At 69.5% G+C, this 54,268-nt stretch carries 50 protein-coding genes (1 of these 50 only partly in view); 20 read left to right on the top strand and 30 right to left on the bottom strand.

Features of this window, described 5'->3' with window-relative positions; all coding sequences use genetic code 11:
• On the bottom strand, positions 1-2,297 hold the 5' portion of the coding sequence (locus CKCBHOJB_RS13895; RefSeq protein ID WP_281049253.1) for an adenosylcobalamin-dependent ribonucleoside-diphosphate reductase. The gene continues 577 nt to the left of window position 1, outside the view; 2,297 of the gene's 2,874 nt are visible here — the first part of the coding sequence; it begins with the start codon at positions 2,295-2,297; its stop codon lies off the left edge, out of view.
• 164 nt (positions 2,298-2,461) lie between these two features.
• Positions 2,462-3,481 carry a cation diffusion facilitator family transporter gene (locus tag CKCBHOJB_RS13890; RefSeq protein ID WP_281049252.1) on the bottom strand — a complete coding sequence of 340 codons (1,020 nt, stop codon included), beginning with the start codon at positions 3,479-3,481 and terminating at the stop codon, positions 2,462-2,464.
• A gap of 196 nt (positions 3,482-3,677) precedes the next feature.
• Between CKCBHOJB_RS13890 and dsrO the strand changes: the two genes are divergently transcribed.
• The 3 genes from dsrO to CKCBHOJB_RS13875 are packed head-to-tail and all read left to right on the top strand — an operon-like array spanning position 3,678 to position 8,692.
• The gene (gene dsrO, locus CKCBHOJB_RS13885; RefSeq protein WP_281049251.1) at positions 3,678-4,451 is read left to right on the top strand and encodes a sulfate reduction electron transfer complex DsrMKJOP subunit DsrO; all 774 of its coding nucleotides are present in this window, start codon (positions 3,678-3,680) and stop codon (positions 4,449-4,451) included.
• A 22-nt stretch (positions 4,452-4,473) separates the two neighbouring features.
• On the top strand, positions 4,474-5,571 hold the full coding sequence (gene nrfD, locus CKCBHOJB_RS13880) for an NrfD/PsrC family molybdoenzyme membrane anchor subunit (protein ID WP_281049250.1): 1,098 nt from the start codon (positions 4,474-4,476) through the stop codon (positions 5,569-5,571).
• A 25-nt stretch (positions 5,572-5,596) separates the two neighbouring features.
• Entirely contained in the window at positions 5,597-8,692 is a 3,096-nt protein-coding gene (locus CKCBHOJB_RS13875) for a molybdopterin dinucleotide binding domain-containing protein (RefSeq protein WP_281049249.1), read from the top strand.
• A gap of 163 nt (positions 8,693-8,855) precedes the next feature.
• On the opposite strand, the gene CKCBHOJB_RS13870 is transcribed toward CKCBHOJB_RS13875, so the two are convergent.
• Complete coding sequence (locus CKCBHOJB_RS13870; RefSeq protein WP_281049248.1) at positions 8,856-9,485, bottom strand: response regulator; 630 nt, start codon at positions 9,483-9,485, stop codon at positions 8,856-8,858.
• Positions 9,486-9,494: 9 nt separating this feature from the next.
• Entirely contained in the window at positions 9,495-11,342 is a 1,848-nt protein-coding gene (locus CKCBHOJB_RS13865; protein WP_281049247.1) for a PhnD/SsuA/transferrin family substrate-binding protein, read from the bottom strand.
• A gap of 223 nt (positions 11,343-11,565) precedes the next feature.
• On the opposite strand from CKCBHOJB_RS13865, the gene CKCBHOJB_RS13860 reads away from it, so the two are divergent.
• Entirely contained in the window at positions 11,566-12,417 is an 852-nt protein-coding gene (locus CKCBHOJB_RS13860) for an endonuclease/exonuclease/phosphatase family protein (RefSeq protein WP_281049246.1), read from the top strand.
• Between the two features lie 27 nt (positions 12,418-12,444).
• Here the strand turns inward: CKCBHOJB_RS13860 and CKCBHOJB_RS13855 are convergent, their stop codons facing one another.
• Genes CKCBHOJB_RS13855 through CKCBHOJB_RS13845 form a run of 3 tightly spaced genes read right to left on the bottom strand, consistent with a single transcriptional unit; the run spans position 12,445 to position 14,314 of the window.
• Entirely contained in the window at positions 12,445-13,251 is an 807-nt protein-coding gene (locus CKCBHOJB_RS13855) for a DUF2189 domain-containing protein (RefSeq protein ID WP_281049245.1), read from the bottom strand.
• 47 nt (positions 13,252-13,298) lie between these two features.
• The gene (locus tag CKCBHOJB_RS13850) at positions 13,299-14,081 is read right to left on the bottom strand and encodes an alpha/beta hydrolase (RefSeq protein WP_281049244.1); all 783 of its coding nucleotides are present in this window, start codon (positions 14,079-14,081) and stop codon (positions 13,299-13,301) included.
• A 17-nt stretch (positions 14,082-14,098) separates the two neighbouring features.
• On the bottom strand, positions 14,099-14,314 hold the full coding sequence (locus tag CKCBHOJB_RS13845; RefSeq protein ID WP_281049243.1) for a YdcH family protein: 216 nt from the start codon (positions 14,312-14,314) through the stop codon (positions 14,099-14,101).
• A gap of 234 nt (positions 14,315-14,548) precedes the next feature.
• On the opposite strand from CKCBHOJB_RS13845, the gene greB reads away from it, so the two are divergent.
• On the top strand, positions 14,549-15,106 hold the full coding sequence (gene greB, locus CKCBHOJB_RS13840) for a transcription elongation factor GreB (RefSeq protein WP_281049242.1): 558 nt from the start codon (positions 14,549-14,551) through the stop codon (positions 15,104-15,106).
• A 103-nt stretch (positions 15,107-15,209) separates the two neighbouring features.
• The gene (gene htpG / locus CKCBHOJB_RS13835) at positions 15,210-17,138 is read left to right on the top strand and encodes a molecular chaperone HtpG (RefSeq protein ID WP_281049241.1); all 1,929 of its coding nucleotides are present in this window, start codon (positions 15,210-15,212) and stop codon (positions 17,136-17,138) included.
• A 97-nt stretch (positions 17,139-17,235) separates the two neighbouring features.
• Here the strand turns inward: htpG and CKCBHOJB_RS13830 are convergent, their stop codons facing one another.
• The 6 genes from CKCBHOJB_RS13830 to CKCBHOJB_RS13805 form a co-directional block, all read right to left on the bottom strand.
• Positions 17,236-17,982, bottom strand: coding sequence for a phosphatase PAP2 family protein (locus CKCBHOJB_RS13830; protein ID WP_281049240.1), 747 nt, complete (start codon positions 17,980-17,982; stop codon positions 17,236-17,238).
• A 4-nt stretch (positions 17,983-17,986) separates the two neighbouring features.
• Positions 17,987-19,720 (bottom strand): phosphoethanolamine--lipid A transferase, encoded by a 1,734-nt coding sequence (locus CKCBHOJB_RS13825; protein ID WP_281049239.1) that lies wholly within the window; start codon positions 19,718-19,720, stop codon positions 17,987-17,989.
• 96 nt (positions 19,721-19,816) lie between these two features.
• Entirely contained in the window at positions 19,817-21,136 is a 1,320-nt protein-coding gene (locus CKCBHOJB_RS13820) for a HAMP domain-containing sensor histidine kinase (protein WP_281049238.1), read from the bottom strand.
• A complete protein-coding gene (locus CKCBHOJB_RS13815) occupies positions 21,105-21,776 on the bottom strand; it encodes a response regulator transcription factor (RefSeq protein WP_281049237.1) in 672 nt (223 codons plus the stop codon). Before CKCBHOJB_RS13815 ends, CKCBHOJB_RS13820 begins: the two co-directional genes overlap by 32 nt.
• Positions 21,777-21,815: 39 nt before the next feature.
• Entirely contained in the window at positions 21,816-22,709 is an 894-nt protein-coding gene (locus CKCBHOJB_RS13810) for a cation diffusion facilitator family transporter (protein WP_281049236.1), read from the bottom strand.
• 4 nt (positions 22,710-22,713) lie between these two features.
• Positions 22,714-23,166, bottom strand: coding sequence for a hypothetical protein (locus CKCBHOJB_RS13805; protein WP_281049235.1), 453 nt, complete (start codon positions 23,164-23,166; stop codon positions 22,714-22,716).
• A 224-nt stretch (positions 23,167-23,390) separates the two neighbouring features.
• On the opposite strand from CKCBHOJB_RS13805, the gene CKCBHOJB_RS13800 reads away from it, so the two are divergent.
• From CKCBHOJB_RS13800 to CKCBHOJB_RS13760, 9 genes are all read left to right on the top strand, one after another.
• Entirely contained in the window at positions 23,391-24,731 is a 1,341-nt protein-coding gene (locus CKCBHOJB_RS13800) for a ferric reductase-like transmembrane domain-containing protein (protein WP_281051698.1), read from the top strand.
• Positions 24,732-24,906: 175 nt separating this feature from the next.
• Positions 24,907-25,323 carry a DUF1924 domain-containing protein gene (locus CKCBHOJB_RS13795; RefSeq protein WP_281049234.1) on the top strand — a complete coding sequence of 139 codons (417 nt, stop codon included), beginning with the start codon at positions 24,907-24,909 and terminating at the stop codon, positions 25,321-25,323.
• A 22-nt stretch (positions 25,324-25,345) separates the two neighbouring features.
• The gene (locus CKCBHOJB_RS13790) at positions 25,346-25,837 is read left to right on the top strand and encodes a diheme cytochrome c (protein ID WP_281049233.1); all 492 of its coding nucleotides are present in this window, start codon (positions 25,346-25,348) and stop codon (positions 25,835-25,837) included.
• 10 nt (positions 25,838-25,847) lie between these two features.
• Entirely contained in the window at positions 25,848-27,176 is a 1,329-nt protein-coding gene (locus tag CKCBHOJB_RS13785; RefSeq protein WP_281049231.1) for a ferric reductase-like transmembrane domain-containing protein, read from the top strand.
• Positions 27,177-27,270: 94 nt separating this feature from the next.
• A complete protein-coding gene (locus CKCBHOJB_RS13780) occupies positions 27,271-28,038 on the top strand; it encodes an ABC transporter ATP-binding protein (RefSeq protein ID WP_281049230.1) in 768 nt (255 codons plus the stop codon).
• Between the two features lie 18 nt (positions 28,039-28,056).
• Complete coding sequence (locus CKCBHOJB_RS13775) at positions 28,057-28,779, top strand: ABC transporter ATP-binding protein (RefSeq protein ID WP_281049229.1); 723 nt, start codon at positions 28,057-28,059, stop codon at positions 28,777-28,779.
• 53 nt (positions 28,780-28,832) lie between these two features.
• Positions 28,833-30,047 (top strand): ABC transporter substrate-binding protein, encoded by a 1,215-nt coding sequence (locus tag CKCBHOJB_RS13770; RefSeq protein ID WP_281049228.1) that lies wholly within the window; start codon positions 28,833-28,835, stop codon positions 30,045-30,047.
• A 71-nt stretch (positions 30,048-30,118) separates the two neighbouring features.
• Positions 30,119-31,000, top strand: coding sequence for a branched-chain amino acid ABC transporter permease (locus CKCBHOJB_RS13765; protein WP_281049227.1), 882 nt, complete (start codon positions 30,119-30,121; stop codon positions 30,998-31,000).
• A 23-nt stretch (positions 31,001-31,023) separates the two neighbouring features.
• Entirely contained in the window at positions 31,024-31,977 is a 954-nt protein-coding gene (locus tag CKCBHOJB_RS13760; RefSeq protein WP_281049226.1) for a branched-chain amino acid ABC transporter permease, read from the top strand.
• Here CKCBHOJB_RS13760 and CKCBHOJB_RS13755 read toward each other — a convergent pair.
• Positions 31,942-33,426 (bottom strand): chloride channel protein, encoded by a 1,485-nt coding sequence (locus CKCBHOJB_RS13755; protein WP_281049225.1) that lies wholly within the window; start codon positions 33,424-33,426, stop codon positions 31,942-31,944. The two genes, CKCBHOJB_RS13760 and CKCBHOJB_RS13755, sit on opposite strands and share 36 nt — an antisense overlap.
• Before the next feature lie 185 nt (positions 33,427-33,611).
• Between CKCBHOJB_RS13755 and CKCBHOJB_RS13750 the strand changes: the two genes are divergently transcribed.
• Positions 33,612-34,115, top strand: coding sequence for a MarR family transcriptional regulator (locus CKCBHOJB_RS13750; RefSeq protein WP_281049224.1), 504 nt, complete (start codon positions 33,612-33,614; stop codon positions 34,113-34,115).
• A 150-nt stretch (positions 34,116-34,265) separates the two neighbouring features.
• Here the strand turns inward: CKCBHOJB_RS13750 and CKCBHOJB_RS13745 are convergent, their stop codons facing one another.
• Complete coding sequence (locus CKCBHOJB_RS13745; protein ID WP_281049223.1) at positions 34,266-35,444, bottom strand: VWA domain-containing protein; 1,179 nt, start codon at positions 35,442-35,444, stop codon at positions 34,266-34,268.
• Positions 35,445-35,502: 58 nt separating this feature from the next.
• Positions 35,503-36,354: a MoxR family ATPase gene (locus CKCBHOJB_RS13740; protein WP_281049222.1), complete on the bottom strand. Its 852-nt coding sequence runs from the start codon at positions 36,352-36,354 to the stop codon at positions 35,503-35,505.
• A gap of 162 nt (positions 36,355-36,516) precedes the next feature.
• Here CKCBHOJB_RS13740 and CKCBHOJB_RS13735 point away from each other — a divergent pair, with 162 nt between their 5' ends.
• Complete coding sequence (locus tag CKCBHOJB_RS13735) at positions 36,517-37,575, top strand: RNA methyltransferase (protein WP_281049221.1); 1,059 nt, start codon at positions 36,517-36,519, stop codon at positions 37,573-37,575.
• 78 nt (positions 37,576-37,653) lie between these two features.
• Here the strand turns inward: CKCBHOJB_RS13735 and CKCBHOJB_RS13730 are convergent, their stop codons facing one another.
• Positions 37,654-38,106, bottom strand: a complete 453-nt coding sequence (locus CKCBHOJB_RS13730; RefSeq protein WP_281051697.1) for a DUF411 domain-containing protein — start codon at positions 38,104-38,106, stop codon at positions 37,654-37,656.
• A 261-nt stretch (positions 38,107-38,367) separates the two neighbouring features.
• On the opposite strand from CKCBHOJB_RS13730, the gene CKCBHOJB_RS13725 reads away from it, so the two are divergent.
• The 3 genes from CKCBHOJB_RS13725 to hflX all read left to right on the top strand — a co-directional run bounded on the left by CKCBHOJB_RS13725 (position 38,368) and on the right by hflX (position 42,741).
• A complete protein-coding gene (locus CKCBHOJB_RS13725; protein WP_281049220.1) occupies positions 38,368-40,881 on the top strand; it encodes a heavy metal translocating P-type ATPase in 2,514 nt (837 codons plus the stop codon).
• A 17-nt stretch (positions 40,882-40,898) separates the two neighbouring features.
• Positions 40,899-41,297 (top strand): Cu(I)-responsive transcriptional regulator, encoded by a 399-nt coding sequence (gene cueR / locus CKCBHOJB_RS13720; protein ID WP_281051696.1) that lies wholly within the window; start codon positions 40,899-40,901, stop codon positions 41,295-41,297.
• 100 nt (positions 41,298-41,397) lie between these two features.
• The gene (hflX, locus tag CKCBHOJB_RS13715) at positions 41,398-42,741 is read left to right on the top strand and encodes a GTPase HflX (RefSeq protein ID WP_281049219.1); all 1,344 of its coding nucleotides are present in this window, start codon (positions 41,398-41,400) and stop codon (positions 42,739-42,741) included.
• A gap of 109 nt (positions 42,742-42,850) precedes the next feature.
• On the opposite strand, the gene CKCBHOJB_RS13710 is transcribed toward hflX, so the two are convergent.
• The 13 genes from CKCBHOJB_RS13710 to CKCBHOJB_RS13650 all read right to left on the bottom strand — a co-directional run bounded on the left by CKCBHOJB_RS13710 (position 42,851) and on the right by CKCBHOJB_RS13650 (position 54,146).
• Positions 42,851-43,978: an aminotransferase class V-fold PLP-dependent enzyme gene (locus tag CKCBHOJB_RS13710; RefSeq protein WP_281049218.1), complete on the bottom strand. Its 1,128-nt coding sequence runs from the start codon at positions 43,976-43,978 to the stop codon at positions 42,851-42,853.
• A 132-nt stretch (positions 43,979-44,110) separates the two neighbouring features.
• Positions 44,111-44,545, bottom strand: a complete 435-nt coding sequence (locus CKCBHOJB_RS13705) for a DUF1841 family protein (RefSeq protein ID WP_281049217.1) — start codon at positions 44,543-44,545, stop codon at positions 44,111-44,113.
• A 60-nt stretch (positions 44,546-44,605) separates the two neighbouring features.
• Positions 44,606-45,238, bottom strand: coding sequence for an endonuclease III (gene nth, locus CKCBHOJB_RS13700; RefSeq protein WP_281051695.1), 633 nt, complete (start codon positions 45,236-45,238; stop codon positions 44,606-44,608).
• A 17-nt stretch (positions 45,239-45,255) separates the two neighbouring features.
• Complete coding sequence (locus tag CKCBHOJB_RS13695; protein WP_281049216.1) at positions 45,256-45,978, bottom strand: electron transport complex subunit E; 723 nt, start codon at positions 45,976-45,978, stop codon at positions 45,256-45,258.
• On the bottom strand, positions 45,975-46,649 hold the full coding sequence (locus CKCBHOJB_RS13690; RefSeq protein ID WP_281049215.1) for an RnfABCDGE type electron transport complex subunit G: 675 nt from the start codon (positions 46,647-46,649) through the stop codon (positions 45,975-45,977). Before CKCBHOJB_RS13690 ends, CKCBHOJB_RS13695 begins: the two co-directional genes overlap by 4 nt.
• Positions 46,646-47,659 carry an RnfABCDGE type electron transport complex subunit D gene (locus tag CKCBHOJB_RS13685; protein ID WP_281049214.1) on the bottom strand — a complete coding sequence of 338 codons (1,014 nt, stop codon included), beginning with the start codon at positions 47,657-47,659 and terminating at the stop codon, positions 46,646-46,648. Before CKCBHOJB_RS13685 ends, CKCBHOJB_RS13690 begins: the two co-directional genes overlap by 4 nt.
• A 7-nt stretch (positions 47,660-47,666) precedes the next feature.
• Positions 47,667-49,400, bottom strand: coding sequence for an electron transport complex subunit RsxC (gene rsxC / locus CKCBHOJB_RS13680; RefSeq protein ID WP_281049213.1), 1,734 nt, complete (start codon positions 49,398-49,400; stop codon positions 47,667-47,669).
• A complete protein-coding gene (rsxB, locus tag CKCBHOJB_RS13675) occupies positions 49,397-49,948 on the bottom strand; it encodes an electron transport complex subunit RsxB (RefSeq protein WP_281049212.1) in 552 nt (183 codons plus the stop codon). Before rsxB ends, rsxC begins: the two co-directional genes overlap by 4 nt.
• A gap of 13 nt (positions 49,949-49,961) precedes the next feature.
• On the bottom strand, positions 49,962-50,546 hold the full coding sequence (rsxA, locus tag CKCBHOJB_RS13670) for an electron transport complex subunit RsxA (RefSeq protein WP_281049211.1): 585 nt from the start codon (positions 50,544-50,546) through the stop codon (positions 49,962-49,964).
• A 133-nt stretch (positions 50,547-50,679) separates the two neighbouring features.
• The gene (locus CKCBHOJB_RS13665; protein ID WP_281049210.1) at positions 50,680-51,228 is read right to left on the bottom strand and encodes an NUDIX hydrolase; all 549 of its coding nucleotides are present in this window, start codon (positions 51,226-51,228) and stop codon (positions 50,680-50,682) included.
• Positions 51,229-51,291: 63 nt separating this feature from the next.
• Complete coding sequence (gene tal, locus CKCBHOJB_RS13660) at positions 51,292-52,368, bottom strand: transaldolase (RefSeq protein ID WP_281049209.1); 1,077 nt, start codon at positions 52,366-52,368, stop codon at positions 51,292-51,294.
• 243 nt (positions 52,369-52,611) lie between these two features.
• Positions 52,612-53,415, bottom strand: coding sequence for a pseudouridine synthase (locus CKCBHOJB_RS13655; RefSeq protein WP_281049208.1), 804 nt, complete (start codon positions 53,413-53,415; stop codon positions 52,612-52,614).
• A gap of 146 nt (positions 53,416-53,561) precedes the next feature.
• Positions 53,562-54,146, bottom strand: coding sequence for a Fe-Mn family superoxide dismutase (locus tag CKCBHOJB_RS13650; RefSeq protein ID WP_281049207.1), 585 nt, complete (start codon positions 54,144-54,146; stop codon positions 53,562-53,564).
• Between the last annotated feature and the right edge of the window lie 122 nt (positions 54,147-54,268).

Genomic DNA, 54,268 nt, shown 5'->3' with positions numbered 1-54,268 from the left:
TTGCTCTCGTCTTCCTTGTCGAACACGCCGAGCTTCTCGCAGCGGTAGTTCACCACCTGGGCGAAGGCCGAGACCACGCCGGGCACCAGCTTCTTCTCGCCATGCGGCGGGAAGGGCATCTCGAACGAGCGCTCGCCGACGGTGCGGGCCAGGGTGTCGAGCTTGAGCTTGAGCCAGCCGCGGTCGTTGGCGCGCATGTCCATCGACAGGGTCTTGGCCACCGCACCCAGGCCGCGCGGCTGGTCGGCACCGTTCACCCACACTTCGAACGGGAAGCTGCCGCCGTTGTTGCCCACCTGGCCGACGAAGAGCGCGAAGCCGCCGGTCGGGGTGTTGAGCATGTAGGTCCACGCCAGGTTGCCGTCGGGCAGGTCGGGACGGCCGGGCCAGCGCAGGCTGGAGAGCACCGGGGCGGGCAGGTTCTTGATCGACAGGCGCTTGTTGGCGTCGGAAATCTCGACGTCGTGCGGCTGCTTCTGCTCGGCGGTCGGGGTGACCGACAGCACCGAACCCAGCACGTTGTTGGGGCGATAGGTGGCGAGACCCTTCAAGCCGGCCTTCCACGCGGTGAGGTAGAGGTCCTCGAACTCGGCGTAGGGGTAGTCCTCGGGCACGTTCACCGTCTTGGAGATGGACGTGTCGATGTAGGGCGCGACCGCGGCGACCATGTCCTTGTGCGCCTGCGCGGAGATCTCCAGCGCGGTGACGAAGGATTCCGGCAGCTTGTCGACGTTGCCGCCGAGGTGCTTGTACAGGCGCCAGGCGTAGTCCTCGACCGCGTACTCCTTGAAGGTGCCGTCGGCCATGCGCTTGCGGCGGGTGTAGGTGTAGGAGAACGGCGGCTCGATGCCGTTTGAGGCGTTGTCGGCGAAGGCCAGGCTGATGGTGCCGGTGGGCGCGATCGACAGCAGGTGCGAGTTGCGGATGCCCTGCTTGCGGATCTTGTCCTTCACTTCGGCGGGCAGGCGCGAGGCGAAGTTGCCGCCCGACAGGTACAGGTCGGCGTTGAACAGCGGGAAGGCGCCGCGCTCCTTGGCCAGGTCGGACGAGGCCAGGTAGGCGCGGTTGCGCATGAACTCGGAGATCTTGCGCGCTTCCTCGCGTGCTTCGGTCGTGTCGTAGCGCTTGCCGAGCATGATCAGCGCGTCACCCAGGCCGGTGAAGCCGAGGCCTACGCGGCGCTTGGACTGCGCTTCGGCGTGCTGCTGCGCGAGCGGCCAGTGGGTGGCCTCGAGCACGTTGTCGAGCATGCGGATGGAGACGTCGACCACCTTGCCGAAGCCGGCATAGTCGAACTCGGCCTTGTCGGTGAACGGGTTCTTGATGAACGGGGTCAGGTTGATCGAGCCCAGGCAGCAGCAGCCGTAGGGCGGCAGCGGCTGTTCGGCGCAGGGGTTGGTGGCCTCGATGGTCTCGCAGTAGTACAGGTTGTTGTCCTGATTCATGCGGTCGAGGAACAGGATGCCCGGCTCGGCGTGGTCGTAGGTCGAGCGCATGACCTGGTCCCACAGCGCACGCGCGCGCACCTTGCGATACACCCACAGGCCGTCGTCGCGCTGGTAGGCGCCGGCAGCCTTGAGCTCGTCGGTGGGCTCGGCCTTGTGCACCAGCTCGACGTCGCCGTCGGCCTCGACCGCCTGCATGAAGGGGTCGGTGACGCCGACCGAGATGTTGAAGTTGGTGAGGTCGCCTTCGTCCTTGGCGTGGATGAATTCCTCGATGTCCGGATGGTCGCAGCGCAGCACGCCCATCTGCGCGCCGCGGCGGGCGCCGGCCGATTCCACCGTCTCGCACGAGCGGTCGAACACGCGCATGTAGGACACCGGGCCGGAGGCGTTGGAGGCCGTGCCCTTGACCAGCGCGCCCTTCGGACGGATGGACGAGAAGTCGTAGCCGACGCCGCCACCGCGACGCATGGTCTCGGCGGCCTGGGCGAGCGCGGTGTAGATGCCGGGACGGCCGTCAACGGCCTCGGTGACCGAGTCGCCGACCGGCTGCACGAAGCAGTTGATCAGGGTGGCGGCGAGCGTGGTGCCGGCGGCGCTGTTGATGCGGCCGGCGGGCACGAAGCCCTTCTCCTGGGCCTCGAGGAACTTGGCTTCCCAGTGGGCGCGCTTGTCCTCGGCTTCGATCGCGGCCAGCGCGCGGGCGACGCGGCGGCGCACTTCGGCGACGGTCTGCTCGTCGCCCTTGGCGTACTTTTCGACGAGGACCTCGCCGGAGATCTCCTGCATCGGCAGGTTGGCGGCGGAGGGCTTGGTGTGCTGCGGTGCGGAGGTGCTGGAAGTCTCGCTCATGGTCTTCTTCTTCGTCCTGGCTGAGGGCTGAAAACGGACGAAAGAATAGCGCGGAAAACCGGCGGGTGCAAAAAAATAAAAACTATAAAAAACAATAAGTTAAAAATTTTGCTTGTGTTTTCAATGTTTTGTGCGCACTAGATGTAGTAGCTCACGAGCAGGGGTCATCGGCCCCGGATCCCTGTGTTTGCGCGGGTTTCGGCCTGCCTGCGCGGCATGAAGACCAGCGGTTGCGCAGGCGGCAGTTCCGGCTGCAGGGTGACGTGCTCGATGCCGAAACGGGTGCGCAGCAGGCCGCGCAGCGCGGCCAGCGCCGCCGGCCAGTGCGCGGCATCGTCGAGCACGACGTGGGCCGAGAGCGCGGTGCGGCGCGAATCCAGGCTCCAGATGTGCAGGTCGTGCACCGAGCGCACCTGGCGCACCTCGGCCATCGCCTGGCCGACCTCGGGCAGCGACAGGCCGTCGGGCACGCCCTCGAGCAGGGTGTTGAGCACCTGGCGCAGCAGCGACAGCGTCGAGAACAGGATCAGGCCGCAGATCAGCATGGTCAGCAGCGGGTCGATCGGCGTCCATCCGGTGTACAGGATCACGATGCCGGAGGCCAGCGCCGCCACCGAGCCGAGCAGGTCGCCCATCACGTGCAGCAGCGCGCCGCGGGTGTTGAGGTCGGCCTCGCCGCGGGTCAGCAGCCAGGCGACGGCGATGTTGAGCGCCATGCCGCCGAGCGCGACCAGGATCACCGCCTCGCCGGCCACCGCGCGCGGGGCGAGCAGGCGCTCGACCGCATGCCACACCAGGCCGCCGACCACGGCGAGCATGAACAGCGCATTGAGCAGCGCGGCCAGCGCCTCGACCCGGCGCAGACCGTAGGAGTGGCGATGGCTGGGCGCGCGCAGCGCGACGCGCGCGGCGATCGCGGCGAGGCCGAGCGCCATCGCGTCGGTGAGCATGTGGCCGGCGTCGCCGAGCAGCGCCAGCGAGCCCGACCACCAGCCGGCGATCGCCTCCACCGCCGCGAAGCCGAGGGTGAGCGCGAGCGCCAGCGGCAGGAAGCGGCTCGCGGCGTGGTCGTGGTGGTGATGGCCGCCGTGGGCGTGCGTGTGCGCGTCCCGCTTGTCGTGTCCGTCGTGAGGGGCGTGGTGGTGATCGTGGCCGTGGTGGTCGTGACCGTGATGGGTGTGCATCGCAGTGCTCTTTCCATGGGGTGACGGCCGATTATGCCCGGCGCGCAGCCGGACCGTGTGCGCCGCCGCCGTGCGCGCACCCGGGCCGGGGCGCAATAGGTAAAACCGTCTAGTCAGCTGCCTCATCTCCCCAATTCTTGTGTGGGTATCGAAAGCCTACAGTGGCATCCACGCCAATGGCCCGTGGAGTACCGCAATGAACAAGGCTTTCCAGATTCCCGATCCCGCCGCCCGTACCGCATCGGCGCCGGCATCGCCCTCGCGGCGCAACTTCCTGCGCGGGGTGCCGGTCGTGACCGCCGCCGCGGCGATCGCGCCCACGCCGGCGATCGCCAGCTCCGGCAAGCGCCAGTGGGCGATGCTGATCGACGTGCGCAAGTGCATCGGCTGCCAGGCCTGCACCGTGTCCTGCATCCAGGAGAACGCCGTGCCGGAAGGCAGCTTCCGCACCGTGGTGTCGACCTACAGCGTCAAGCTCGTCGACAGCGCCCAGCCCGCCGGCACCTACGTGCTGCCACGCCTGTGCAACCACTGCGACAACCCGCCGTGCATTCCGGTGTGCCCGGTGAGCGCCACCTACAAGCGCGAGGACGGCATCGTCGCGGTCGATGGCGACCGCTGCGTGGGCTGCGCCTACTGCGTGCAGGCCTGTCCCTACGACGCGCGCTTCATCAACCACGAGACCAACAAGGCCGACAAGTGCACCTTCTGCGCCCACCGCGTGGATGCCGGTCTGCTGCCCGCCTGCGTCGAGACCTGCGTCGGCGGCGCGCGCATCTTCGGCGACATCAACGACCCCGAGGGCGAACTCGCCCGCCGCCTGAAGGAAGCGCAGCCGCAGCTCAAGGTGCTCAAGCCCGAGCTCGAGACCGCGCCGCGGGTGTTCTACATCGGCCTCGACGAACGCTTCACCGGCAAGGTCGAGGGCCAGGGCACGCTGTGGAAGCCCCGCAACCTGCCGCACGCCTGAACCGCACGCGAGGAGATCCAGCATGAACCCGAACATCGTCGAAACCATCAACGTCGCGCGCGAAGTCGCGTGGCTGCCGTGGGCCGTGCAGTACTTCTTCCTGATCGGCCTGTCCTACGGTGCCTTCCTGCTGTCGCTGCCGGGCACCGTCTTCCGCCGCCCGGGCTGGGCCGGCATCTCCCGCCTGGCCCTGCTCGGCGCGCTGGTGTGCGGCCTGGCCGCGCCGGTGGCGCTGCTCGCCGACCTGCACCAGCCGGGCCGCTTCTGGCACTTCTACGCCTACTTCACGCCGACGTCCTGGATGTCCTGGGGCGCGTTCTTCATCCCGGTGTATCTGGGCGGGCTGCTGATGTACGCGTGGCTGGCCTTCCGCCCCGAGCTGGCGCGCCACGCTGAGAGCGGCGGCAAGCTCGCGAAGCTGGCGGGCGTGCTCGCCTACGGCGGCCACGAGAGCCGTGGCGCGCTCAAGGCGGCGGCGCTGCTCGCCTTCGTCGGCGCGGCCCTGGTCGCGCTCTATACCGGGGCCGAGGTCGCGGTGGTGCAGGCGCGTCCGCTGTGGAACACGCCGCTGCTGCCGCTGCAGTTCTTCGTCACCGCCTTTGCCGGCGCGGTCGGCCTGGCGCTGCTGTTCAACCGCTTCGGTCTCAATGACGAGGCCGCCAAGCGCCGCATGGCCGGCGTGCTGGCCGCGACCCAGGTGGCGGCGCTGGCGGTGGGTGCGCTGTGGCTGGCGCTGGGGCTCTCCGGGGTGTCGCCGGTCCATGCCCAGGCCCTGGCCGAAGTCGGCCCCTCGGCCAACTGGCAGCTCTCCGCAGCGTGGGCGGTGGCCGCCACCGTGCTGACCCTGGTGCTGGCGTGGAAGCGGCCCGGCTCCGGCCTGGTGATCGGCCTGCTCGCGCTGCACTCGGCATGGATGATGCGCTGGTCGATCTTCATCGGCGGCCAGGAGGTGCCGAAGACCGGCGCCGGCTACTACACCTACTCGCTGCCGCTCGGCCCCGAGGGCCTGATGGGCATCGTCGGCACCGCCGGGCTGTGGGTCTTCCTCTTCGTCCTCATCACCACCTTGCTGCCGCTCGATCGTCTCGCGGCCGGTTCCACCGACAAGGCTGCCGCCTGAGCGCGGGCGACCAAGGAGAAACATCATGAAAATCGAACGTCGTGAAATCATCGCCGCCGGTGGCCTGGCCGCCTTTGCCGCCGGCTTCTCGCAGACCCTGGGCCGCATGGTGGCCAACTTCACCGGCCCCGAAGAGAAAAAGATCGCCGAAGGCCGCCATATCCACGGCCGCTCGGCCGAGCCGGAGTTCACCGTCGATCCGGTGACCGGCGAATTCACCCCCAACCCCAACCAGCAGGTCAGCTACACGGCGTGCCTGGGCTGCACCACCCAGTGCGGCGTGCGGGTGCGCATCGACAAGCAGAGCGGCCAGGTCATCCGCGTGGTCGGCAACCCCTACAGCCCGCTGTCGACCGAGCCTCACCTGCCGATGAAGGCGTCGGTGAAGGAGAGCCTGGTGGCGATGTCGCGCTTCCAGGACAAGGGGCTGGCCGGGCGCTCGACCGCCTGCGGTCGCGGCAACGCGGCGATGGACCAGATGAGCTCGCCCTTCCGCGTGCTCACGCCGCTCAAGCGCGTCGGCCCGCGCAACTCCGGCCAGTGGCAGCCGATCTCCTTCGAGCAGCTGGTGAAGGAGGTGGTGGAGGGCGGCGACCTCTTCGGCGAGGGCCATGTCGAGGGCCTGGCCGCGCTGCGCGACCTCGAGCAGCCGATCGACCCCGCGGCGCCCGAGCTGGGCAAGCGGGTGAACCAGGTCGCGGTGCTGACCAGCGTCAATGACGGCCGCGAGAACTTCAGCCGGCGCTTCTGGAACCAGGCCTACGGCACGCTCAACCACGTCGGCCACGGCTCGTACTGCGGCGGCGCCTACCGCTCCGGCTCGGGCGCGCTGTTCGGCGACGTCAAGAAGATGCCGCACGCAAAGCCCGACCTCGCCAACGCCGAGTTCGTGCTCTTCATCGGCACCGCGCCCGGCAACGCCGGCAACCCCTTCAAGCGCACCGGCGGCATGCTCGCCAAGGGCCGCGCCGAAGGCCGCCTCGACTACGTGGTGGTCGATCCGGTGCTGAACAACTCGCACAACCTCGCCGCCGCCGAGCACGGGCGCTGGGTGCCGATCCGCCCGGGCACCGACGGTGCGCTGGTGATGGGCATGATGCGCTGGATGTTCGACAACGAGCGGGTGAACACCGCCTACCTCGCCTGGCCCAACCTCAAGGCCGCCCAGGCCGCCGGCGAGCCGTCCTTCACCAATGCCGGCTGGCTGGTGATCGCCGAGCAAGGCCATCCGCGCCAGGGCCGCTTCCTGCGCGGCTCGGACATCGGCATGTCCGTTTCCGCTGAAGACAGGTACAAGGACGCCGACCCCTACGTCATCGCCACCGCCGGCGGCGAGCTGGTCGCGGCCGAGACCGCGACCGGGCCGGCGGTGCTGGAAGCCACCCGCGTGCTCGAACTCGGCGGCAAGCCGGTGACGGTGAAGACCTCCTTCGAGCTGCTGCGCGAATCGGCGCGTGCGCTGTCGATCGCCGACTACTCGGCCGCGTGCGGCATCCCGGAGGAAGTGATCGTCGGCCTGGCCGACGAGTTCACCCGCCACGGCCGCAAGGCGAGCGCCATCGCCCACGGCGGCATGATGGCCGGCAACGGCTTCTACAACGCCTACTCGGTGGTCACCCTCAACGCCCTGATCGGCAACCTGAACTGCAAGGGCGGCTTCGTGATGAACGGCGGCGGCTTCAAGGACAATGGCGCCGGTCCGCGCTACGACCTCGAGACCTTCCCCGGCATGCTCAAGCCCGCCGGCACCCCGCTCGGGCGCAACGTACCCTACGAGCGCTCGGCCGAGTTCAAGCGCCGCCAGGCCGAGGGCAAGCCCTATCCGGCCACCGACGCCTGGTTCCCCAATGCGCCGGGCCTGGGCACGGAATGGTTCCCGGGCGCGCTGCGTGGCTATCCCTACGGCCTCAAGGCGCTGGTGCTGTGGAGCTGCAACCCGCTGTACGGCATCACCGGCGTGCGTCCGCTGATCGAGAAGGACCTCGCCGACCCGAAGAAGCTGCCGCTGATCATCTCGGTCGACCCGTTGATCAACGAAAGCAACGCCTTCGCCGACTACATCGTTCCCGACTCGCTGATGTACGAGAGCTGGGGCTGGACCGCGCCGTGGAACGGTGTGCCGACCAAGGCCACGACCGCACGCTGGCCGGTGGTCGAGCCCAGGGCGGCGAAGACGCCCGCGGGCGCGGCGATCGGCATGGAGACCTTCTACATCGCGCTCGCCCGCGCGATGAAGCTGCCCGGCTTCGGCGCCGAGGCGATCGCCGACATGGACGGCAAGCGCTACCCGCTCGACACCCCCGAGGACTGGTACCTGCGCGGCGGCGCCAACATCGCCTTCGCCGGCAAGGCGCCGGTGGGTGACGCGAGCGACGAGGACCTGCAGTTGTCCGGCGTCGACCGCCTGCGCCCGCAGCTCGAGGGCGTGCTGAAGCCCGAGGAGTGGCGCAAGGTCGCCTTCCTGTTCACCCGCGGCGGGCGCTACCAGCCCGCTAGCGAGGCGCAGGATGCCGAGCAGCCCGAATGGCAGGCCCACCGTTTCACCAAGCCGCTGTGGCTGTGGAACGAGATGATCGGCAGCGCGCGCAACACGCTGACCGGCGCCCGCTTCCGTGGTTGTGCGCAATGGACGCCGCCGGCCTTCTACGACGGCACCCCGGTGCGCCAGATCCACACCGAGGCCGAGTGGCCGCTGCAGATCATCAGCTACAAGTCGGCGCTGCAGAACTCGTACAGCATCGCCACCCGCATCACCGGCCTGCATCCGGACAACCCGGTGGTCGTGCATCCGGCCGATGCCGAAAGGCTGGGCCTGCAAAGCGGCGACATTGCGCGCATCCGCACCCCGGGCGGCAGCGCGCAATGCACGGTGATCGTGCATGAGGGCGTGGTGCCGGGGGTAATGGCGATCGAGCACGGCTACGGCCACCGCGAACTGGGCGCACGCGCCCACCGCATCGGCGACCAGGTGCAGCCCGACCGCCCCGACCTGCGCGCCGGCATCAACCTCAACGACCTCGGCCTGTCCGACCCGACCCGCGGCGACAAGGGGATCTGGGTGGATGCGGTGTCCGGCACCGCGGTGCGCCAGGGCATCCCGGCGCGGCTCGAGCGGGTGTGAGGCTCCGCCGCTTGCGGTGAGGCCCGAATCGCGGCTCCCGCCGCTCCCACTGGGCCGTGCCGGCTCCGGTGTGGGAGCGGCGGGAGCCGCGAAGGGTCGGCGCCGGGCCACCTGTGGGAGCGCCGGAAGGCGCGAATATGGCACTCGATGCGGCGCTGCGCCTTCAGTCCAGTGCCGCCGGGTCGGCGCGCAGCATCAGGCGCGCCAGCTCGGCGGCACTGCCCACCCCGGTCTTCTCCATGACGTGATGGCGGTGCACATGCACCGTCTTCTCGCTGATGTCGAGCTCGCGCCCGACCAGCTTGTTGGGCAGGCCCAGCGCCACCAGGCGCGCCACTTCCAGCTCCCGCGGCGACAGGCGGTCGAGCAGGGCCTTTGCCTCGCCGCAGCGCGCATCTCGCGCCCGCGCCTCGCAGCCCAGCTTCACCGCGCGCCCGACCGCGTCGATCAGGGCCTGGTCCTTGAAGGGCTTCTCCAGGAAATCGCAGGCGCCGTGTTTCATCGCCTGCACCGCCAGTTCCACGTCGCCGTGACCGGTGATGAACACGATCGGCACGCTCCAGCCGCGCTGGCGCAGCACCTGCTGCAGCTCCAGCCCGCTCATCATCGGCATGCGGATGTCGAGCACCAGGCAGGCGGCGGTGGCGGGGTCGGGCGCGGCGGCGAGGAAATCCTCGGCCGACGCGTGGCTGGCGACCGCCCAGCCCATGGAGTCGAGCAGGAATACCAGCGAGCGGCGAAAGGCGGCGTCGTCGTCGATGACGTGGATCAGCAGGTCTTCGGTCGGGGTCATGGCGTGTGCTCATGCCGTGGGCGCATCGGTCTGTGCCGGGCGTTCAGGGGAAGGGGAAGGCGAGGAAGAGGGCGGCGGCGAGGCGTCAAGCGGCAGGCTGAGGATGAACAGCGCGCCGACCGTGCCGAACCGGGGTGATGGGTCGGGCCGGCCGGCCGCGAGCCGGCCGCCATGGGCCTCGGCGATGCTGCGGCAGATCGACAGCCCGAGGCCGAGGCCATCGGCCTTGGTGGTGAAGAAGGACTCGAACAGGCGCGCGCGCGCGGACTCGTTCATGCCGCTGCCGTAGTCGCGCACCGCGATGCGCAGGCTGCCGCCCTCGGCGTCTAGGCGGATGTCGATGCGCTGGCGCTCGACCGGCTGCTCGCGGCTGGCGTCCCAGGCGTTCTTCAGCAGGTTCAGCAGCACCTGCTGGATCTGCAGGCGGTCGGCCGCGATCAGCGTGCCGGCGGGCAGGGCGTCGTCGATGCCGATGTCCGGCGCGTGCGCCAGCATGCCGCGGAACAGGGTCACCGCCTCGTCGACCAGTTCGCGCGGCGCCACCGTCTCGCGGCTCGCGGTGCGCTTGCGCGCGAAGGCGCGGATGCGGCCGAGGATGCCGGCGGCGCGCTCGGCCTGGCCGGCGATCTCGGTGGCGGCCTCGCGTACCGCGGCCTCGGTCAGGCGCTGGTTGTCGGCGCGGCGCACCAGGCTGTTGGCGTAATTGACGACCGCCGCCAGCGGCTGGTTGAGCTCGTGGGCGAGCGTGCCCGACAGCTCCCCGAGCACCGACAGCCGCGACATGTGCTCGGCCTGCTCCTGCGCGCCGCGCATGCGCGCCTCCATCGCCTCGCGTGCCGCCAGCGCCTCGCGCAGCGCGGCGGTGCGGGTCTGCACCAGATGCTCGACGCGCACGGTGTAGACGATCCAGCCCACGATCAGCAGCGCGAAACCGGCCACCCACGGCCAGTAGCGCTCGGCCAGCACCATCAGCGTAGGTGCGCGCAAGTAGGCGTAGGGGCCGATCTCCAGACGGCGGAACAGCTCATGCACCGGCTGGTAGTCGGCCGGCACGGCCCACGCCAGGCCGTCGCTGTCCTGGCGCATGCCGAGCAGCGCGATCGCGACCGCGCGCGACAGCTCCGGCGGGGTGGTGCGCAGCGCGGCCAGCGGCCAGTCGGGGTAGAGCGGGGTGGAGGTGGCGCAGGGAAAGCCGGGCTCGGTGCGCGCCGACAGCACGCGCAAGCGCGCCGCCCACTCCGGGCGCTCCTCGAGCAGGCAGCTGCGGATCACGCCGGCGTCGGCCAGTCCGGCGTCGAGCGCGTCGACCACGCCCTGCATCGGGAAGCCGACCTCGCGCAGCTCGGCCAGGTCCGCTTCCGGGTCGATGCCGAGCGCATCGAGTTCGCCCCACACCAGCTGGAAGCCGCCGAAGCCGCCGCGGCCGACGATGGCCAGCCGGCGCCCGCGCAGGTCCGCCAGTTCGCGCAGCGGGCTCTCTCGCGGCACGATCACCGCCGAGCCGAGCGCGCGCTCCGGCGCGCGGCCGCCGTCGGCGTCCAGGGTCAGGATGCGGCTGGCGCCGAGCGTGGCCTCGAGCTCGATGTAGTGCCCGGGGTTGGTGATGATGAAGTCGAGCTCGCCGCGCTGCGCCGCGTCGCGCAGGCCGTCGTGGTCGAGATGGACCAGGGTCGGCAGGTGGCCGGGCAGCGCGGCCTGCAGCCGGCGCACCACCGGCGACCATTCCTCGACCGCGGCGTCCGAGCCGAGGAAGGCGAGCACGCCGATACGCAGCGGCTGCCCGGCCGGGGCCGCATGCACGTGCAGGAAACCGAAGAGCGCAAGGACGGCGAGGACGGAGCGGACGATCGCGGACATTGCCGCAACATCGCTTCTTGCGCTGCGCCCGTCAAGCCGGGGCCATCGCGCGCGCGGTCGATGGCGCCCGGCGGGCCGAGGTCTGCGCGGATCCGGGGCGCGGAATCTCGCAGGGAGATCGACCTCCGCCCGCGGTGATGATGGAAAGCGCGGTATCCGACGATATATCTTCGCTGGGGTCTACACCAAGGAGGCTGGGCGAGATGAACGAGGCGAGGGCGACATGCGACTGATGACGTGGAACATCCAGTGGGGCCGCGGCGCCGACGGCCGGGTGGATCTGGCGCGCACGGTGGCCGCGATCCGCGCGGCGGGCGAGTTCGACGTGATCTGCCTGCAGGAGGTCGCGTGCAACTTCCCGGGCCTGGCCGGCGGCGCGTGCGAGGACGAGCCGGCGCATTTCGCCGCCGCCTTTCCCGGGCACGAGGCGGTGTTCGCCGCCGGCATGGACGTGCCCGACGGGGCGGGGGGGCGGGCGCGCTTCGGCAACCTGCTGCTGTCGCGCCTGCCGCTCGGGCAGGTGTTCCGCCACCTGCTGCCGGCGCCGGCCGATCCGGACTTTCCCGCGATGCAGCGGGTGTGTCTGGAGGCGGTGGTGACGACCGCGCGCGGCCCCCTGCGCGTGCTGAGCACGCATCTCGAGTACTACTCGCGGCGCCAGCGCCGCGCCCAGATCGAGGCCCTGCGCGCGCTGCAGGCCGAGGCGGCGGGGCTGGCGGCGGCGCCGGCGGCCGGCAAGGAATCGAATCCGGCCTTCGCCGCGTGGCCGCGACCGGCGTCGGCGATCGTGTGCGGTGACTTCAACTGCGAGCCGGGTTCGGCCGAGCATGTACTGATGCAGGCGCCGATCGGGGCGGGGGTGCCGGGCTGGCGCGATGCCTGGGGCGTGGTCGCGCCGGGCGCGCCCCATGCGCCGAGCGTAGGCCTGCACGGCGCGGATTGGCCGGATCGGGCCTACTGCTGCGATTTCTTCTTCGTGACCGAGGATCTGGCGCCGCGCGTGCGCGCGCTGCGGGTGGAGGCGGAGACGGCGGCGTCCGACCATCAGCCGGTGGTGCTGGAACTCGACGACTGATCCGCGAAGCCGCGCGGCGCGCGGGGTTCAGCCGGGCGGCAGCGGTTCGATGAGGTCGCGGTAGGCGTGCCAGGTGGCGTGGCCGAGGATGGGCATCAGCACCACCAGGCCGATGTTGAAGGTGGCGAAGCCGATCGCGCTCAGCATGACGATCAGCGTTGCCCACACCAGCATCGGACCGGGGTTGTTCAGCAGCGCGGCGAAGCTCGCCAGCATCGCGCTGACCGCATCCTGGTTGCGGTCGAGCATCAGCGGCACCGACACCACGCTGGCCGCGAACGCGATCGTGGCGAAGACCAGCCCGACACCGAAATACGCGCCGAGGAACTCGAGGTTGCGCAGCTCGAGGATCTGCGCGATCAGGCCGTCCAGGCTCGGCATCTCGTCGGTGTAGAAGAGCGCGAACACCACCATCGAGGCGCGCGCCCAGACCAGCAGCACCACGCCGAGCACGACCGCGAACACGCCGATGTTGCCCAGGTTGCGGCGCCACACGGTGAGCGTAGGGGCGAGCGCGCAGGCTTCGCCGCGCTCGCGCCGGCGGCTGATCTCGTACAGGCCCATTGCGAACAGCGGGCCGACGAGCAGGAAGCCCGAGGCGAGGGCGGCGATGTACTCGTAGGCATGGAGGAAGATCGCGACCGTCAGCAGGCCCATCGCGGCGAAGCACAGGCCGTAGAACAGGCTGGGTCCCGGGCAGGCGCGCAGGTCGGCGGCGCCGCGGGCGATCCAGCGCAGCGGGGCGCCGAGCGAGACCTCGCGCACGGTCGGGAAGGGCAGGCCGGGATCCGCGTCCGCGGAGGCTTGTCGATTCGAGGGGTCCTGCTCCGTCATGTCGATCTCCTGTGAGTGTTGAAACGACGGCGGAGCAGGGCGGTGGTTCAGGCCCCCGCCCGCATCGCGTCGACCAGCGCCTGCGGCGCTTCCTGCATCAGGGCGTGGCCCGCGCCGGGCAGCACGACCAGGCGCGCCGCGCAGGCGGTAAAGGCGTCGCGCAGCGGCAGCACCGCGTCGGCCGGGGTCATGCGGTCGCAGTCGCCGCTCAGCAGCAGCACCGGGCAGCGCACCCGGGTGGCGGCCTGCAGTCCGTCCTGCCAGCTGTCGCAGGCGACCAGGTCGGTGGCGAGCACGTCCGCGCCCTGGCGCTGCATGCGCTCGAGGTTGGCGGCTTCAAGCTCGGCGCGGCGCTGCTCGCCGATCAGCTCGGCGGGGGCGAAGGAGAACTTGTTGATCAGCGCCCAGGCGCGCGGCGGATCGGTGCGCGCGGCGTCGAGCACGAAGGGCGCGACCGGCATCGGTGCCAGGCTGCCGAGCAGGTACAGCGCCCCGACGCGCGCCGGCGCGCGCGCGGCGACGGCGAGCGCGACCAGCGAGCCCATGCTGTGGCCGGCGATGCGGAAGCTGTCCACGCCCAGCGCGTCGGCCACCGCGAGCACCCAGTCGGCCATCGCGTCGATGCTCGGCAGCGCTTCGCCGGCCGAGGCGCCGTGGGCCGGCAGGTCGGGCGCGACGACGCGGTGGCCGGCGGCGGCGAGGGCAGGGGCAATTCCGTCCCAGACGCCGTGGTCGTGTCCGGCGCCATGGATCAGCAGCAGCGGTGCTGCGGCCGCTTCGCCGTGCACCGCGACGGCCGCCACCTGGCCGCGTACCTGGATGTCTTTCATGAGAGGGTCTGGCTATGTCAGGCGGGTTCGTCCGGGCTCAGCATGTGCTCGATCGCGATGATGCGGTCCTTGAGCGCGAGCTTGCGTTTCTTGAGGCGGCGCAGCATCAGCTCGTCGCCGGTCGGCGAGTCGGTGAGGCGGGTGATCGCGTCGTCGAGGTCGCGATGCTCGAGGCGCATTTCCTCGAGGCGCAGGTGCAAGCTGGTCACTTCGTCGAATGCCTTGTCGATCATGCCTGCTTCCCTCTCGCGTTGCCGTTGCGCCGTCGTCGGCGGGGCGCGGATGTGCGCCGTGTCCTGCCCGGAATGGTATGCGGCGGCGGGGGCGATGACAACTTGCTTGCCGCCGGCTTGCCGCCGGCCGGTGAGCCGCGTGCTCGCGGCATCCGCGTTCGCCCGCGCCCGGGCTTGGCGTGCCGGCGATGGATTTCTTACCATGCGGCTTTCGCCAATACCGGAAATGCGCAAGTGAACAAGGCTTTCGTCAAGGAAAACGACGGCGCCGCGGACGACGACGAGGAGCTCGCCCCCGCGCTGCGCCTGCCCGCGGGCAGCAAGAACTACATGACCCGGCGCGGCTACGACGCACTGCGCGTCGAGCTCGACCAGCTCGTGCGCATCGAGCGCCCCAAGCTGGTCGAGACCGTGGCCTGGGCTGCCGGCAACGGCGACCGCTCGGAGAACGGCGACTACATCTACGGCAAGAAGCGCTTGCGCGAGATCGACCGCCGCATCCGCTTCCTGATCAAGCGCATCGAGAGCGCCGAGGTGGTCGACCCCGAGCGCCAGCAGGGCCTGGAGCAGGTGTTCTTCGGCGCCACGGTGAGCTTCTACGACCTCGCCACCGAGGACGAGCAGACCTGGCAGATCGTCGGCGTGGACGAGGCCGACGCCGCGCAGGGGCGGATCAGCTGGATCTCGCCGCTGGCGCGGGCGGTGCTCAAGGCGCGAGTGGGCGACGTGGTGCGCTTCCAGAGCCCGGCGGGCATGCGCGAGATCGAGATCACCGACGTGCAGTACCTGTGAGCGCAGGGCGGGCGAGCGACGAGCGCGTGGCAGGGGCTTGAAAGCCGGAAGTGCGTCCCCATCTGCGGACGCACTGATCCGTAACCAAGCTGGAGTCGTATCCATGTCCGAAACCGCAGCCGCCCAGACGATGAACTTCCAGGCCGAGGTGAAGCAGCTGCTTCACCTGATGATCCACTCGCTGTATTCCAACCGCGAGATCTTCCTGCGCGAGCTCGTCTCCAACGCCTCCGACGCCTGCGACAAGCTGCGCTTCGAGGCGCTCGACAATGGCGCCCTGTACGAGAACGACAGCGAGCTGAAGATCCGCATCGGTTTCGACGCCGAGGCCAAGACCATCACCATCGCCGACAACGGCATCGGCATGAGCCGTGACGAGGCGATCGCCCATCTCGGCACCATCGCCAAGTCGGGTACGCGCGAATTCTTCGGCAAGCTCACCGGCGACCAGAAGAAGGACGCCAACCTCATCGGCCAGTTCGGCGTGGGCTTCTATTCCGCCTTCCTGGTCGCCGACCGCGTCACCGTGCTCACCCGCCGCGCCGGCCTGGCCGCGGGCGAGGGCGTGAAGTGGGAGTGCTCGATGGCGGGCGATGAGGCCGGCGCCTACACCGTCGAGCCGGTCGACAAGCCCGGCCGCGGCACCGAGATCACCCTGCACCTGCGCGAGGGCCAGGAAGACCTGCTGTCGTCGTGGAAGTTGAAGAGCCTGATCCGCAAGTACTCCGATCACATCGTGCAGCCGATCGTGATGAAGAAGGAGGAGTGGAACGAGGAGCAGAAGGCCCAGGTCGTCACCGACGAGGACGAGACCGTCAACCAGGCCAACGCGCTGTGGACGCGCTCGAAGAACGACATCACGGAAGACGAGTACACCGCCTTCTACAAGCACGTCGCCCACGACTTCGAGGATCCGCTGGCGTGGACGCACTCGCGCGTCGAGGGGCGCCACGAATACACCAATCTGCTCTACATCCCGAAGAACGCGCCCTTCGACCTGTGGGACCGCAACGCCAGGCACGGCATCAAGCTCTACGTGAAGCGCGTGTTCATCATGGACGACGCCGAGAAGCTGATGCCGACCTACCTGCGCTTCGTGCGCGGCGTGGTCGATTCGGCCGACCTGCCGCTCAACGTGTCGCGCGAGATCCTGCAGGAATCCAAGGACATCGACACCATCCGCGCCGGCTGCACGAAGAAGGTGCTGACCCTGCTCGAGAGCCTGGCCAACAGCGACGAGGCCGCGGACAAGGAGAAGTACGCCGAGTTCTGGAAGGCCTTCGGCAAGGTGTTGAAGGAAGGCGTGGGCGAGGACTTCGCCAACAAGGACAAGATCGCCGGCCTGCTGCGCTTCGCCTCGACCAGGCTGGATAATCAGGACGAGGTGGTGTCGCTCGCCGACTACATCGGCCGCATGAAGGAAGGCCAGGACAAGATCTACTACGTCACCGCCGAGACCTTCAACGCCGCCAAGAACAGCCCGCATCTCGAGGTCTTCCGCAAGAAGGGCATCGAGGTGCTGCTGCTCACCGACCGCGTCGACGAGTGGGTGGTGGGCAACCTCACCGAGTTCGACGGCAAGCCGCTGGTGTCGGTGGCCAAGGGCGGGCTGGACCTGGGTGCGCTGGAGGACGAGGCCGAGAAGCAGGAAGCCGAGAAGGCCGCCGACGAGTACAAGGCGCTGCTCGACAAGATGAAGGCGAGCCTGGGCGAGCGCGTCAAGGACGTGAAGGTGACTCTGCGCCTGACCGATTCGCCCGCCTGCCTGGTGGCCGACGAGCACGACCTCGGCATGAACCTCGCACGCATCCTCAAGGCCGCCGGGCAGAGCGCGCCGGTGTCCAAGCCCATCCTCGAGATCAACCCGAGCCACCCCGCGGTGCTGCGCCTGAAGTACGAGGAGAAGCACTTCGACGACTGGGCGGCGGTGCTGTTCGACCAGGCCCTGCTCGCCGAGGGTGGCACGCTCGACGACCCGGCGACCTTCGTGAAGCGCATCAACCAGCTGATGATGGCGATGAGCGGGAACTGATCCGGCGCCAGGCCGGATCTGCAGCAAGAACGGGCGGCGCGCCTCCGGGCGGCCGCCCGTTTTTTCCGTCATGCGCATGCAGTACGCGCCGGCCCTTTCAGTACCCCTGGCGATCTCCGCTACCGAGGTCGGCGCGCACCGCCACCGCGAGGCTCACGCTCACCCCCCAGGCCAGCCACAGGGTCCACAGCGTGTGCGACAGGAAATGTGCGCCCTGCAGCATGCGCGCGGTGCCGAGGGTGGCGCCGGCGAGCAGGCCGACGAGGAGCGCGCGGCGTGCCATGCGCAGCCCGGCCGGTCGCAGCGCCACCGCCCACACGATCCACAGGAAGCCGGTCGATGCATGCCCGGCCGGGAAGCACTGCCCGGCCTTGATGCCCGCCGGCGCGGGGTCGAACAAGCCGAGATAAGGCGCATAGCCGCCGAACTCGACGAGGTCCCAGGGGCAGTAGCGCGCGGTCAGCAGCTTCGCGGTCGAGGTCGCGAGCGGGATCGCCAGCATGCCGAGCGCCGCGAGCAGGGCATTGCGCGGCGGCAGCCAACTCAGCCGGCCTTTCCAGCCCTGCCAGCAGACGTAAAGGCTGGCCGCCACCAGCACGTAGGTGAGCTGCTTGGCCGCCTTGTGCATCACCGCCTCGAGGAGCCAGCTGCGCCGCAGGGGGAAGATGCCGAGTTCGGGGTCGAAGAGTGACTGCGCCAGCAGACGGTCGAGATCGGTGGCTTCGAAGGTCCAGTACAGCACCAAGGCGCTCAGTGCGAGCAGCGCGGACTGCGCGAGCAGCCACCGGCGCGTCGCATCGAGCGCGGGCACGGGAACGGAGGTGGAAAGTTCGCCTGGCCGCATGTGTTCAGCTCCGGCAGGGTGCGGTGAGGTCCAGCGCGTCGTCGCGGACCGCGGTGTTGACGTCGAGCAGGCCGAGCACGGTGTGGAACAGGTTGTCGTGCGCGGCGGGCTTGTCGGCCTGGGTACGCAGGCAGGCGGGATCGAGCCTGTTGCGCGCGGCGAAACCGCTCGATAGCCACATCACCATCGGCACGCGGGTCTGCTCCGCGGGGGCGATCGAATAGGGCAGGCCGTGCAGGTAGAGGCCGTTCTCGCCGAGCGATTCGCCATGGTCCGAAACGTAGAGCAGCGCGGTGTCGTAGCGCGGCGCCAGTTCCTGCAGCAGGTCGATGCCGCGCGCGAGCACATGGTCGGTGTACAGCAGGGCGTTGTCGTAGCTGTTGGCGATCTGTTCGCGGCTGCACTTCGACAGGTCCTCGTCGTCGCAGGTCGGCGTGAAGCGGCGGAAGGCTTCGGGATAACGGCGGAAATACGCCGGGCCGTGGTTGCCGAGCTGATGCAGCACGAGCACGAGGTTGCCCTTGGCGTCGCGCAGCAGCCCGCGGCTGCTCTCGAGCAGGGCCTCGTCGAGGCAGTGCTCGCCGTCGCACAGTCCGGGGAGGCTGGCCGGGTCGGGGCGCATGCGCTCCACGCCGGTGCACACGCCCTTGCAGCCCGACTGGTTGTCGTTCCACACCACGCGCAGGCCGGCGTGCTGCAGGGTGTCGAGCAGGGACTCGCTGCCGCGGATGGCGTCCTCGTCGTAGTCGCGCCGGCCCTGCAGCGAGAACATGCACGGCACCGACACCTCGGTGTTGGTGCCGCAGCTCGTCACGTCGGGGAAGTTGATGACCGCGCGGCGGGCGAGCTCGGGCGTGGTGTCGCGGGCGGGCGACTGCCCGCCGCTGCGGTTCAGCCCCCAGTCGGCAGCACGCGCGGTCTCACCGACCACGATCACGAACAGCGCCGGCTTCTTCGCCGCGGCCCAGCTCGCCCCCAGGCGGGCGTCCGTGCCGACGGGCCGGCGCGGCTGTTGGGCCGCCTGCGCGTCACGGCTGAGCACGCGCGCTATCGACCACAGCGGCGCGGCCGGGGTGATCAGGTAACGCAACTCCTTGTGGTTGCGCATCTGGCCCGAGAAGTCCTTGAACACGCTGCCGAGCGATCCGGCGGCAATGATCAGCGCGAGCACGACCGATGCGCCGCGGATCGCCAGCGCGCGCTTCAGCGGGCGCCGGCGCAGGCGGGCGCGCTGGAGGACGAAGAGCGGCGGCAGGGCCAGCGCCGCGACCTGCAGGAAGAAGCCGGGGGTGAGCAGCTCGCGCGCCTCGGCGACGTCGGTGCGCAGCACGTTGCGCAGCATGCTCGGGTCGAAATACACGCCGAAGTGGCCGGCGTAGTAGCTCGCGACCGCAGCGACGAGGATCAGGCCGCCCAGCAGCGGCTTGGTCGTCCGCCGGCTGAGCAGCGGCGCGAAGAGCAGGAAGTTCAGCGCGGTGAGCGCGACGCCGAGCGCGAGCAGGTACGCGAGGGCGCCGCCTTCGTTGCCGCGGCTGGCGAGCAGCGCGCGCCAGAAGGGGGTGTTGCAGGACAGCGTGAAGTAGAGGCCGAGCCCGAGCAGCAGGCCCTCTGGCGACATCTCGGGGCGCCAGCGCCGCGCGGCGGCCAGCATGGACGAGCCAGGGGAAGTGCCGCCGGCCGGGTTGGCGGCAACGGGCGTGGAGGGGGGCGAGACGAGGGAGAGACGCTGTTCGGGCATGATCGCGCGGAGCCGGTGAGGATCCACGCAATCTACGAAGCCGGGTGTGAGGAAAGTGTGATGCGGCCGTGAGGAAAGTGTGAGGGCGGCGCCGCCCTACGCCGATGCTGGGCCGGGCCCGAAATCGATCGTCAGGCAGGCGCCGCCGCCGGGCCGGTTCGCGGCGCGCACGGACCACCCGCAGGCCGTGCAGATGTGCTGGACCAGCGCCAGGCCGAGTCCGTGCCCCGGCTTGCTGCCGCCGCGCCGGAAGCGCTCGAAGCTGCGCATCGGATCCTCCGCGCCGAAACCGGGGCCGCGGTCGCATATGGCGAGACACCTTCCCTCCAGCACGACCTCGATCGCGTGTCCCTCGCCATGGCGCAGCGCGTTCTCCAGCAGGTTCCGCAGCACGAGTTCGAGCAGGCTGGCGTCGACCACGATCTCGGCCCGGGCGGCGCTGCGGATCGTCAGTGCCTCGGCCGCGGCAGGATGCAGGCGCTCCCAGGCGCGACGCACCGCCGCGCCCAGGTCGACCGTTTCCAGCGCCTGCGGCCGGGCCTCGCGGGCGAGCATCAGCAAGGTGTTGGCCAGCGTCGTGGTGCGGTCGGTGGTGGCGACGATGCGTTCCGCACGCCGGCGGGCCTTGTCGGACAGCGCGGGGTCGGTGAGCAGCATCTCGGCGTCGCTGCGGATGCCGGCGAGCGGGGTGCGCAGTTCGTGCGACAGGTTGGCGTTGAAGTCCCGTTCGCGCGCGAGCACGGCCGCCTGCCGTGTCTCGGCCCGGTCCAGGGCGCGCGCCACGGCGAGGAGCTCGGCGTCGAGCCCGTCGTGAGCGAAGGGCGTGCCGTCGCGCTCGCCCTCGACGCGTTCGGCGAGCGTCTCCAGCCCGCGTGTGAGCCGGGCGGCGATCGCGTACACGAGGACGAAGGACAAGGCCGTCAGCATCAGTGCACCGATCACGACCGTGGTGACCACGGCCGACTCGCGCTCGCGGTGCTCGGATTCGTCATAGACGAGCACATAGCGCTGGCCATCGGCCTCGCGCACCGCAACGTGCAGCTCGCGGCCGGCGGACCAGTCCTCGTGATTGCCGATGGCCAGGCCGGCCAGTGCCGGGCTCAGCCCCTGCGGCAGCGCCTCGCCCGGGGCGAAGCGGTAGAGCGTCATGTTCGGTGTCTGCGGCCCGATCAGGGTGCCGAGCCGGCGACTGTGCTCGATGCTGTAGTGCAGCTGCTCGTCGAGCGTGCCGGTGATGAACTCTTCCTCCATCTCCTCGTTGAGCCGCACCAGGGCGAGCGATTGCGCGACGATGAGCACCAGCAGCATCGCCGTCACCGACAGCGCGATGCGGAGGCGCAGGCCGCCCGGCAGCCGGCGTCGCCGGCCGCGGTGCGCGCCGCCCTCAGCGGCTGACGAGCTTGTAGCCGAGTCCATGGACATTGACCACCTGGGTGGGCGCATCGTCGCCAAGGGCGCGACGCAGGGTGTGGAGCACGCTGCGCAGGTTGTCGCTGCTGTCCTGCTCGTGGCCCCATATGGCGATCTCCAGCTCGCGCCGGGAGAACACGCGCTCGGGCTGGGAGAGCAGCTCGGCGACCAGGCGCAGCGGTTTCGGGGGCAGCGCCAGGGCTTGGCCGCGCACGCACAGTTCCTGAGTCGCGCCGTTGAACTCCAGCTCGCCGTGACGCAACACCGGCTCGGCGGCGGGCCGCGCGGCGCTGCGCCGGGCCAGCGCGAGCAGGCGCACCTCGAGCTCCTGCAGCGCGAAGGGCTTGACCAGATAGTCGTCGCCGCCGGCCTCGAAGCCGAGCAGCTTGTCTTCCAGCGCGTCGCGCGCGGTCAGCACCAGGATCGGGGTCGCCCGGCCTTCGGCGCGTAGCCGGCGTGCGAGCGCGAGCCCGTCGCCGTCGGGCAGGTTGCGGTCGAGGACCATGGCATCGAACGGGGTGCGCGCGAGCAGGGCCGAGGCCGCCGCGATCGAGTTCGCGTAGTCGCACTGGTGGCCGCGCGCCTCCAGGTACTCGTAGATGTTCTCGGCGATGGTGCGGTCGTCTTCGACGATGAGCAGGTGCATCGGGGCGCGTGGGATCGTGTTTGCCGTCGCGGGCGGCGCTCAGGGCAGGTCCGCTTCGTCTGGCGTGACGGGCGGCGGTATCGGTTCGAGGTGGGTCGCGAGGCGGGTGCCGGTGCGCTCCAGCACGATGCGTTCGAGCGCATCGGCGATCCCATGGGCTTCGGCTACGGTCCAGTCCCCGGGAACGCACAGTTCGACGTGGGCGAAGTGCATCGCGCCCGCGGCGCGGGTGGTGAGCTTGCCGTGGAAGCATCCCGGCGGCGAGGCCTCGACGAGGGTGCGTTCGATCGCGGCGACCTCGGCCTCGGACAGCGCGCGGTCCATGAGGCCGTCGATCGAGCGCCGCATCAGCTCCCAGCCCTCGCGCAGGATGTTGAGCGCGACTGCGCCGGCGACGACGGGGTCGAGCCAGCTCCAGCCGGTGACGACCGCCAGGCCGACGCCACAGACGACGCCCGCGGTGGTCCATACGTCGGCCATCAGGTGGCGTGCATCGGCCTCGAGCGCGAGCGAGCGGTGCGCGCGGCCGACCTGCAGCAGTACCCGCGCGACCAGGAAGTTGATCAGGCTCGCGCCGACGGAGAGCAGGGTGCCGAGCCCCAGCGCGCCGATCGGCTGCGGATTGAGCAGGCGCTCGCCGGCGGTGAGCAGGATGATCAGCGCGGCGATGAAGATCAGCCCGCCCTCGAAGGCGGCGGAGAAGTACTCCGCCTTGCCGTGGCCGTACTGGTGGTCGTCGTCGGCGGGCTGCCGGGCATACGACACCATCCACAGCGCGAAGCCGGCGCCGGCCAGGTTGACGACCGATTCGAGCGCGTCGGACAGATAGCCGATCGAGCCGGTGAGCCACCAGGCCCCGGTCTTCATCGCAATGGTGGTCAGCGCTGCCGCGAGCGAGAGCAGCAGCGCCTGGCGCGGCGTGAGGGATGTCATCGGTTCAAAGGGCGGTCGGTCGGGGCGTGGCGCATCCCAGGGTGTCCAGCACGCGATTGTAGAGCCGTTGATCGTCCTCGAGGCGCCGCACCGCGAGCTGGCGCGCATCGAGATGGGTGGCGCCGCGGATCAGGACCAGGGCATCGCGCATGTCGCTCAGCAGCACGCTGGCCTGCGCGCGCGGCGTCGCCTGTGCCGGCAGGCTGGCCTGCAATGCTTGCAGGTGCGTTTCGAGCTCGTGTGCCAGCGTCTGGTAAGGATCGGACGACGCCGCTTCTCCGGCGCGATCCGTCCGCGCCTCGCGCACGTGCACGCCCATCGCATCGAGCTCGTGGCGAACCGACTGGCAGGTCTGCGGCGACAGGGGTTTCGCTTCGTCCTCGGCGGCGTGCGCCTGAACGGCGATGCCTGCAGCGAAGGCCAGCAGCAGGGACGGGAGCAAGGTCTTGGTGTTCATTGGAAGGACTCCGTGGTCGGGACAGGGCGGAGCATGGCGCCGCAATCCTTAACCGGAGGTGAACCGACCACCCCGGACCGGACCGCCCGGCATGCCGGCGAGTTCGTTTGCGCTGCGACAAAGGGGCCGAAAGCATCCGTAGCATAATCAAGCTGTTCCGTCCGATGACGAGGCTACCCATGCCGCTTCATCCGACGCTGGACTTCAAGCGAATGGAGCATGCGATGAAGAACATCCGGTTTGCGTATGCGGGACTCCTGCTGCTGCTCAGTCTGCTGTGGTGGATGGCCGATCCGCTGCTGCCGCAAGGCTACGAGTACTTCGCGCTGCGCACGGTGGCGATCAACTACACCGGTGTGATCGGCATCGGGGTCATGAGCGTGGGCATGATGCTGGCGCTGCGACCGGTGCGGGTGGAGCCGCTGCTCGACGGGCTGGACAAGACCTATCGCCTGCACAAGTGGCTGGGGATCACCGGCCTGGTGTTCTCGGTGATCCATTGGCTGTGGGCGCAGGGCACCAAGTGGGCGGTGGGCTGGGGCTGGCTGGTCAAGCCGGAACGGGGGCCGAAGCCGACGCTGACCGACCCGGTCGAGCTCTTCTTCCGCGAGCAGCGCGGGCTCGCGGAATCGGTGGGCGAGTGGGCCTTCTATGCGGCGGCGGTGCTGATCGTGCTCGCGCTCGCCAAGCGCTTCCCCTACCGGCTGTTCTTCAAGACCCACCGCCTGCTGGCCGTCGCCTACCTGGCGCTGGTCTTCCATTCGGTGCTGCTGACGCCCTTTGCCTACTGGGCGCAGCCGATGGGCATCGTGCTCGCGGTGCTGATGACCGGCGGCAGCGTGGCCGCCGTGGTGTCCCTGTCCGGCCGCGTCGGCCATCGCCGCAAGGCGGTGGGCGAGATCGAGGAGCTGGTGAATTTCCCCGACAACCGCGTGCTCAAGGTGGCGATCCGTTTCAAGGACCGCTGGCCCGGACACGAGGCCGGGCAGTTCGCCTTCGTCACCTTCTCGACGGCCGAAGGCGCGCATCCGTTCACGATCTCCTCGGGCTGGCAGGGTGACGGCCGGCTGTTCTTCCTGATCAAGGGCATCGGCGACTACACCGCCCGCCTGCCCGAACTGCTCCACGTCGGCGACCTGGTGACGGTCGAAGGGCCGTACGGGCGCTTCGACTTCGCGAACGGTGGCGCCAGCGGCAAGCGCCGGCAGATCTGGGTCGGTGGCGGCATCGGCATCACGCCCTTCATCGCCCGCATGAAGGCGCTCGCGGTGGAATCGGATGGGCGCGCGGTGGATCTGTTCTACAGCACCGCCGAACCCGACGAGGAGTTCATCGCGCGCCTGCGGCGCGATGCGCAGGCGGCGGGCGTGAAGCTCCATGTCCTGGTCAGCGCCCGCGACGGTCGCCTCGACACGGCACGCATCTGCGACACGGTGCCGGGGTGGGCCGAGGCGGATGTCTGGTTCTGCGGACCGGGCGCTTTCGGCCAGGCCTTGCGCGAGGGCTTCGTCGCCAGGGGCTTGCCAGCGGGCGACTTCCATCAGGAGCTGTTCGCCATGCGCTGAACATCGCGCAGGCGACATGGGCGCGCACCGACCGTCGCGCCCGCCTTGCTGCACGCTCGTCTCGCGTTCAGGTTCGATTCATTCGCGCACTTGCACACTGGGCACCAGGTTCCGGACGAATGGCATCCGCGATGCCCGTCCGGAACAGTTTTCCGCCCGGATCAAGGAACGAACCATGAACGCCAAATTCCACACGATTGCGCTGCTGTGCTGCCTCGGCGCGAGTGCCGGGGTGCTCGCCGCACCGCCTGCCGAGCTCGTCGACCGCTACGCCGCAGAGGCGCGCCTCGCCGATCCCGCCTTTGCCGGCTTCTCCGCCGCACGCGGCGAAACCCTGCACCGCACCTCCTTCGGCCTGGGCAAGCCCGACACGCCCGCCTGCACCTCGTGTCATGGAGACGACGCCCGCGCGCCCGGCAAGACGCGCACCGGCAAGGCCATCGAGCCGATGGCGGTGTCGGTGGTGGCCACGCGCTACGGCGACCCGGCAAAGGTCGAGAAATGGTTCAAGCGCAACTGCACCGAGGTCCTCGGCCGCGAGTGCAGCGCGCGCGAGAAGGGCGACTGGCTCGCCTGGATGACGAGCCAGTAATCGACGATCACGGAGATCCACCATGAAAACGACTGCCCTTCGCCCGCTCGCCCTCGGTGTCGCCGCGCTCGCGGTGACCGTGATGCTGCTCGGCCGTGCCCAGGCCGGCGACGACGATTACTATCCGCCGGTGACCGACAAGCTCACGCTGCAGGAGTGCGCCAGCTGTCACATCGCCTTCCCGCCCTCGATGCTTCCGGCCGCTTCGTGGAAACGCATGATGGGGGAGCTGGAAGACCACTTCGGCGACGACGCCAGCGTCGATGCCGAGACCGCGGCAGCGATCACCCGCTATCTGGTCGATAACGCCGGCGATGCCCCCCGACAGGCGAGCAAGCTGCTGCGCGGCCTGCGGCCGGGTGAGGCGCCGCTGCGCATCACCGAGTTGCCGAAGTGGGTGCGCGAGCACGACGAGGTGCCGGAATCCGACTGGACGCACAAGGATGTCGGCAGCAAGGCCAACTGCACCGCGTGCCACATCGATGCCGACAAGGGCTACTTCGAGGACGACTGAGGGCGGGACCATGAAGCGCTTTCTCACTGCCCTCATCGCCCTGGTCACGCTGGCATGGGGCTGGGAAACGCTGTCGGCGCCCGGTGCCGTCGCCACCGGTGCCGGCACTGCCTGGGCGGTGCGCGAGCACGCGCTGACCCTCACCGGCCTGTGGTCCTTCGCGCTGATGTCGCTGGCGATGGTGCTCGCCACCCGTCCGGCCTGGCTGGAGCGCCCCTTCGGCGGCATGGACCGCATCTACCGTGTGCACAAATGGGCCGGCATCCTCGCGGTCGGTTTCGCCGCGCTGCACTGGCTGGTCGAGATGTCGGACGACGTCATCAAGGCGCTGTGGGGCAGGGAGGGACGCCTGTCCAAGGATCATGGCGGCGGTTTCCTGGAGGCCATGCGCGACGTCGCCGAGGAGCTGGGCGAGTTCGCGATCTACGCGCTGCTGGCGATGCTGGTGCTGACGCTGTGGAAGCGCTTTCCGTTCAAGCTCTGGCGTTACGCGCACAAGGTGATGCCGGTGCTTTATCTGGCGCTGGCCTTTCATGCCGCCTTCCTCGCACCGCTCGACTACTGGATGCAGCCGGTGGGCCTGCTGCTGGCGACGCTGATCGCTGCCGGCTCGATTGCCGGCGTGCTGGTCCTGGCCGGCCGGGTCGGCCACGGTCGTCGCGTGGGCGGGGTGGTGGAGTCGGTGCGCGAAGCGGGCGCAGGCGTCACCGAGGTCAGCTGCCGGCTGGATGAGGGCTGGCGCGGACATCGTCCCGGGCAGTTCGCCTTCGCGACCTTCGACCGTCTCGAGGGCGCGCATCCGTTCACGATCGCCAGCGCCGATCGTGGCGACCGTCGCGTGCGCTTCGAGATCAAGGCCCTGGGCGACTATACCCGGGGTCTGGCGCAGCGACTGCAGGCGGGCCAGCCCTTGAGTGTCGAGGGGCCCTACGGCTGCTTCGAGCTGCCGATTGGACAAGGTGGGCGGGATCAGGTGTGGATCGCAGGCGGGATCGGCGTGACGCCCTTTCTCGCCTGGCTGGAGGCGCTGCAGTCGACGCCGGCGCGCGCGCCGCAAGTCGATTTCTATTACAGCGTGCGTGAGCACGAGACCGATCCCTTCGTCGCCCGCCTCGAGGCACTGTGTGCGAACCTGCCTGCGGTCCGCCTGCACGTCATCAGCGGCGCCCGCAACGAACGCCTCACCGCGGCGACGCTGCGCGACCGTTCGCGGGCCGGTGCGATGACCGAGATCTGGTTCTGCGGGCCCGGTGGCCTGGCCCGCAGCCTGCGTGAAGGGCTGCGCGCAACGGGCATGGGTGGCGTTCGTTTCCACCAGGAGGCGTTCGAGATGCGTTAGCGCCGCACATTGGGGCAAACCATAGGTTGACGCCCCCCAGCCCAGCCGGAACACTCCCTCGCGACAAGAACGAACAATGGCTGGGGAGACACCCTTGAGCGAGTACATCCTCGAGACCCGCGGACTCACGAAGGAGTTCAAGGGTTTCGTCGCCGTATCCAACGTCGACCTGAAGGTGCAGAAGGGGCACATCCACGCCCTGATCGGCCCCAACGGCGCCGGCAAGACCACCGTATTCAACCTGCTTACGAAGTTCCTGGTGCCGACGGCAGGGGCCATCCTGTTCGAGGGCCGCGACGTCACCCGCGAGGCGCCGGCGGTGACCGCGCGCCGCGGCATGGTGCGCTCGTTCCAGATCTCGGCGACCTTCCCGCACCTGACGGTGATGGAGAACGTGCGCATCGGGCTGCAGCGCAAGCTCGGCACCGAGTTCCATTTCTGGCGCTCGGCGAAGTCGCTGGAGGTCTTGAACGACGAGGCCATGGCGCTGCTCGAGGCGGTCGACCTGACCCAGTTCGCGGACACCATCACCGCCGAGATGCCCTACGGCCGCAAGCGCGCGCTCGAGATCGCCACCACGCTGGCGCTCGAGCCGACCATGCTGCTGCTCGACGAGCCCACCCAGGGCATGGGCAACGAGGACATCGCACGCGTGGTCGAGCTGATCCGCAAGGTGTCGGCCAAGCGCACCATCCTGATGGTCGAGCACAACCTGTCGGTGGTCGCCAACCTGTGCGACCGCATCACCGTGCTCACCCGCGGCAGCGTGCTCGCCGAGGGCAACTACGCCGAGGTGTCGAAGAACCCCAAGGTGCTCGAGGCCTATGTCGGCTCCGCCGACATGAGCGACGCCCACCACTGATCCCCGCCCCGGACCGCCATGACCAGTGCCTTCACCCCTCATCCGGAGATGCTCCGGATCCACGACCTGCACGCCTTCTACGGCGAGTCGCACATCCTGCACGGCATCGACCTCAAGGTCGCGCGCGGCGAGTGCGTCACCCTGCTCGGGCGCAACGGCTCGGGGCGTTCGACCACGCTCAAGTCGGTGCTCGGCCTGGTGGGCAAGCGCACCGGCTCGATCATGGTCAATGGCCGCGAGGTGATCGCCGAGCCCACGCACCGCATGGCGCGCTACGGCATCGGCTACGTGCCCGAGGAGCGCGCCATCTTCGCTTCGCTCTCCACCGAGGAGAACCTGATGCTGCCGCCGCAGGTGGCGAGCGGGGCGATGTCGGTGGAGGAGATCTACCAGATGTTCCCCAACCTCCACGAGCGCCGCAACAGCCCGGGCTCCAAGCTCTCGGGCGGCGAGCAGCAGATGCTGGCGATGGCGCGTGTGCTGCGCACCGGGGCCAAGCTGCTGCTGCTCGACGAGATCACCGAGGGCCTCGCGCCGGTGATCGTCAAGAAGCTCGGCGAGGTCATCGTCGAACTGAAATCGCGCGGCTTCACCATCGTGCTGGTCGAGCAGAACTTCCGCTTCGCCGCGCCGCTGGCCGACCGCCACTACGTGCTCGAGCACGGCGAGATCATCGCCACCATCAACGCGGACGAGTTGCCCGGGAAGATGGACTGGCTGCACCAGACGCTGGGGGTCTGAGCGGCGCCGCCGCGCAGTTCCCGCGTACCAACCACAAGAAACGGAGACACACGATGCAGACGAAGAAACTCACCACCCTGGCCTGTGCTGCCGCCTTTGCGATGCTGTCGGGTGCGGCGAGCGCGCAGATCTCGGGCAACACGGTCAAGGTCGGCGTGCTCACCGACATGTCGGGCACCTATTCCGACCTCGCCGGCGCCGGCGCGGTGCTCGCCACCCAGATGGCGATCGAGGACTTCATCGCCGAGGCCAAGCCCGCGTTCAAGGTCGAGATGGTGTCCGCCGACCACCAGAACAAGGCCGACATCGCCTCCAACAAGGCGCGCGAGTGGTTCGAGCGCGAGGGCGTGGACGTCGCCACCGAGCTGGTGACCACCTCCACCGCGCTCGCGGTCATGAAGGTCGCCAAGGAGATGAACCGCATCACCCTGATGAGCGGCCCGGGCTCCACGCCGATCACCAACGAGCAGTGCAACGACCTCTCGGTGCACTACACCTACGACACCTATGCGCTCGCCAACGGCACCGCCAAGGCGGTGACCCAGCAGGGCGGCGACACCTGGTACTTCCTGACCGCCGACTACGCCTTCGGCCAGGCGCTGGAGCGGGATTCTTCCGCGGTGGTCACGGCCAACGGCGGCAAGGTGCTGGGCTCGGTGCGCCATCCCTTCCCGGCATCGGACTTCTCGTCCTTCCTGCTCCAGGCCCAGGCCTCGGGCGCCAAGATCATCGGCCTGGCCAACGCCGGCGCCGACACCACCAACGCGATCAAGCAGGCGGCCGAGTTCGGCGTCACCCCCAAGCAGTCGCTCGCCGGCCTGCTGATGTTCATCTCCGACGTGCATTCGCTCGGCCTGCAGAGTACCCAGGGCATGTACCTGACCACCGGCTTCTACTGGGACCTCAACGACGAGACCCGCGCCTGGTCGAAGCGCTTCTTCGACAAGCACAAGCGCATGCCGACCATGGTCCAGGCGGGGCAGTACTCGTCGGTGATGCACTACCTGCGCGCGGTGAAGGCCGCCGGCACCGACGATTCGGGCAAGGTCATGGCGCAGATGAAGACCACGCCGATCAACGACTTCTTCGCCAAGAACGGCCGCATCCGCGACGACGGCCGCATGATCCACGACATGTACCTCGCCCAGGTCAAGAAGCCGGACGAGTCCAAGTACCCGTGGGACTACTACCACATCCGCCAGACCATCCCGGCGGACGAGGCCTTCCTGCCGCTGGCGCAGTCGAAGTGCCCGCTGGTCAAGAAGTAAGCTGATCGCGGGGGCTCCCGCACTTCACGACGCACCGGGGCGGCGGGACCGCGCCGGTGCGGGAGTCGCACATGGAAATCTTCGGCGTTCCGAGCGCGCTGCTCGGCAGCCAGCTGCTGGTCGGCCTCATCAACGGTTCGTTCTACGCGATCCTGAGCCTGGGCCTGGCCATCATCTTCGGCCTGCTCAACATCATCAACTTCACCCATGGCGCCCAGTACATGATGGGCGCCTTCGTGGCGTGGATCGCGCTCAACAAGCTCGGCATCAATTACTGGGTGGCGCTGCTGTTCGCACCGATCGTCATCGGCGCGCTCGGCGTGCTGATCGAGCGCACGATGCTGCGCAAGCTGTACAAGCTCGATCACCTCTACGGCCTCTTGCTGACCTTCGGCCTGGCACTGATCTTCGAGGGCATCTTCCGCGACCAGTACGGCATCTCCGGCCAGTCCTACCCGGTGCCCGAGCTGCTGCAGGGCGGGGTGAACCTCGGCTTCATGTTCCTGCCGATCTACCGCGGCTGGGTGGTGGTCGCGGCGCTGACGGTGTGCTTCGCGACCTGGTTCATCATCGAGAAGACCAAGCTCGGCGCCTACCTGCGCGCCGGCACCGAGAACCCGCAGATCGTCCAGGCGCTCGGCATCAACGTGCCGCTCTTGATCACCTTCACCTACGGCTTCGGCGTCGCGCTCGCCGCCTTCGCCGGTGTGCTCGCTGCGCCGATCTACCAGGTCAGCCCGCTGATGGGCTCCAACCTGATCATCGTCGTGTTCGCGGTGGTGGTGATCGGCGGCATGGGCTCGATCATGGGCTCCATCCTCACCGGCATCGGCCTGGGCCTGATCGAGGGCCTGACCCGGGTGTTCTACCCCGAGGCCTCGGCGGTGGTGGTGTTCGTGATCATGGTGATCGTGCTGCTGGTGCGGCCGGCCGGCCTGTTCGGCAGGGCCTGAGCGCGGCGAAAGGAATCAAGACGATGAACAACTCGAATTCGATGTTCGCGCGTGCCATGCCGATCCTGTTCGGCGCGCTGTTCCTGATCGGGCTGGTGGCGCCGTTCGCGGTGTACCCCACCTTCCTGATGAAGATCCTGTGCTTCGGGCTGTTCGCGTGCGCGTTCAACCTGCTGCTCGGCTTCGCCGGCCTGCTGTCTTTCGGCCACGCTGCCTTCCTCGGCAGCGCGGGCTACGTGTGCGGCATGCTGGTGCGCGACCTCGGGGTGACGCCCGAGCTCGGCATCCTCGGCGGCACGCTGGCCGCGGGGGCGCTGGGCTGGGTGTTCGGCGTGCTGGCGATCCGCCGCACCGGGATCTACTTCGCGATGATCACGCTGGCGCTGTCGCAGATGGTGTATTTCATCGTGCTGCAGTGGAAGGCGACCGGCGGCGAGGACGGCCTGCAGGGCGTGCCGCGCGGCCATCTGTTCGGGGTCATCGACCTGTCGAACAACATCGCGATGTACTACCTGGTGTTCGCGATCTTCTGCATCGGCTTCTTCATCATCTACCGCGCGATCAATTCGCCCTTCGGCCAGATCCTCAAGGCGATCCGCGAGAACGAGCCGCGCGCGGTGTCGCTCGGCTACGACGTCGCCAAGTTCAAGCTGCTCGCCTTCGTGCTCTCGGCTTCGCTCGCCGGAATGGCCGGGGCGACCAAGACCCTGGTGTTCCAGCTCGCCTCGCTGACCGACGTGCACTGGCACATGTCGGGCGAGGTGGTGCTGATGACGCTGCTCGGCGGCCTCGGCACCGTGCTCGGCCCCCTCGTCGGCGCCGCCACCATCGTGTCGCTGCAGACGGAACTCGCAGACACGGTCGGCTCCTGGGTCACGGTGATCATGGGCGTGATCTTCGTGGTCTGCGTGCTGCTGTTCCGCCGCGGCATCGTCGGCGAGCTACAGGCGCTGATCCAGCGCGCCGGCATCCGCTGACCCGGAGCCGGCCTGCGCCGTGCCGGCGGGCAGGGCGGGAGGCGTGGGAGGGGTGTTCTGGCGCGCCGCGGGGCCGGCATGATGCAGCCGGCCCTCGGCGCGTCGCAGCCAGGCGTGGGACAGCGCGTGGTAGAGGGGCACCGGCGCGACCGAGCGCGACACGCCGTGGGCCACCACCGCGGTGGCCATCAGCGGCATCAGCATCTGGTGGTTGGCGGTCATCTCCATGACGATCACGAAGGAGGTGATCGGCGTCTGCGTCATCGCGGCGAGGAAGGCCACCATGCCCAGCACCAGCACCGCCGGATCGGGCTCGCCCGGCAGCAGCAGCGCGATGTCCGAGCCGAGGCCGGCGCCCACCGCCAGCGCCGGCGCGAAGATGCCGCCGGGGATGCGCGCCACGAAGGCGAGCCAGATCACCGCCATCTTCAGCACCATGAAGGCCATCGGCAGCGCGGCGCTGCCCTCGAGCGCGGCCTTCGATTCCGCGTAGCCGGTGCCGTAGGTGAGCCCGCCGCTGGCCCAGCCGATGATTCCGGTCGCCAGTCCGCACAGCCCGGCGAACAGCACCGGACGGCTGATGGCGAACACGCCCACGCGCCCGGGAAGCCCGCGCACGGAGGCGATCAGCAGGCGCGCGAAGCCGCCGCCGAGCAGCCCGCCGGCCACGCCGCAGGCCAGTACCGGCCAGATCCCCTCGGGCCAGCCGACGCTCGCCGGGGTGCGGCCGAAATAGGTGTAGTTGCCCAGCACCGCCAGCGACATCAGGCCGGCGAAGATGACCGCGGTCAGCGTCGTGCTGTTGGCGCGGAAGGCGCGGTAGCGGCACATCTCCTCGATCGCGAACATGATGCCGCCGAGCGGGGTGTTGAAGGCCGCGGCGATGCCTGCACCCGAACCCGCCACGATCAGGTCGCGGCTGGAGGCGATGCGCCGGCGCTTGCGCCCGGCCAGCAGGTGCATCACCGAGGCGCCGATCTGCACCGAGGGGCCCTCGCGGCCGATCGAGGCCCCCGCCAGCAAGCCCCCGAGGGTCAGGAAGACCTTGGCGATCGCGATGCGGAAGGACAGCAGCTGCCGCCGCACGCGACCGTCGTCGGACATCGACGCGGCGATCGCCTGCGGGATGCCGCTGCCCTCGGTGCCCGGAAAGATCTTCCGCGAAACCCAGGCCAGCGCCGCGAAGCCGAGCGGGGCGATGAGCAGGCTCAGCCACGGGCGTTCGCGGATCAGCCCGGCGTGGGTGGTGATCGCCAGCTCGGCGCCGATCGCGAACGCGATCGCGACCAGCCCGGCGAGCAGGGCGGCACCGACCAGCAGCAGGCGCACCCGCCAGCGCGGCCACGACAGCCAGGGTAGGGCGTAGCGCCAGCCGCCGCGCAGCAGGCGGGAGAGGTTCCGGCGCGCGGGTGGCCGGGTCGTGTTTTCCGGGGCGGGATCGTTGTTCATCGAGGTCTCTGCTGCTGTGCGGCATCGCGCAATCGCCGTGCCGGTGGCGGGCTGTTCGCGATTCGTTTTTTTGCCATGTTGCACATGCGCAAGGTGAACGATACCGCTACCATACGACCCACGGCAGGGGGTGATGTTTTTTTGACAATGATGCTTTGAGCAAATATAGTCGCGGCGAGATTCAGATGGCGGAAACGCAACAGAAAGTGAAGAAACCGGCAGCTCCGGTGAGTCCTTTGTCGGTCCTGCAGCGGTTCAGGATCCTGATCCGGACGGCCCAGCGCCATTCGCAGTGGATCGAGCGCCAGAGCGGTGTCACCGGTGCGCAGCTGTGGGCCCTGCAGGAGTTGCGTGAAGCGAATGGCCTGCGTGTCGGCGAGCTTGCCAACCGCATGGCCCTGCATCAGTCGACCACGTCCAACATGGTCGATCGCCTGGAAAGCGCGGGCCTGGTGCGCAAGGAACGGACCAGCGCCGACCAGCGCGTGGTGCGCCTCTACCTCACCGAGGAGGGCGCGGCGCTGCTCGCGCGGGCGCCTTCGCCGGCGCGTGGCGTGCTGCCCGAAGCGCTGCGCATGATGGACGAAGAGGGGCTCGCGAGCCTGCAGAGCGAGCTCGACAAGCTGCTCCGCCAGATCAAGCATCTCGATGAAGGCTTCGGCATGCAGCCCTTGCCTTTCACTGAATGACACGCGGCCGGCCCCTGGGGCGGGCCGGGTCGAATGTGTTTGACACAGTGTCTTGACGCTTGTGTGGACAGCAGCTTGAGCGGCCGACGGGCCGCTCTTTTTTTTGCGCCGCGCGCGGGCCACCCGGGGGCCCGCTTCCCCTGAGCCGCCTCAGTGCCGCCGCGACAGCGCCTGCATGGCCCGGGCCAGGCCCTCGAGCGTGAGCGGATACATGCGCTCGCCCATGATCTGGCCGATGATGCCGATCGACTGGCGGTAGGGCCACAGCCGTTCCGGTTCGGGATTGAGCCAGGCCGCCGCCGGGTAGGCATCGAGCAGCCGGCGCAGCCAGGCGGCGCCGGCCTCGGCGTTCATGTGCTCGACCGAGCCGTGCGGATGCAGGATCTCGTACGGGCTCATGGTGGCGTCGCCGACGAAGATCAGCTTGTAGTCCGGACCGTACTTGTGGATCACATCCAGCAGCGGCGTGCGTTCCGCGTGGCGCCGCCGATTGTCGCGCCACACGCCCTCATACACGCAGTTGTGGAAGTAGAAGTACTCGAGATGCTTGAACTCCAGCCGGCAGGCGGAGAACAGCTCCTCGCACACCTTGATGTGATCGTCCATCGAGCCGCCGACGTCGAGGAAGAGCAGCACCTTGACCGCGTTGTGGCGCTCCGGGCGCATCAGCAGGTCGAGCCAGCCGGCGTTGCGCGCGGTGGCGGCGATGGTGCCGTCGAGGTCGAGCTCCTCGGCCGCGCCCTGGCGTGCAAAGCGGCGCAGGCGGCGCAGCGCGACCTTGATGTTGCGCGTGCCCAACTCCACCGAGTCGTCGAGGTTGCGGAACTCGCGCTTGTCCCACACCTTGACTGCGCTGCGGTTGCCGGCCGATTCACCGCCGACGCGGATCCCTTCGGGATGGGTGCCGCTGTTGCCGAAGGGCGAGCTGCCGCCGGTGCCGATCCACTTGCTGCCGCCCTGGTGGCGCCCCTTCTGCTCTTCCAGGCGCTTGCGGAACTCGTCCATCAGCTTGTCCCAGCCGAGCTTCTCGAGGCGGGCACGCTCCTCGGGCGACAGGTGCTTCTTCGCCATCGCGCGCAGCCATTCCTCGGGCAGATCGACGTCCAGGCCGGGCAGCGCGGTGACGCCCTTGAAGTACTCGCCGAAGGCCTGGTCGAAACGGTCGTAGAGCGACTCGTCCTTCACCAGGCACAGCCGTGCGTAGTGGTAGAAGTCGTCGAGCGAGGGCCCGCACACGTGATCGCGCAGGCCTTCGAGCACGGTCAGGAACTCGCGCGTCGACACCGGCAGCTTGCGTGCCTTCAGGTGCAGGAAGAAATCGATCAGCATGGAGGCTCGTTCCGCGGGTTCCGGGTCGGCAGCGCCTGGCTTGCCGGTGGCGTGCCGCTCAGCGGTTGTTGCGTGCCATGAAGACCAGGCGCTCGAACAGGTGCATGTCCTGCTCGTTCTTCAGCAGCGCGCCGTGCAGCGGCGGAATCGCGGCCTTGCCGTCGGCGCTGCGCAGCGCCTCGGGCGGGATGTCCTCGGCCACCAGCAGCTTGAGCCAGTCGATGAGTTCGGACGTGGACGGCTTCTTCTTCAGGCCGGGGATGTCGCGCAGACCGAAGAAGACCTCCAGCGCCTCGGTCAGCAGCGCCTTCTTCAGCCCGGGGAAATGCACGTCGACGATGCGCTGCATCGTGTCGCGGTCCGGGAAGCGGATGTAGTGGAAGAAGCAGCGGCGCAGGAAGGCGTCGGGCAGCTCCTTCTCGTTGTTCGAGGTGATGAACACGATCGGGCGGTGGCGCGCCTGCACGGTCTGCCGCGTCTCGTACACATGGAACTCCATGCGGTCGAGCTCGCGCAGCAGGTCGTTGGGGAATTCGATGTCGGCCTTGTCGATCTCGTCGATCAGCACCACGGTCGGCTGCTCGGCCTCGAAGGCCTGCCACAGCACACCCTTGACGATGTAGTTGGCGATGTCCTTGACGCGGTCGTCGCCGAGCTGCGAGTCGCGCAGGCGCGACACCGCGTCGTACTCGTACAGGCCCTGCTGCGCCTTGGTGGTGGACTTGATGTGCCATTGCAGCAGCGGCAGACCGAGGGCGGCGGCCACCTCCTCGGCGAGCATGGTCTTGCCGGTGCCGGGCTCGCCCTTGATCAGCAGCGGGCGCTGCAGGCGGATCGCGGCGTTGACCGCGAGCATCAGGTCGGGGGTGGCGACGTAATCCTGCGAGCCTTCGAAGCGCAAATCGGACATGCGATGTTCCTCGATACGAATGCGATCGATTATAGAGCGCGAACAGGCATCTTTCTTCCCGACGACTTCCCTGGTGCCTCGCGCGCTGCCCAACCCTGGCCGCCTGCCGCGAGGAACGGCGGACGACTCGCAATCCCGGCCGAAGTGCTAGCATCGCGCGCCATGGACATCGACCACATCCGCCAGCGCCTGCGTGCGCTCGGCGCCCGCCCCAGCCACGAGGGCCGCCTGCTGCGCGCCTGGCTGCAGGGCCGGGCGCTCGACGCCGGCCCGCACACCGACTCCAACCGCCTGCCCAAGGCGCTGCAGACCGCGCTGCCCGAGCTCGAGGCCGAACTACACGGGCTCGCCCGCGTGCGCTCGGAGCACCCGGGGGAGGACGGCACCCGGCTGCTGGTCGAACTCGCCGATGGCCAGACGGTGGAGAGCGTGCTGCTGCCGCGCGACGGCCTGTGCGTGTCCACCCAGCTCGGCTGCGCGGTGGGCTGCGTGTTCTGCATGACCGGCAAGGACGGCCTGCTGCGCCAGCTCGGCAGTGCCGAGATCGTCGCCCAGGTCGCGCTGGCGCGCCGGCTGCGCCGGGTGCACAAGGTGGTGTTCATGGGCATGGGCGAGCCCGCACACAACCTCGACGCGGTGGTCGAGGCGATCGAGCTGCTCGGCACCGAGGGCGCGATCCCGCACAAGAACCTGGTGCTGTCGACCGTGGGCGATCTGCGCGTGTTCGAGCGCCTGCCGCAGATGCGCGTCAAGCCCGCGCTCGCGCTGTCGCTGCACACCACCAGGGCGGAGCTGCGCACGCAGCTGCTGCCGCGCGCCCCGCGCATCGACCCGGCAGAGCTGGTCGAGCTCGGCGAAGCCTGGGCGCGCACGACCGGCTACCCGATCCAGTACCAGTGGACGCTGATCGAGGGCGTGAATGACGGCGAGGAGGAGCTCGACGGCATCGTGGGCCTGCTCGCCGGCAAGTACGCGGTGATGAACATGATTCCCTTCAACGCCGTGGATGGTCTCGACTTCCGCCGCCCGAGCGCCGAGCGCGCCGCCGAGATCGCCCGCAGCCTGCACCGTCGCGGCATCCTCACCAAGCTGCGGCAATCGGCCGGCCAGGACGTGGATGCGGGCTGCGGCCAGCTGCGTGCCCGCGAGAGTCAAGTCGCCTTCGTGCGGCGGGCGGAAAAACGCGCGGCGCGCGGCGCGGCGAACACTGCGGATGCTTGAGGGGCCGCGCGGAAGGCCTGGCCCCGGCCGGTCCGGCCGGCGCCGGCCAGCCCTCGCCGCCGACCCGCCCGTGCAGGCTCAGTGGCGCGCGTACACCGCGGTCTTGCCTTCGCCATCGAAGCTGACCACGTCGTAGCGGTCGGCCGGGTAAGGGCCTTCCATGCCCGGCGAGCCCTGCGGCATGCCGGGGGCGGAGATGCCCGCGATCGCGGGCTTGTCGGTGAGCATGCGCTTCACGTCGGCCGCGGGCACGTGGCCTTCGACCACGTAGCCGCCGACCTTGGCGGTGTGGCAGGAGCCCAGCGCCTGCGGCACGCGCGCCTCGCGCTTGACCACGCCCATCTCGGTGGTGGCGACTTCCCTGACCTTGAAGCCATGCGTGCGCATGTGCTCGGCCCACTTGCCGCAGCAGCCGCAGTTGGGATCCTTGTACATGACGACCTCGTCGCCGGCGGCGATCGCCGGCGAGAAGCTGCCGACGGTGGCGAGCGCGGCCAGGCCCAGCAGCGCGCTCGCGATCACGCTGCGCATCGGGCCGTGCGGCGATTTTGTGTGGCGGTTCATGGTGCGTACTCCCGGATGGATCTCGATGGCGGAATTGTGCCCCGCGAGGCCGCGCGCGAACGAAGCTGACAGGAATGTAATGCGGGCGTCAGCCTGGTGACGGGTTCGGCGCAGCTCGGGCGCGAGGGCGCTCGACATTTGCTGCATCCTGGCTTGCCGCCCGCTTGACCTTCCCACATTGGTAAGGTCTACAGTGGGCACATAGCGATTTCCAAGGCAGGAAGCATCATGAGCAGCAGCACAAAAAGCGCGCCCGCGATTCCCTTACGCACACTGAACATCGCCGGCATGACCTGCGCCTCGTGCGTGGCCCACGTCGAGCGCGCCCTGATGAAGGTCGAGGGCGTGCAGGCGGCGAGCGTCAACCTGGCGACCGAGACCGCCACCGTGACCGCGCCCGCCTCGGTGCCCCTGACGGCGCTGGTCGAGGCGGTGGCGAAGGCTGGCTACGAGGTGCGGCGCGACAGCCTGGAGCTCGACATCGAGGGCATGAGCTGCGCCGCGTGCGTCGGCCGCGTCGAGAAGGTGCTGCAGCGCGTGCCGGGTGTGGTCGCAGCGAATGTCAACCTCGCCGCCCGCCGTGCCCATGTCGAGATCGCCGGCGAGGTGCCGACCGCGGCCCTGGTCGCGGCGGTGAAGAAGGCCGGCTTCGGCGCCACGCCGGCGGCCGAGGTCGCCGAAGGGGCGCGCGAGGCGGAGGCGGCGGCCGAGGAGGCCGCGCTGCGGCGCGCGGTGTGGGTCGCGGTGGCGCTGACCCTGCCGGTGTTCGTGCTCGAGATGGGTGCGCACCTGATCCCGGGCATGCACGACTGGGTCATGGACACGATCGGCCACCGCGAGAGCTGGCTGCTGCAGTTCGTGCTCACCAGCGCGGTGATGTTCGGCCCGGGCCTGCGTTTCTTCCGCAAGGGCGTGCCGGCGCTGCTGCGCGGCGCGCCCGACATGAACGCGCTGGTGGCGGTGGGCACCTCGGCGGCGTGGGCCTACTCGGTGGTGGCACTGTTCGCGCCCGGCGTGCTGCCCGCGGGCACGGTCAATGTGTATTTCGAGGCCGCGGCGGTGATCATCACCCTGATCCTGATCGGGCGTCTTCTCGAAGCGCGCGCGCGCGGCCGCACCAGCGACGCGATCCGGCGCCTGATGCGCATCCAGCCGCGCACCGCGCGCGTGCGCCGCGGGGCGGAGGCCGTGGAGATCCCGATCGGCGAGGTCGCGGTTGGCGACGTGGTCGAGGTGCGCCCGGGGGAGAAGGTGGCGGTCGATGGCGAGTTGGTCGAGGGCGCCTCCTTCGTCGACGAGTCGATGATCACCGGCGAGCCGGTGCCGGTGGAGAAGGGCGTGGGTGCGACGGTCGTCGGCGGCACGCTGAACACCCGCGGCGCGTTCGCCTTTCGCGCCACCCGCGTCGGCGCCGACACCGTGCTGGCGCAGATCATCCGCATGGTGGAGGCGGCGCAGGGTGCCAAGCTGCCGATCCAGGCCCTGGTGGACAAGGTGACCATGGTGTTCGTGCCGGTGGTGATGGGGGTGGCGGCGCTGACCTTCCTCGCCTGGCTGGCCTTCGGTGCCGATGCGCTGCCGGCGGAGGTGCCGGCGCTGAGCTTCGCGCTGGTGTGTGCGGTGGCGGTGCTGATCGTCGCCTGCCCGTGCGCGATGGGGTTGGCGACCCCGACCTCGATCATGGTCGCCACCGGTCGTGCGGCGCAGATGGGTGTGCTGTTCCGCAAGGGCGACGCGTTGCAGCTGCTGCGCGATGCGGAAGTCGTGGCGGTGGACAAGACCGGCACGCTGACCGTCGGTCGCCCCGAACTCACCGATTTGCAGGTGGCGAAAGGCTTCGAGCGCACCGAGGTGCTGGCGCTGGTGGCCGCGGTCGAGGGTCGTTCCGAGCATCCGATCGCCGAGGCCATCGTCGCCGCTGCGCGCGCCGAGGGACTGGCGCTGGCCGGGGCCGAGGGCTTCGAGGCCGAGGCCGGACATGGCGTGCGCGCGATGGTGGCCGGCCGCCGCGTCGAGGTGGGCGCCGATCGCCTGATGCGCCGCCTCGGCCTGGACGTGGGCGAATTCGCCGACACCGCCGTGCGCCTCGGCGACGAGGGAAAGTCGCCGCTCTACACCGCGATCGACGGTCGCCTGGCGGCGATCATCGCAGTGGCCGATCCGCTCAAGCCGACCTCGATGGCGGCGGTGAAGGCGCTGCACGCGATGGGCCTGAAGGTGGCGATGATCACCGGCGACAACGAACGCACCGCACGCGCCATCGCGCGCCAGGCCGGCATCGACGAGGTGATCGCGGAGGTGCTGCCGGACGGCAAGGTGGCGGCGCTGCAGCGGCTGGCGCAGGGCGCCGCCGGCACGCGCCGCGTCGCCTTCGTCGGCGACGGCATCAACGATGCGCCGGCGCTGGCCGAGGCCGACGTCGGCATCGCGATCGGCACCGGCACCGACGTGGCGATCGAGAGCGCCGACGTGGTGCTGATGTCGGGCGACCTGCTGGGCGTGCCGCGCGCGATCGCGCTGTCGCGGGCGACGATGCGCAACATCCGCCAGAACCTGTTCTGGGCCTTCGCCTATAACAGCGCGCTGATCCCGCTCGCCGCGGGGGTGTTCTATCCGGCCTTCGGCGCGCTGCTGTCGCCGGTGTTCGCCGCGGCGGCGATGTCGATGTCGAGCGTGTTCGTGCTCGGCAACGCGCTGCGCCTGCGCCGCTTCGGCGCGGACGCGCTGCCGGCAGCGGCGTGAAGGAGGCGGCAGTCATGATGAACATCGGCAAGGCCGCCGCCGCCTCGGGCGTGTCGGCGAAGATGATCCGCTACTACGAGTCGATCGACCTGCTGGCGGCGGCGCGGCGCACCGACGCGGGCTATCGTTTCTACACCGACGAGGACGTGCACGTGCTGCGTTTCATCCGTCGCGCGCGCGACCTGGGCTTCTCGCTGGCGGACATCGGCGAGCTGCTCGCGCTGTGGCGCGACCAGGGGCGGGCGAGCGCGGATGTGAAGGGGATCGCGCTCGCGCATGTCGCCGCGCTCGAGCGCAAGATCGCCGAACTGCAGGGCATGGCGGACACGCTGCGCACGCTCGCCGCGCATTGCCATGGTGACGCGCGCCCGGATTGCCCCATTCTCACCGACCTCGACGCGGGCGGCGGGAACTGACCCGCGGCGGGGGGAGGGACGTGTCTGCGGGGCAGTCGTCGCGGGGCAGTGGCGCGGCGGGTTACCATCCCACCCCCATCCCTCGATAGAAGCGCCCTGAATGCAAAACGACCTCGCCGACGAACCCCGCAAGGCCATCGTCGCCTCGGTGCAACGCCCCAACGTCAGCGACGCCGAGTTCGAGGCCTCGCTCGCCGAGCTGCGCGAGCTGGCGAAGACCCTCGGCTACCGCGTGGTGCACACCTTCACCCAGAAGCGCGCCGGTTTCGACACCCACGGCTATCTGGGGGTCGGCAAGCGCCAGGAGGTGCGCGAGTTCGTGGCCGCCCAGGCCGGCTTCGAGGCCGCGCCGACCGACACCGTGCCGCGCACCGGCGCGATCGAGGCGCTGCTGGTCGACCATGAGATCTCGCCCTCGCAGGCGCGCAATCTCGAACTGGAGACCGGCTGCGAGGTGATGGACCGGACCATGGTCATCCTCGAGATCTTCCACCGCAACGCGCGCTCGCGCGCCGCCAAGGCGCAGGTGGAGATCGCCCGCCTGGGTTACATGGCGCCGCGCCTGCGCGAGGCCGCCAAGCTCGCCGGGCCGCAGGGGCGGCAGCGCAGCGGCGTGGGCGGTCGCGGTGCCGGCGAGTCGCACACCGAGCTCGATCGCCGCAAGATCCGCGACCGCATCGCCGAGCTGCAACTGGAGATCGTCGCCATGGAGGCCGAACGCAAGACCCAGCGTGCGCGCCGCCAGGGTCGCCAGGCACCGGCCAGCGTGGCGCTGGTCGGCTACACCAATGCCGGCAAATCGACGCTGATGCGCGCGCTCACCGGCAGCGAGGTGCTGGTCGCCAACAAGCTCTTCGCCACGCTCGACACCACCGTGCGCACGCTCTACCCCGAGAGTGTGCCGCGCGTGCTGGTCAGCGACACCGTCGGCTTCATCAAGAACCTGCCGCACGGGCTGGTAGCCTCGTTCAAGTCCACCCTCGACGAAGCCCTGGACGCTGGCCTGCTGTTGCACGTCATCGACGCCAGCGATCCCGGTTTCGAACGCCAGCTCGAAGTCACCGACACCGTCCTGCGGGAAATCAGCGCCGACGAGGTGCCCCGCATCCGCGTCTTCAACAAGATCGACCACGTCGGCGACGCCGCGGCGCAGGCCGAATGCGAGGCCGCGCTGCGCGCCAAATACCCCGGCTGCATCGTCATGAGCGCGCGCCGGCCGGACGAGGTGGCGAAGCTGCGGCAGACGATCGTCGCGTTCTTCCAGCAGGATCTGATCGAGGCGGAGCTGTTGCTGCCGTGGTCGGCGCAGCAGTTGCGCAAGGAGATCTACGCCAACTGCGAGGTGCTGGAGGAGCGGGCGGAGGATGAGGGGGCGGTGTTCCGCCTGCGCGCTGAGCCCGAGACTGTCGAGCGCTTGCGCGCGCAATTTGCCCTGACGCGCTGACAAGCAAACGCCACCGCAAGGGTGGCGTTTGCTCGCGAGGCGATGCGCCCGGGTTGACGCGCGTGCAGTGCCGCTGCGGGCGCGCGTGCTTCCGGTGGGTCGCGCCGGATCAGCCGACCTGATCGAGCGCCTTTTCCAGTGTGGCGACGCTGCGCTCGACCTGGTGCAGCTTGTCCAGGCCGAACAGGCCGATGCGGAAGGCCTTGTAGTCGGGGCGCTCGTCGCAGGCGAGCGGCACGCCGGCGGCCACCTGCAGGCCGGCAGCGGCGAACTTGGCACCGGTCTTGATGGCGTCGTCGGTGGTGTAGCTGACCACCACGCCCGGGGCCTGGAAGCCTGCCGCGGCCACGCTGGGGAAGCCGCGTGCCTCGAGCAGCGCGCGCACGCGGCGGCCGAGCTCGAGCTGCTCTTCCTTGACCTTGTCGAAGCCGTAGGCCTCGGTCTCGCGCATCACCTGACGCAGCGTGACCAGGCCGTCGGTGGGCATGGTGGCGTGGTAGGCGTGGGCTCCGCCCTCGTAGGCTTCCATGATCTGCAGCCACTTCTTGAGGTCGCAGGCGAAGCTGGTGCTGGTGGTACCGTCGATGCGAGCGCGCGCGGCAGCGCTCATCATGACCATCGCGCAGCACGGCGAGGCGCTCCAGCCCTTCTGCGGCGCGCTCACCAGCACGTCGACGCCGGTGGCGTCCATGTCCACCCAGATCGTGCCCGAGGCGATGCAGTCGAGCACGAACAGGCCGCCGACCTCATGGGTGGCGTCGGCCACCGCGCGCAGGTAGTCGTCGGGCAGGATCATGCCGGCCGAGGTCTCGACGTGCGGGGCGAACACCACGTCGGGGCGGTGCTCGCGGATTGCGGCCACGACCTCGTCGATCGGCGCCGGGATGAAGGGCGCCTGCGCCTCGTCGCGCACCTGGCGGGCCTTGAGCACCACGGATTCGGCGGGGATGTTCCCCATCTCGAAGATCTGCGTCCACCGGTAGCTGAACCAGCCGTTGCGGATCACCAGCGTCTTCCGGCCGGTGGCGAACTGGCGCGCGACCGCCTCCATGCCGAAGGTCCCGCTGCCGGGGACGATGGCGACCGCGTGGGCGTGATAGACCTTCTTCAGCGTCGCCGACAGTTCGCGCATGACGCCCTGGAAGGCTTGCGACATGTGGTTGAGCGAGCGGTCGGTATAGACCACGGAGTACTCGAGCAGACCGTCGGGATCGACGTTGGGCAGCAGACCGGGCATGCGAACCTCCTGAGAGAAGCGGGCGCCGGCACGAGGCGGGCGCGGTGCGGACGGTGCGGCAGGGTGCCGGACCATTTGTCCGAAAGCGTCCATTCTAGCGGCTCGTCATGGAGCCGACGAGCCGCGGGGCGATCACAGCGCCAGGCCGGCGCGCCTGCGCAGGGCGGCGACATAGGCGCCGCCGTCGGGCGGGGCACCGTTGCGCTGGGCGCTGAACAGCGTTTCGCCGAGACATTCGAGCGCGTCGTGCATCGCATCGTGGCGGTCGCCGCGGTACGCGCAGGCCGCCTCGAAGGCGGCGCGGATGCCCGGCGGCTGGTCGATCGAGAGCTGCTCCTCGATCGCCAGGTGCAGCGACAGGTGCAGGAAGGGATTGGCCTGGCCGGCCTCGGGCGGGAAGTCGCGGTCGATCGCGTCCGGGTCCTCGACCAAGGCGTGGTACTCCGGGTGCAGGGCGATGATGTCGGCGGCGATCGTCTCCATCGGCGTCAGCACTTCCTTGGCCAGGTACTTGCGCCAGGTCTCGATGAAGAAGCTGCGCACCTGGTCGCGGCTGGGGTTGAACATTGCAGGGTTCCTCTCGTTTGGGCGCGCGGTGGGGGGAGCGGGACCCACGGTGCGCCGGGTTCAGTCCGTCTTGTCGCGGAACAGGCACAGGTCGCGCACGCCGCACCCGCCGCACTTCGGACGGCGCGCGGTGCACACGTAGCGGCCGTGCAGGATCAACCAGTGGTGGGCATCGAGCAGGTAGTCCTTGGGCACACGCCGCATCAGCGCCTTCTCGACCTCGACCACGTCCTTCCCCGGCGCCAGTCCGGTGCGGTTGGCGAGGCGGAAGATGTGGGTGTCGACGGCCATCACCGGCAGGCGGAACACCGTGTTCAGCACCACGTTGGCGGTCTTGCGGCCGACGCCCGGGAGTGCCTCCAGCGCCTCGCGCTCGGCCGGCACCTCGCCGCCGTGGCGCTCCAGCAGCAGGCGCGAAAGCGCGAGCGTGTTCTTCGCCTTGTTGCGGAACAGGCCGATGGTCTTGATGTGCTCGGCGATGCCTTCCTCGCCGAGCGAGACCATGGCCTCGGGCGTGGGCGCGTCGGCGAAGAGCTTGCGGGTGGCGAGGTTGACGCTGCGGTCGGTGGCCTGCGCGGACAGCACCACCGCCACCAGCAACTGGTAGGGCGAGGCGTATTCGAGCTCGGTCTGCGGGTTGGGGTCGGCTTCGTGCAGGCGGCGGAAGAACTCGCGGATCGCCTCGCGCTTCATCGCTGCCATCGCTGCCTTCAGCCCGCTGCGACCGGTTCGGTGCCGCCCTGTCCCTCGGCTGCCTGCGGTGCCTTGGGCGCCGGTGGCGGCTGGCGGCGCGCGCGCGCGGCGAGGCGGGCGTTGATGGCGTTGAACGCGGCGATCAGCATGCCGAGCGCGAAGAATGCGCCCGGCGGCAGGATGGCGACCAGGAAGCCGGGGTAGTCGTCACCGAACACGTTGATCGCCGACGCACCGGGGATGATCATCTCGATGCCGGCGAACAGCGTGCCCGCGCCGATCAGCTCGCGCATCGCGCCGAGCAGGCCGAGCACCCACACCAGCCCCAGGCCCATCATCGCCGCGTCGATGGTCGAGGTCAGCGGATGGTTCTTCGCGGCGAAGGCCTCCACGCGGGCGAGGACGATGCAGTTGGTGACGATCAGCGGGATGAAGATGCCGAGCACCAGGTAGAGGTCGTGGAAGAAGGCGTTGAAAGACAGATCCACCACCGTCGTCAGCGCGGCGATGATCAGGATGAAGACCGGGATGCGGATCTCGTAGGGGATGAAGTTGCGCAGCGAGGATACGGCCAGGTTGGACATCGCCATCACCAGGATGGTGGCCAGGCCGAGGCTGACGGCGTTCACCGTGCTGGTACTGATGGCGAGGATCGGGCACAGGCCGAGCAGCTGGCCGAGGCCGGTGTTCTGCTTCCACAGGCCGTTCCAGGCGATCTCGCGAAATTGTTGAGGGCTCATGATTCTTCTCCCAGCACGCTGCCGGCCGGTGCTGCGAACAGCGTGTCGAGGCGGCCCGCAGCGAAGGCGGTGATGCGGCCGACGGCGCGCGTCACCGCACGGGCGCTGATGGTGGCGCCGGCGCGATAGTCGAAGCTGCCGCCGTCCTTGCGCACGGTCCACCCGGCGGTGTTCACGTCGCGCCAGGTCGCACCGGCGAACTGGCCGATCCAGGGCTGGTCCTTGCGGCGGTCCTTCTTCGGGTCGATGTAGTCGCCCAGGCCGGGGGTTTCCTTGTGCGCGGTCACGCGCACGCCGGACAGGCGGCCGTCCTTGCCGATCGCCACCACCAGTTCGATGCGGCCGGCGTAGCCGTCGGTGGCCGCGCCCTCGATGACCAGCGCCACCGGCTCGTTGCCCTTGCGCGCACGCCAGACACGGGCGCCTCCGTCCATGCCGAGCGTGGCCGGTGCGTCGACGCGGACCCTGTCGTCGAGCAGGGCGTTGTCGTAGCTGGCGGGCGGCAGCACCTCGTCGACCAGGCGCTGCTGCGATTCCTGCTTCGAGGCCTCGATCGCCGGGCGGGTGAGGCCGTAGGTGGAGGCCATCAGCGCGGTGAACACGAGCGTGAACACCACCATGATGGCGCCGGTGCGGAGCGAGGTGCGGGTGGCGGAGTAGCGTGCGCTCACTTGTCGCCTCCCGCCGCTTCGCGATGGCCGAACACGCGCGGCTGGGTCTTCATGTCGAGCAGGGGCACGCAGATGTTCATCAGCAGCACGCCGAAGGCGATGCCGTCGGGGTAGGCGCCGAAGTTGCGGATCAGCCACACGATGAGGCCGACGCCGGCGGCGAACAGCAGCTTGCCGCGAGGGGTGGTGGCGCCGGAAACCGGGTCGGTGACGATGAAGAAGGCGGCGAGCATCGCGCCGCCGCTGGCGAGATGGAACAGGGGCGAGCCGTAGTGCGCCGGATCGATCAGCCAGAACACGCCGGCCAGGCCGCCGAGCGCAGCGATGAAGGCGACCGGCATGTGCCAGGTGATGATGCCCCTGGCGAGCAGGAACAGGCCGCCCAGCGCATACCCTGCGGCGACCCATTCCCAGCCGCGGCTGCCGAGCATGCCGAAGGCCGGGCCCTGGCTGACCGCCTCGACCGTCGCGCCGGCCGCACGCAGGCCGGTGCGCAGGCTGTCGAGCGCGGTGGCGGCGGTGATGGCGTCGAGCTCGCGAGTGCCGCCCAGGATCAGCGCAAGCTGGTCGGCGAAGCCGAGGCCGTCGAGCGCGGGCCACTGCGACATGAGCGCCGGGAAGGCGACGATCATCGTGCAGTAGGCCACCATCGCCGGGTTGAAGGGGTTCTGCCCGAGGCCGCCGTAGAGGTGCTTGACCGCGAGGATGGCGACCAGCACCGCACAGGTGGTCAGCCACCACGGCGCGATCGCCGGCAGGCTGAGCGCCACCAGCCAGGCGGTGAGCACCGCCGACAGGTCGGCGACTGCGAGGCCGATCGGACGCTTGCGCAGCGACATCACCAGGGCCTCGGCGAGGACCGCGGCCACGGTGGCGAGCGCCAGGTTGACCAGGATGGCGGGGCCGGCCTGCCACACGTAGGCGGCGATGCCGGGCAGCAGCGCGATCAGCACCAGGCCCATGGTGCGCTGCACGCTGACCGCCTTGCGGACGTAGGGGGAATGGATCATGGCGGACTCAGGAACGGGGCTCGGCGCCGGGAGCGGTGGCTGCGGTGTCGCTCGCGGCCGCGGGGGCGTCCGCATTCGGGGTGGTCGCTGTGGCGGCGGGCGGCGCGGCGGCTTCCAGCGCCTTGCGCCGCGCCTCGATGCCGGCGATCTCGGCCTGCGTTTCCGGGCTCAGGTTGTCGGTGTTCTGCGGCCGGACCTCGGCCTTCTGCGCCTTGGCCCGCGCCAGCGCGGCGGCGATCAGGGCCTTCTTCGGGTCCTCGGCGGCGGCGGCTTCGGCGGCGGGGGCCTCGGCGACGCCCTCGGCCAGCTTGGCGCGCGTCTCGGCGGCCTTGGCGGCGAGCTTGGCGGCCTTCTCGGCCTTTTCGCGCTCCTGGCGGAAGTTGCGGAACTCGAAGCGGTCGCGGGCCTGGTCGGCCGCGGCCTTTTCGCGCTCGCGCGCCCAGATCTCGCTCTTGGCGAAGCGGAAGTAGTCGACCAGCGGGATGTGCGCCGGGCAGACGTAGCTGCAGCAGCCGCATTCGATGCAGTCGAAGAGGTGGTATTCCTGCGCCTTGCCGAAGTTCCTGGAGCGGCCGAACCAGTACAGCTCGAAGGGCTGGAGCTCCGCCGGACAGGCCTTGGCGCACTCGGTGCAGCGGATGCAGGGTTGCTCCGGGGGGGCGGGCGGGAACAGCCTGGGCGACGCGGAAATCAGGCAGTTGCTGCCCTTGACGATGGGCACGTCGAGCCGTGGCAGCGCGAAGCCCATCATCGGCCCGCCGAGCAATGTGCGGTCGGTGTCGGGGCGCGGACGCGCGAGCGGCAGCAGGTCCTGCACCGGGGTACCGATCAGCACCTCCCAGTTGCCGGCGTTGTCGACGTTGCCGGTGAGGGTGACGATGCGGCTGATCAGCGGCTCGCCGTGGGCGATGGCGCGATACACCGCGTGCGCGGTGCCGACGTTGAAGCACTGCACGCCGTAGTCGCCGCCGAGCTTGCCGTAGGGGATCTCGATGCCGGTGAGCACGCGGATGAGCTGCTTCTCGCCGCCGGCGGGGTAGAGCGCCGGCACCGCGACCACCTTGACGCCGTGGGGCGAGGCCGCGGCCGCTTCCTTCATCGCCGCGATCGCCTCCGGCTTGTTGTCCTCGATGCCGACCACCAGCTCGCGCGCGCCGATCAGCTCGCGCAGGATGGTCGCGCCCGCCAGGATGTCGGCCGCGCGCTCGCGCATCAGGCGGTCGTCGCAGGTGATCCAGGGCTCGCACTCGGCGCCGTTGAGGATCAGGGTCTCGATGCCGGCGCCCTTGCCGAGCTTGACGTGGCTGGGGAAGGTGGCGCCGCCGAGGCCGACGATGCCGCAGTCGCGCAGCCAGGCCAGGGCCTGCTCGCGGCTGGCGGTGTGGTAGTCGAAGGGCGCGTGCTCGATCCAGCGCTCCTCGCCGTCCGGCTCGATGACCACGCATTCGGTGTCGAGCCCGGAGGGGTGGGCCATCGGATGGCGGGCGATGTCGACCACCGTGCCCGAGGTGGGCGCATGCACGGCGGTGCCGAGGAAGCCCTCGGGTTCGCCGATGCGCTCGCCCTTGAGCACCTCCTGGCCGACCTCGACCAGGCAGCTCGCGGTGGCGCGCGGGCTCTGGCGCAGGGGTACGACCAGGCGGCGCGGCAGCGGTGCGCGCTGGATGGCGGGGCCGGCCGATTCGTTCTTGTGGGCGTCGGGCTTGATGCCGCCGTGGAATCTGAACAGACGCCCGATCATGCTGCCTTCCTGATTTCGACCACCGGGTATTTCCATTTCCAGGTCTGCACCGTCTCGGGGACCGCGACCATGCTGATGCAGTCGACCGGGCAGGGCGCCACGCACAGCTCGCAACCCGTGCACAGCGGCGACACCACGGTGTGCATCTGCTTGGCGGCGCCGACGATCGCGTCGACCGGGCAGGCCTGGATGCACAGCGTGCAGCCGATGCAGGTCTGCTCGTCGATAACCGCCACCGACTTCGGCTTCTCGACGCCGTGTTCTTCGGACAGCGGCTTGAACTCGCGGCCGAGCAGGTCGGCGAGCTTGCGGATGCCCTCCTCGCCGCCCGGCGGGCACTGGTTGATCTCGGCTTCGCCGTTGGCGATGGCTTGGGCGTAGGGCTTGCAGCCGGGGAAGCCGCACTGGCCGCACTGGGTCTGCGGCAGGATGGCGTCGATCTTCTCGACCAGCGGGTCGCCCTCGACCTTGAAGCGGATCGCGGCATAGCCGAGCGTGAGGCCGAGCACGACGGCGATGCCGGTCATCACGAGGATTGCGGTGAGCATGCTGGCGGCGGCCTCAGTGGAAGCGGTCGAGACCGGCGAAGCCCATGAAGGCGAGGCTCATGAAACCGGCGGTGATCATCGCGATCGCGGTGCCCTTGAACGGCAGCGGCACATCGGCGCCGTCGAGGCGCTCGCGGATGCCGGCGAACAGCACCAGCGCCAGCGTGAAGCCGAGCGAGGAGCCGAAGCCGAACAGCAGCGACTCGAGCAGGTTGTGCTTCAGGCCCACGTTGAGCAGCGGCACGCCGAGCACCGCGCAGTTGGTGGTGATCAGCGGCAGGTAGATGCCCAGCACCTGGTGCAGCAGCGGGCTGGTCTTCTGGATGACGAGTTCGGTGAGCTGGACGATCGCCGCGATGACGACGATGAAGGACAGCGTGCGCAGGTAGCCCAGATCGAAGGCCTGGAGCAGGTAATGATCGATCAGGTAACTGGTGCCGGAGCCGACGGTGAGCACGAAGGTCGTCGCCGCACCCATACCGATGGCGGTCTCGAGCTTCTTCGACACGCCCATGAACGGGCACAGCCCGAGGATGCGGACGAGGACGACGTTGTTCACCAGAACGGCGCCGATGACGACGAAGATGTAGCTGGTCATGATCCGCGCACGGAAAGGAATGGGCGGGATTATCCTCCGCCGTCAATGGGGGCTCAACCCTGATGCACTAATAGGTTTATCAGTGCCTGAGCCAGGTCGCGCGGGCCGACGGGGCGGATCGCGCGGCGGGCGTTCAGCGCCAGTCGGGCGGTGGCGGTGCCAGGCTCGCGGTGTGCATGCCCCAGTGGCCGCTGCGGCGGTCCTCGAAGAAATGGCGCAGGCTGATCGCGATCGAGCGGAAGGCGATGCGGTCCCAGGGAATCTCGTGTTCCGCGAACAGCGCGACGTCGAGCGACTCCTCGCCGGGGCGGAAGTCGAGGTCGAGCAGGCGGGCGCGGTAGATCATATGCACCTGGCTGATGTGGGGCACGTCGATCAGCGTATAGAGCTCCCCCACCTCGATGCGCGCACAGGCTTCTTCCAGCGTCTCGCGTGCGGCGGCCTGGGCGGTGGTCTCCTCGTTCTCCATGAAGCCTGCGGGCAGCGTCCACATGCCGTGGCGCGGCTCGATGGCGCGCCGGCAGAGCAGGACCTTGTCCTCCCAGACCGGCAGCGCGCCGACGACGACCTTGGGGTTCTGGTAGTGGATGGTGCCGCAGCGTTCGCACACGTGGCGGGGCAGCGTGTCCCCGGGCGGGATGCGGAAGGCGACCGGGGCGCCGCAGCTCGAGCAGTAGTTCATGATGGCGGGAATGAGGTTTTCGACGATTCTAGCCCGCTTTCGCCCGCGTGCCCCGGGGCGCGCTCATGCGGTCAGCGCCAGGAGGCCGGCGAAGGCCTGCTCGAACTGGGCCAGCCCTTCGCGCTGCAGGCGTTCGCCGACCTCGACCATGTCGATGCCCGCCGCCGCGAGCGCGACGAACTGCTGCGCCGCCTGCTCGACGTCCTCCTCCAGCGTGGACGCGACCTGGCCGTGGTCGCGCAGCGCCGCCAGCGTGGCGTCGGGCAGGGTATTGACGGTCTCGGCGCCGATCAGCGGCTCGACGTAGAGCAGGTCGCTGTAGGCCGGATTCTTGGTGCCGGTGCTCGCCCACAGCATGTACTGCGGTCGTGCGCCTGCGCCACGCAGCGCTTCGAACGCGGGGCCCTGGAAGCGCTCCAGGTAGGCCTGGTAGGCCAGGCGCGCCATCGCCACCGCGCTTTGGCCGCGCAGCGCGAGCAGGTCACCGCCCTTTTCCTCCAGCAGCGCATCCACCAGCGTGTCGACGCGCGACAGGAACAGGCTCGCGACCGACATCACCTTCGACACGTCGCCGCCCGCGGCCTGCAGGCGGGCGAGGCCTCGCAGATAGGCGTCGGCGACCGCGTCGGCGTGCGCGAGCGAGAACATCAGCGTGACGTTGACGCTGACGCCTTCGCCGATCAGGCGCTCGATCGCGACCAGGCCGGCGACCGTGGCCGGCACCTTGATCAGCAGGTTGGGGCGAGCGACCGCGGCCTTCAGGCGCAGGCCGGCCGCCACCGTGCCGTCGGCATCGTGGGCGAGCGCGGGCGAGACTTCCAGACTGACGTAGCCGGCCTTGCCGCCGCTGTCGCGGTGCAGCGGAGCGAGCAGGTCGCAGGCGCGCTGCACGTCGGGGATGACCAGCGCCTCGTAGCGCGCTTCGGCGCTCATGTCGCGCTGCTTCAGGGCCGCCAGGTCGTCCTCGTAGTAGCGCCCGCCCGCGATCGCCTTGTGAAAGATCGCCGGGTTGGTGGTCACGCCGGCGACGCCGTCGTCGGCGACGAAGCGCGCGAGGTGGCCGTCGTTGAGCAGGGTGCGGGAGAGGTTGTCGAGCCAGATCTGCTGGCCGTGCTGGCGTACCTGGAGCAGCGGGTTCATCGTTCTACCTGGAGAGTCGTGGAAACGGGCCCGGACAGGCGACTGTCTGCGGGAAGCCAGGATTCTGCCCTGAAAGTGCCGTGATGTGCCGGCTTGCATTGGCAGGGGGATTTATTGGCTGTGAAACCAGCGCTGATCGTAGCTTGGTCGCCGAGGACGCGCACGGGGTGTTCCTTCCGTGGCTGCGGAACTCACCTTCGTCGTCGGCGGATTCGAGCCCCTGTTCGCGTGCGTTGAAGTGCCTCAAGTCCGTGGCTGGAGTTGCCAGCCCAGCGTCTTGAGCACCGTTGCGAAATCCTCCGCCACCGGCGCCACAATCTCCAGCGGTGTTCCCGTCACCGGGTGGGCCAGAGCGAGGCGAGTACAGGCGAGCAGCAGGCGGTGGCAGCCGAAGAGTTCCTGGAACAGGCGATTGTGGCGTCCCTTGCCGTAGGTGGCGTCGCCGATGATCGGGTGGGAGATGTGTTTCAGGTGACGGCGCAGCTGGTGGCGGCGGCCGGTTTCGGGGACGAGCTCGACCAGCGCATAGCGGCTGGTGGGGTAGCGGTCGACCGCATGCGGCAGTTCGACCGTGGCGAGGCGGCGGAAGCGGGTGCGGGCGGGCTGGGCGAGCGCTTCCTGCCGGCCGGCGTCGTCGCCGTGCGAGGCCTCGTACGCATCCATGTCCTCGGGCAGCGCATCCCGTGCGCCGGCACCGCGTCCATGGCGGATCTCGATCGGGTCCAGTCGTCGGACCAGGGGGTGATCGATGACGCCACTCTCCGCGGGATGGCCGCGCACCACCGCCAGATAGCGCTTGTCCACAGACTGCGACTCGAAGCGCTGTGCGAGCGTGCGCGCCACCTCGCGCTCGAGCGCGAACAGCAGCACCCCCGAGGTGCCGCGGTCCAGGCGGTGGGCGGGATACACCCGGCGGCCGATCTGGTCGCGCAGCAGCTGCACCGCGAAGCGCTCCTCGTGCGCGGCGATCGGGCTGCGGTGCACGAGCAGGCCGGAGGGCTTGTGGATCGCGACCAGCCATTCGTCGCGGTAGAGGATGTCGAGCATGGGGCGTCTCGTGGGTGGCATGGCCAGCCCGTGGCGGAGGGCGGGTCGGGGCCGGGGCCTCAGTAATGCAGCGGCGGAAAAAACGAAAGCGACCACTCGGGTCGCTTTCGCATTCAGCTCGGCCGGCCCGGGACCGGCGCCGGGAATCAGGCGAAGTTCTTCGCCGCGAAGTCCCAGTTGGCCAGCTTGTCGAGGAAGGTGGCGACGAAGTCCGGGCGACGGTTGCGGTAGTCGATGTAGTAGGCGTGTTCCCACACGTCGATACAGAGCAGCGCGGTGTCGCCGGTGGTCAGCGGGGTGCCGGCGGCGCCCATGTTGACGATGTCGACCGAGCCGTCGGCCTTCTTCACCAGCCAGGTCCAGCCGGAACCGAAGTTGCCGACCGCGGAGGCCTGGAAGGCCTTCTTGAAGTCGTCGAAGGAGCCCCACTTGGCCTTGATCGCGTCGGCCAGCGCACCGCTGGGCTCGCCGCCGCCGTTCGGCTTCATGCTGTTCCAGAAGAAGGTGTGGTTCCACACCTGGGCGGAGTTGTTGTACACGCCGCCGGCCGGTGCCTTCTTGACGATGGCTTCGAGGTCGAGGTTCTCGTACTCGGTGCCCTTGATCAGGTTGTTCAGGTTGGTGACGTAGGCCTGGTGATGCTTGCCGTAGTGGAACTCCAGCGTCTCGGCCGAGATGTGCGGGGCGAGGGCGTCCTTGGCATAGGGCAGGGCGGGCAGGGTGTGTTCCATGCGGTTTCTCCTGTGTCGTTCGATTTGTCTGTCTGTGGGGAGGGGGTAAAGCCAGACTATTTTAGTCTGGAATAGGCTCCCCGGCAATGTTGCCCTCAGCATGTTAAGCCCATCCGGCGCGT

This window comes from Thauera sp. GDN1, assembly GCF_029223545.1.
Lineage (GTDB): Bacteria > Pseudomonadota > Gammaproteobacteria > Burkholderiales > Rhodocyclaceae > Thauera.
The sequence above is the reverse complement of the archived record's forward strand: the minus strand, read 5'-3'. Positions and strand labels throughout refer to the sequence as shown.

What these genes read in the sequence shown, in the direction of transcription:
- CKCBHOJB_RS13695 (WP_281049216.1), bottom strand. Translation starts at nt 45,978, where the DNA reads ATGAGCCCTCAACAATTTCGCGAGATCGCCTGGAACGGCCTGTGGAAG.
- CKCBHOJB_RS13855 (WP_281049245.1), bottom strand. Translation starts at nt 13,251, where the DNA reads ATGACGGAGCAGGACCCCTCGAATCGACAAGCCTCCGCGGACGCGGAT.
- CKCBHOJB_RS13750 (WP_281049224.1), top strand. Translation starts at nt 33,612, where the DNA reads ATGGCGGAAACGCAACAGAAAGTGAAGAAACCGGCAGCTCCGGTGAGT.
- CKCBHOJB_RS13730 (WP_281051697.1), bottom strand. Translation starts at nt 38,106, where the DNA reads ATGCGCAGCGTGATCGCGAGCGCGCTGCTGGGCCTGGCCGCGCTCGCC.
- CKCBHOJB_RS13875 (WP_281049249.1), top strand. Translation starts at nt 5,597, where the DNA reads ATGAAAATCGAACGTCGTGAAATCATCGCCGCCGGTGGCCTGGCCGCC.
- rsxC (WP_281049213.1), bottom strand. Translation starts at nt 49,400, where the DNA reads ATGATCGGGCGTCTGTTCAGATTCCACGGCGGCATCAAGCCCGACGCC.
- nth (WP_281051695.1), bottom strand. Translation starts at nt 45,238, where the DNA reads ATGAAGCGCGAGGCGATCCGCGAGTTCTTCCGCCGCCTGCACGAAGCC.
- CKCBHOJB_RS13735 (WP_281049221.1), top strand. Translation starts at nt 36,517, where the DNA reads ATGGACATCGACCACATCCGCCAGCGCCTGCGTGCGCTCGGCGCCCGC.
- CKCBHOJB_RS13830 (WP_281049240.1), bottom strand. Translation starts at nt 17,982, where the DNA reads ATGCGGCCAGGCGAACTTTCCACCTCCGTTCCCGTGCCCGCGCTCGAT.
- CKCBHOJB_RS13820 (WP_281049238.1), bottom strand. Translation starts at nt 21,136, where the DNA reads ATGGACTCGGCTACAAGCTCGTCAGCCGCTGAGGGCGGCGCGCACCGC.
- CKCBHOJB_RS13805 (WP_281049235.1), bottom strand. Translation starts at nt 23,166, where the DNA reads ATGAACACCAAGACCTTGCTCCCGTCCCTGCTGCTGGCCTTCGCTGCA.
- CKCBHOJB_RS13745 (WP_281049223.1), bottom strand. Translation starts at nt 35,444, where the DNA reads ATGCTGATCGATTTCTTCCTGCACCTGAAGGCACGCAAGCTGCCGGTG.
- CKCBHOJB_RS13870 (WP_281049248.1), bottom strand. Translation starts at nt 9,485, where the DNA reads ATGACCCCGACCGAAGACCTGCTGATCCACGTCATCGACGACGACGCC.
- CKCBHOJB_RS13845 (WP_281049243.1), bottom strand. Translation starts at nt 14,314, where the DNA reads ATGATCGACAAGGCATTCGACGAAGTGACCAGCTTGCACCTGCGCCTC.
- nrfD (WP_281049250.1), top strand. Translation starts at nt 4,474, where the DNA reads ATGAACCCGAACATCGTCGAAACCATCAACGTCGCGCGCGAAGTCGCG.
- CKCBHOJB_RS13795 (WP_281049234.1), top strand. Translation starts at nt 24,907, where the DNA reads ATGAACGCCAAATTCCACACGATTGCGCTGCTGTGCTGCCTCGGCGCG.
- htpG (WP_281049241.1), top strand. Translation starts at nt 15,210, where the DNA reads ATGTCCGAAACCGCAGCCGCCCAGACGATGAACTTCCAGGCCGAGGTG.
- CKCBHOJB_RS13740 (WP_281049222.1), bottom strand. Translation starts at nt 36,354, where the DNA reads ATGTCCGATTTGCGCTTCGAAGGCTCGCAGGATTACGTCGCCACCCCC.
- CKCBHOJB_RS13655 (WP_281049208.1), bottom strand. Translation starts at nt 53,415, where the DNA reads ATGCTCGACATCCTCTACCGCGACGAATGGCTGGTCGCGATCCACAAG.
- CKCBHOJB_RS13650 (WP_281049207.1), bottom strand. Translation starts at nt 54,146, where the DNA reads ATGGAACACACCCTGCCCGCCCTGCCCTATGCCAAGGACGCCCTCGCC.
- CKCBHOJB_RS13865 (WP_281049247.1), bottom strand. Translation starts at nt 11,342, where the DNA reads ATGTCCGCGATCGTCCGCTCCGTCCTCGCCGTCCTTGCGCTCTTCGGT.
- CKCBHOJB_RS13860 (WP_281049246.1), top strand. Translation starts at nt 11,566, where the DNA reads ATGCGACTGATGACGTGGAACATCCAGTGGGGCCGCGGCGCCGACGGC.
- CKCBHOJB_RS13815 (WP_281049237.1), bottom strand. Translation starts at nt 21,776, where the DNA reads ATGCACCTGCTCATCGTCGAAGACGACCGCACCATCGCCGAGAACATC.
- dsrO (WP_281049251.1), top strand. Translation starts at nt 3,678, where the DNA reads ATGAACAAGGCTTTCCAGATTCCCGATCCCGCCGCCCGTACCGCATCG.
- rsxB (WP_281049212.1), bottom strand. Translation starts at nt 49,948, where the DNA reads ATGCTCACCGCAATCCTCGTGATGACCGGCATCGCCGTCGTGCTCGGC.
- CKCBHOJB_RS13785 (WP_281049231.1), top strand. Translation starts at nt 25,848, where the DNA reads ATGAAGCGCTTTCTCACTGCCCTCATCGCCCTGGTCACGCTGGCATGG.
- CKCBHOJB_RS13790 (WP_281049233.1), top strand. Translation starts at nt 25,346, where the DNA reads ATGAAAACGACTGCCCTTCGCCCGCTCGCCCTCGGTGTCGCCGCGCTC.
- CKCBHOJB_RS13775 (WP_281049229.1), top strand. Translation starts at nt 28,057, where the DNA reads ATGACCAGTGCCTTCACCCCTCATCCGGAGATGCTCCGGATCCACGAC.
- CKCBHOJB_RS13710 (WP_281049218.1), bottom strand. Translation starts at nt 43,978, where the DNA reads ATGCCCGGTCTGCTGCCCAACGTCGATCCCGACGGTCTGCTCGAGTAC.
- CKCBHOJB_RS13685 (WP_281049214.1), bottom strand. Translation starts at nt 47,659, where the DNA reads ATGATCCATTCCCCCTACGTCCGCAAGGCGGTCAGCGTGCAGCGCACC.
- CKCBHOJB_RS13665 (WP_281049210.1), bottom strand. Translation starts at nt 51,228, where the DNA reads ATGAACTACTGCTCGAGCTGCGGCGCCCCGGTCGCCTTCCGCATCCCG.
- cueR (WP_281051696.1), top strand. Translation starts at nt 40,899, where the DNA reads ATGAACATCGGCAAGGCCGCCGCCGCCTCGGGCGTGTCGGCGAAGATG.
- CKCBHOJB_RS13850 (WP_281049244.1), bottom strand. Translation starts at nt 14,081, where the DNA reads ATGAAAGACATCCAGGTACGCGGCCAGGTGGCGGCCGTCGCGGTGCAC.
- CKCBHOJB_RS13810 (WP_281049236.1), bottom strand. Translation starts at nt 22,709, where the DNA reads ATGACATCCCTCACGCCGCGCCAGGCGCTGCTGCTCTCGCTCGCGGCA.
- hflX (WP_281049219.1), top strand. Translation starts at nt 41,398, where the DNA reads ATGCAAAACGACCTCGCCGACGAACCCCGCAAGGCCATCGTCGCCTCG.
- CKCBHOJB_RS13890 (WP_281049252.1), bottom strand. Translation starts at nt 3,481, where the DNA reads ATGCACACCCATCACGGTCACGACCACCACGGCCACGATCACCACCAC.
- rsxA (WP_281049211.1), bottom strand. Translation starts at nt 50,546, where the DNA reads ATGACCAGCTACATCTTCGTCGTCATCGGCGCCGTTCTGGTGAACAAC.
- CKCBHOJB_RS13760 (WP_281049226.1), top strand. Translation starts at nt 31,024, where the DNA reads ATGAACAACTCGAATTCGATGTTCGCGCGTGCCATGCCGATCCTGTTC.
- CKCBHOJB_RS13705 (WP_281049217.1), bottom strand. Translation starts at nt 44,545, where the DNA reads ATGTTCAACCCCAGCCGCGACCAGGTGCGCAGCTTCTTCATCGAGACC.
- tal (WP_281049209.1), bottom strand. Translation starts at nt 52,368, where the DNA reads ATGAACCCGCTGCTCCAGGTACGCCAGCACGGCCAGCAGATCTGGCTC.
- CKCBHOJB_RS13770 (WP_281049228.1), top strand. Translation starts at nt 28,833, where the DNA reads ATGCAGACGAAGAAACTCACCACCCTGGCCTGTGCTGCCGCCTTTGCG.
- CKCBHOJB_RS13800 (WP_281051698.1), top strand. Translation starts at nt 23,391, where the DNA reads ATGAAGAACATCCGGTTTGCGTATGCGGGACTCCTGCTGCTGCTCAGT.
- CKCBHOJB_RS13825 (WP_281049239.1), bottom strand. Translation starts at nt 19,720, where the DNA reads ATGCCCGAACAGCGTCTCTCCCTCGTCTCGCCCCCCTCCACGCCCGTT.
- CKCBHOJB_RS13725 (WP_281049220.1), top strand. Translation starts at nt 38,368, where the DNA reads ATGAGCAGCAGCACAAAAAGCGCGCCCGCGATTCCCTTACGCACACTG.
- CKCBHOJB_RS13755 (WP_281049225.1), bottom strand. Translation starts at nt 33,426, where the DNA reads ATGAACAACGATCCCGCCCCGGAAAACACGACCCGGCCACCCGCGCGC.
- CKCBHOJB_RS13765 (WP_281049227.1), top strand. Translation starts at nt 30,119, where the DNA reads ATGGAAATCTTCGGCGTTCCGAGCGCGCTGCTCGGCAGCCAGCTGCTG.